General features: G+C 75.4%; 39 protein-coding genes (1 of these 39 cut by a window edge). 24 read left to right on the forward strand and 15 right to left on the reverse strand.

From position 1 onward, the window contains the following. The 4 genes from ABD158_RS09835 to ABD158_RS09850 all read right to left on the reverse strand — a co-directional run. Nucleotides 1–522 carry the 5' end (the start) of a DUF2252 domain-containing protein gene (locus ABD158_RS09835; protein ID WP_344006593.1) on the reverse strand. 1,056 nt of this gene lie to the left of the window's left edge, so the window shows 522 of its 1,578 coding nt (coding positions 1–522); it begins with the start codon at nt 520–522; its stop codon lies beyond the left edge, outside the window. An 80-nt stretch (nt 523–602) separates the two neighbouring features. Next, nucleotides 603–1,373: an exodeoxyribonuclease III gene (locus ABD158_RS09840; protein ID WP_344006595.1), complete on the reverse strand. Its 771-nt coding sequence runs from the start codon at nt 1,371–1,373 to the stop codon at nt 603–605. 33 nt (nt 1,374–1,406) lie between these two features. Further along, nucleotides 1,407–3,092, reverse strand: a complete 1,686-nt coding sequence (locus tag ABD158_RS09845; RefSeq protein ID WP_344006597.1) for a PH domain-containing protein — start codon at nt 3,090–3,092, stop codon at nt 1,407–1,409. Further along, a complete protein-coding gene (locus ABD158_RS09850) occupies nt 3,089–3,616 on the reverse strand; it encodes a PH domain-containing protein (RefSeq protein WP_344006599.1) in 528 nt (175 codons plus the stop codon). The genes ABD158_RS09845 and ABD158_RS09850 overlap by 4 nt, the downstream gene beginning before the upstream one ends. 43 nt (nt 3,617–3,659) lie before the next feature. Here ABD158_RS09850 and ychF point away from each other — a divergent pair, with 43 nt between their 5' ends. Next, nucleotides 3,660–4,748 carry a redox-regulated ATPase YchF gene (gene ychF, locus ABD158_RS09855; RefSeq protein WP_344006601.1) on the forward strand — a complete coding sequence of 363 codons (1,089 nt, stop codon included), beginning with the start codon at nt 3,660–3,662 and terminating at the stop codon, nt 4,746–4,748. 22 nt (nt 4,749–4,770) lie between these two features. Further along, nucleotides 4,771–5,265 carry an HIT family protein gene (locus tag ABD158_RS09860; RefSeq protein WP_344006603.1) on the forward strand — a complete coding sequence of 165 codons (495 nt, stop codon included), beginning with the start codon at nt 4,771–4,773 and terminating at the stop codon, nt 5,263–5,265. A 29-nt stretch (nt 5,266–5,294) separates the two neighbouring features. Here the strand turns inward: ABD158_RS09860 and ABD158_RS09865 are convergent, their stop codons facing one another. After that, nucleotides 5,295–5,951 (reverse strand): hypothetical protein, encoded by a 657-nt coding sequence (locus ABD158_RS09865; RefSeq protein ID WP_344006605.1) that lies wholly within the window; start codon nt 5,949–5,951, stop codon nt 5,295–5,297. A gap of 439 nt (nt 5,952–6,390) precedes the next feature. Between ABD158_RS09865 and ABD158_RS09870 the strand changes: the two genes are divergently transcribed. The 6 genes from ABD158_RS09870 to ABD158_RS09895 all read left to right on the forward strand — a co-directional run bounded on the left by ABD158_RS09870 (nt 6,391) and on the right by ABD158_RS09895 (nt 18,202). Continuing rightward, nucleotides 6,391–7,782: an HNH endonuclease signature motif containing protein gene (locus tag ABD158_RS09870; protein ID WP_344006606.1), complete on the forward strand. Its 1,392-nt coding sequence runs from the start codon at nt 6,391–6,393 to the stop codon at nt 7,780–7,782. A 1,217-nt stretch (nt 7,783–8,999) separates the two neighbouring features. Then, complete coding sequence (locus tag ABD158_RS09875) at nt 9,000–10,115, forward strand: PKD domain-containing protein (protein ID WP_344006608.1); 1,116 nt, start codon at nt 9,000–9,002, stop codon at nt 10,113–10,115. A gap of 120 nt (nt 10,116–10,235) precedes the next feature. After that, nucleotides 10,236–15,479: a peroxidase family protein gene (locus tag ABD158_RS09880; RefSeq protein ID WP_344006610.1), complete on the forward strand. Its 5,244-nt coding sequence runs from the start codon at nt 10,236–10,238 to the stop codon at nt 15,477–15,479. 119 nt (nt 15,480–15,598) lie between these two features. Further along, the gene (locus ABD158_RS09885; protein ID WP_344006612.1) at nt 15,599–15,889 is read left to right on the forward strand and encodes a hypothetical protein; all 291 of its coding nucleotides are present in this window, start codon (nt 15,599–15,601) and stop codon (nt 15,887–15,889) included. Between the two features lie 109 nt (nt 15,890–15,998). Then, the gene (locus ABD158_RS09890) at nt 15,999–17,213 is read left to right on the forward strand and encodes a cupin domain-containing protein (RefSeq protein WP_344006614.1); all 1,215 of its coding nucleotides are present in this window, start codon (nt 15,999–16,001) and stop codon (nt 17,211–17,213) included. Beyond that, nucleotides 17,210–18,202, forward strand: a complete 993-nt coding sequence (locus ABD158_RS09895) for a ferredoxin family protein (protein WP_344006616.1) — start codon at nt 17,210–17,212, stop codon at nt 18,200–18,202. The genes ABD158_RS09890 and ABD158_RS09895 overlap by 4 nt, the downstream gene beginning before the upstream one ends. Here the strand turns inward: ABD158_RS09895 and ABD158_RS09900 are convergent. The 5 genes from ABD158_RS09900 to edd are packed head-to-tail and all read right to left on the reverse strand — an operon-like array spanning nt 18,174 to nt 24,158. Continuing rightward, nucleotides 18,174–19,004: a class I SAM-dependent methyltransferase gene (locus ABD158_RS09900; RefSeq protein ID WP_344006618.1), complete on the reverse strand. Its 831-nt coding sequence runs from the start codon at nt 19,002–19,004 to the stop codon at nt 18,174–18,176. The genes ABD158_RS09895 and ABD158_RS09900 overlap by 29 nt on opposite strands. Nucleotides 19,005–19,026: 22 nt before the next feature. Further along, on the reverse strand, nt 19,027–19,641 hold the full coding sequence (locus ABD158_RS09905) for an HAD family hydrolase (protein ID WP_344006620.1): 615 nt from the start codon (nt 19,639–19,641) through the stop codon (nt 19,027–19,029). An 11-nt stretch (nt 19,642–19,652) separates the two neighbouring features. After that, nucleotides 19,653–21,614, reverse strand: coding sequence for a 4-alpha-glucanotransferase (malQ, locus tag ABD158_RS09910; RefSeq protein ID WP_344006623.1), 1,962 nt, complete (start codon nt 21,612–21,614; stop codon nt 19,653–19,655). Then, entirely contained in the window at nt 21,611–22,219 is a 609-nt protein-coding gene (gene eda, locus ABD158_RS09915; protein ID WP_344007021.1) for a bifunctional 4-hydroxy-2-oxoglutarate aldolase/2-dehydro-3-deoxy-phosphogluconate aldolase, read from the reverse strand. The genes malQ and eda overlap by 4 nt, the downstream gene beginning before the upstream one ends. A 55-nt stretch (nt 22,220–22,274) precedes the next feature. Continuing rightward, nucleotides 22,275–24,158, reverse strand: a complete 1,884-nt coding sequence (gene edd, locus ABD158_RS09920) for a phosphogluconate dehydratase (RefSeq protein WP_344006624.1) — start codon at nt 24,156–24,158, stop codon at nt 22,275–22,277. A gap of 113 nt (nt 24,159–24,271) precedes the next feature. Between edd and ABD158_RS09925 the strand changes: the two genes are divergently transcribed. From ABD158_RS09925 to ABD158_RS09935, 3 genes are read left to right on the forward strand one after another with little or no spacing between them, the layout of a single operon-like run. Then, nucleotides 24,272–25,447: an ROK family transcriptional regulator gene (locus ABD158_RS09925; RefSeq protein ID WP_344006626.1), complete on the forward strand. Its 1,176-nt coding sequence runs from the start codon at nt 24,272–24,274 to the stop codon at nt 25,445–25,447. 10 nt (nt 25,448–25,457) lie between these two features. Continuing rightward, nucleotides 25,458–26,498 carry an aldose epimerase family protein gene (locus tag ABD158_RS09930; RefSeq protein ID WP_344006628.1) on the forward strand — a complete coding sequence of 347 codons (1,041 nt, stop codon included), beginning with the start codon at nt 25,458–25,460 and terminating at the stop codon, nt 26,496–26,498. A gap of 57 nt (nt 26,499–26,555) precedes the next feature. Beyond that, nucleotides 26,556–27,548: an aldo/keto reductase gene (locus ABD158_RS09935; RefSeq protein ID WP_344006630.1), complete on the forward strand. Its 993-nt coding sequence runs from the start codon at nt 26,556–26,558 to the stop codon at nt 27,546–27,548. A gap of 49 nt (nt 27,549–27,597) precedes the next feature. Here the strand turns inward: ABD158_RS09935 and ABD158_RS09940 are convergent, their stop codons facing one another. Together ABD158_RS09940 and ABD158_RS09945 are read right to left on the reverse strand one after the other, a co-directional pair. Then, on the reverse strand, nt 27,598–28,374 hold the full coding sequence (locus ABD158_RS09940) for a sigma-70 family RNA polymerase sigma factor (RefSeq protein ID WP_344006632.1): 777 nt from the start codon (nt 28,372–28,374) through the stop codon (nt 27,598–27,600). A 2-nt stretch (nt 28,375–28,376) separates the two neighbouring features. Then, nucleotides 28,377–28,580 (reverse strand): hypervirulence associated TUDOR domain-containing protein, encoded by a 204-nt coding sequence (locus tag ABD158_RS09945; RefSeq protein WP_344006634.1) that lies wholly within the window; start codon nt 28,578–28,580, stop codon nt 28,377–28,379. 131 nt (nt 28,581–28,711) lie between these two features. Here ABD158_RS09945 and ABD158_RS09950 point away from each other — a divergent pair, with 131 nt between their 5' ends. Both ABD158_RS09950 and ABD158_RS09955 read left to right on the forward strand, forming a co-directional pair. Then, entirely contained in the window at nt 28,712–29,572 is an 861-nt protein-coding gene (locus ABD158_RS09950; RefSeq protein ID WP_344006635.1) for a DICT sensory domain-containing protein, read from the forward strand. After that, nucleotides 29,562–30,449, forward strand: coding sequence for a thioesterase family protein (locus tag ABD158_RS09955; protein ID WP_344006637.1), 888 nt, complete (start codon nt 29,562–29,564; stop codon nt 30,447–30,449). Before ABD158_RS09950 ends, ABD158_RS09955 begins: the two co-directional genes overlap by 11 nt. A 24-nt stretch (nt 30,450–30,473) precedes the next feature. On the opposite strand, the gene ABD158_RS09960 is transcribed toward ABD158_RS09955, so the two are convergent. Further along, complete coding sequence (locus tag ABD158_RS09960) at nt 30,474–31,547, reverse strand: hypothetical protein (protein ID WP_344006639.1); 1,074 nt, start codon at nt 31,545–31,547, stop codon at nt 30,474–30,476. A 113-nt stretch (nt 31,548–31,660) separates the two neighbouring features. Here ABD158_RS09960 and ABD158_RS09965 point away from each other — a divergent pair, with 113 nt between their 5' ends. Continuing rightward, nucleotides 31,661–32,224, forward strand: a complete 564-nt coding sequence (locus ABD158_RS09965) for a dihydrofolate reductase family protein (protein ID WP_344006641.1) — start codon at nt 31,661–31,663, stop codon at nt 32,222–32,224. Here the strand turns inward: ABD158_RS09965 and ABD158_RS09970 are convergent. After that, nucleotides 32,193–32,738: a DUF2231 domain-containing protein gene (locus ABD158_RS09970; protein ID WP_344006643.1), complete on the reverse strand. Its 546-nt coding sequence runs from the start codon at nt 32,736–32,738 to the stop codon at nt 32,193–32,195. The genes ABD158_RS09965 and ABD158_RS09970 overlap by 32 nt on opposite strands. A 99-nt stretch (nt 32,739–32,837) precedes the next feature. Between ABD158_RS09970 and serA the strand changes: the two genes are divergently transcribed. Genes serA through ABD158_RS10010 form a run of 8 tightly spaced genes read left to right on the forward strand, consistent with a single transcriptional unit; the run spans nt 32,838 to nt 40,318 of the window. Then, nucleotides 32,838–34,082 (forward strand): phosphoglycerate dehydrogenase, encoded by a 1,245-nt coding sequence (serA, locus tag ABD158_RS09975; RefSeq protein WP_344007023.1) that lies wholly within the window; start codon nt 32,838–32,840, stop codon nt 34,080–34,082. Nucleotides 34,083–34,085: 3 nt separating this feature from the next. After that, nucleotides 34,086–35,246, forward strand: a complete 1,161-nt coding sequence (locus tag ABD158_RS09980) for an NUDIX domain-containing protein (RefSeq protein WP_344006645.1) — start codon at nt 34,086–34,088, stop codon at nt 35,244–35,246. Beyond that, nucleotides 35,243–35,875 (forward strand): sugar O-acetyltransferase, encoded by a 633-nt coding sequence (locus ABD158_RS09985; RefSeq protein WP_344006647.1) that lies wholly within the window; start codon nt 35,243–35,245, stop codon nt 35,873–35,875. The genes ABD158_RS09980 and ABD158_RS09985 overlap by 4 nt, the downstream gene beginning before the upstream one ends. 2 nt (nt 35,876–35,877) lie before the next feature. Then, a complete protein-coding gene (locus ABD158_RS09990; RefSeq protein ID WP_344006649.1) occupies nt 35,878–36,192 on the forward strand; it encodes a hypothetical protein in 315 nt (104 codons plus the stop codon). A 10-nt stretch (nt 36,193–36,202) separates the two neighbouring features. Then, entirely contained in the window at nt 36,203–37,120 is a 918-nt protein-coding gene (gene mshB, locus ABD158_RS09995; RefSeq protein WP_344006651.1) for an N-acetyl-1-D-myo-inositol-2-amino-2-deoxy-alpha-D-glucopyranoside deacetylase, read from the forward strand. Beyond that, complete coding sequence (locus ABD158_RS10000; protein ID WP_344006653.1) at nt 37,117–37,488, forward strand: hypothetical protein; 372 nt, start codon at nt 37,117–37,119, stop codon at nt 37,486–37,488. The genes mshB and ABD158_RS10000 overlap by 4 nt, the downstream gene beginning before the upstream one ends. Nucleotides 37,489–37,498: 10 nt before the next feature. Next, nucleotides 37,499–39,406 carry a VanW family protein gene (locus tag ABD158_RS10005; protein ID WP_344006655.1) on the forward strand — a complete coding sequence of 636 codons (1,908 nt, stop codon included), beginning with the start codon at nt 37,499–37,501 and terminating at the stop codon, nt 39,404–39,406. Nucleotides 39,407–39,445: 39 nt separating this feature from the next. Next, complete coding sequence (locus tag ABD158_RS10010) at nt 39,446–40,318, forward strand: esterase/lipase family protein (protein WP_344006657.1); 873 nt, start codon at nt 39,446–39,448, stop codon at nt 40,316–40,318. A gap of 55 nt (nt 40,319–40,373) precedes the next feature. On the opposite strand, the gene ABD158_RS10015 is transcribed toward ABD158_RS10010, so the two are convergent. Then, a complete protein-coding gene (locus ABD158_RS10015; protein WP_344006659.1) occupies nt 40,374–41,249 on the reverse strand; it encodes a GNAT family N-acetyltransferase in 876 nt (291 codons plus the stop codon). Nucleotides 41,250–41,300: 51 nt separating this feature from the next. Here ABD158_RS10015 and fdxA point away from each other — a divergent pair, with 51 nt between their 5' ends. Further along, nucleotides 41,301–41,627, forward strand: coding sequence for a ferredoxin (fdxA, locus tag ABD158_RS10020; protein ID WP_344006661.1), 327 nt, complete (start codon nt 41,301–41,303; stop codon nt 41,625–41,627). Between the two features lie 16 nt (nt 41,628–41,643). Then, nucleotides 41,644–42,765 carry a succinyldiaminopimelate transaminase gene (gene dapC / locus ABD158_RS10025; protein WP_344006663.1) on the forward strand — a complete coding sequence of 374 codons (1,122 nt, stop codon included), beginning with the start codon at nt 41,644–41,646 and terminating at the stop codon, nt 42,763–42,765. Nucleotides 42,766–42,811 lie beyond the last annotated feature (46 nt).

Here is a 42,811-nt window from a genome sequence, read left to right on the forward strand (position 1 = left end):
CTCGGGGTGGACGTCGCCGAGGGTGAGTACGGTCGGCATCCAGGCGTCCTCGCCGGCCATGTCGCGGTAGAAGAGCAGCGAGGTGCCCCGGAAGAAGGAGTACGTCGAGCCGTCCAGCTTGTCGAACTTGGCCTGCGCCTCCTGGTCGGCGTTGGCGATGCGGGTCTGGTGGTCCTCGCGGATGGTCTGGCGGACGTGGCTGCGGCGCTCGGCGCCGCTCAGCTGGCGCGGCAGGAACACCATCTCGCCGCGCGCCCGTGCCTCCGCCAGCCGGGTGAAGGCCTCGACCCGGGAGGCCGCCGGGTGGGCGCCCTGCCCGGCGGCGACGACGTCGTGGTCCGTCGTGGACCCGCGCCCGGCGGGCTGGTCGCTGCGGTCGAGGAGGGCCTCGACCAGCTGGGGCTTGGTCATGCCCGAGCGGCCCGCGACGCCGCGGCGCCGGGCCCGGCGCAGCAGCTCGGCCTTGGACTCGCGGGACAGGGAGGCGCGGTCGCCGTCGTGGGGGGTGCGGAGCGAGGGCATGGGGTGCTTCCTAGCACCCCCGGGCGCGTCCGCGGCCGGGGAGCGGGCGGGCGTACCCCGCCCGGGGGGCGGATCCTCCGTCAGAGGTCGACGTCGACGACGACGGGGGCGTGGTCGGAGGCGCCCGTGCCGGCCCGCTCGTCGCGGTCGACGAAGGCGCCGGTGACGCCGGCGGCGAGCGACGGCGAGGCGTAGGCGAAGTCGATCTTGAGCCCGCGGTTGCGCTCGAAGCGCTGGCGGTAGTAGTCCCAGTAGGTGTAGCCCGGCGCGTGCTCGCGGGTGACCTCGGCCCAGCCGTCGTCCGCGAACGCCGCGAAGGCCTCCCGCTCGGGCACGGTGACGTGGGTGCTGGTGCGGAACTGCTGCACGTCGAAGACGTCGTCGTCGGTGGGGCAGACGTTCCAGTCGCCGACGAGCGCGGTCGGGGCGTCCAGCCACCCCCGGGCGGCGGCGCGCAGCGCGGCCAGCCAGTCGAGCTTGTAGGCGTAGTGCGGGTCGTCGGGCTTGCGGCCGTTCGGGACGTAGAGCGACCACACGCGGACGCCGCCGCAGGTCGCGCCGATCGCGCGGGCCTCTGCCACCGGCGGGTCGCCCCAGGCCGGCATGTCGTCGAAGCCGACGCCGACGTCCTCGATCCCGACGCGGCTGATCACGGCGACGCCGTTCCACTGGCTGTAGCCGGCGGCGGCGACCTCGTAGCCCAGCGACTCCAGGCCCATCAGCGGCAGCTGGTCCTCGCGGGCCTTGGTCTCCTGCACCGCCAGCACGTCCACGTCGTGCCGGGTCAGGAAGGCCTCGACGCGGTCGATGCGCGAGCGCAGGGAGTTGACGTTCCAGGTGGCGAGGCGCACCGCCTCACCCTAGGACGCCCGCCGGGGCGCCCCTCAGCGGGCGAGGAACTCGTCGAGCACACCGGGGGTGGCGGCGTGCGCCAGCCCGACGGCGGTGGGGTGGGGCACGTCGACGGCCACGACCTTCTCGGCGCCGGCCGCGGTCGTCGCGACGAGGGTCGCCAGGCCGAGCCGGCGCTGGAAGAACGACTGCTGCACGACCCAGCCGATGATGCCGTCGGTCTCCAGCACCTCGCGGCGCCGGACGACGCTGGGACCGGTGACGACGAGGTGGTCGTCGGTGAGGCGGTGGCCGAGCGTGCGGTACTCCACCTCGGCGGTCACCACCCCGAGCGGCGTGAAGACGCCGACGAAGGCGAGCGGCAGCCACCAGGGCCAGTCCCACGGCACGAGCGCGACCGCCGCCGCGAGCACGGCGGCGACGACGAGGACGGCCAGCTGCTCCTGGACGTGGCGGCGCCGGCGGGCCAGCGGACCGTGGCGGTGGAGAGGGACGGTCAGCGGACCGCGGGTGCCGAGGATCTCGTGCCCGACGCGGGTGGCCACGTCACGGGGGCAGGGCGGCAGGACGGTGGTCGTCCCGCCCTCGCCGACGCCGGTGGCCAGCGTCGCGAGCTCCGCGCCGCGGGCCGGGCGCATCAGCAGCGGCTCCGTCATGCGCACGCCACGCACGCGGGCCTCCTCGACGCTGGTCGACCGGGTGGTCAGCAGCCCGGCCGTGAGGCGGAGGTTGGCGCCGTCGCGGACGAGACGGAGGTTCCACCACTGCACGACCGAGGCCAGCACCGCGACCACGACCCACGCCATCAGCGCCACGATCGCGCCCACCCCGAGCACGAGCCCCAGGGCCTGCGCCGCGAGGTAGTCGTAGGTCGAGCGCACGGTGTCGGCGTCGAAGATCGGCAGGTCGTCGGCGAACTGGGACGCGAAACCGAGCGCGCCGGCCAGCACCGCCAGCCGCGCCAGGCTCAGCGGCGCGAAGCGCAGCCACGACCAGTCGATCCGGGCCAGCTCCGTGACCTCGGGCTCGGCGGAGGGCCGCACGTGCTGCTGACCGTGCTGCTGGGGGTGCTGCTGGGGGTGCTGCTGGGGGTGCTGCTGGGGGTGCTGCTGGGCGTACGGGTGGGCGTACGGGTCGGCGTACGGGTCGGCGTACGGCTCGGCGTGGGGCAGCGGTGCCGGGGCGCGGGCGGGGACGGGTGGGGCCGCGGCCGACCGGCTGCGGGTGAGCAGGAAGCGGCGCAGCTGCTCGCCGTCGTCCTTCGCGATGCCGTCGAGCTCGATGCGGGTGTCGTCGACCCCGGTGCCGACGGCGACCTTGGTGAGCCCCAGCAGCCGGTTGAGCAGGGAGGCCTCGAGGTCGACGCTGCGGACGCGGTCGAGCGGGGCCGTCAGGCGGGTCTTGTTCAGCAGTCCCCGGCGCACCTCGAACTGGGTGTCGGTGACCCGAAAGTAGGTGGTCAGCCACGGGACCATCCCGAACAGCAGCGACAGCACGACGAAGATCGGCAGCGCGACCAGGCCCCAGGTGCCGTTGCCGCTGCCGATGCCGACCGCGGCCACGACCGCGGGGATCGCGAACTGCCGGGCGGCGCCGAACGGGCCGACGACCAGGTAGCGCGTGTCCATCCGGCGCCAGCCCTCGTCGCCGGCCGATCCCGGGGCGAGCGGCTCGTCGGGCAGCGGGGGCCCGGGCGACGGGTCGACCGGTCCGCTCACGTGGCGTCGCCCCGTTCGGCGCCGGTGACCTCCGTGAGGTGGGCGACGAGCCGGGCGGCGACGTCGGCGTCGAGGCAGTCGATGGTGATCGGGCCGGCCGCGGAGGCGGTGGTGACGGTGAGCGAGCGCAGCCCGAACAGCCGCATCAGCGCGCCCTGGGTCGAGTCGACGGTCTGCACGCGCGACAGCGGGGCGATCCGCTCCTCGCGGCTGATCCACCCCGAGCGGGTGTGCACCGCCCTCCGGGTGACGTCCCAGCGGTGGATCCGGTAGCGCACCGGCGGCATGACGACGGTCGGCACCAGCACCGCGACGGCGACCGCGACCAGTGCGGCGGTGGCCCACCAGGGCCGGTCCGACCAGAGGAACCACACCACCGCGACGGCGGCCCAGGCCAGGACGGTCCCGATGCCCGAGCTCACCCGCCAGTAGGCGACGGCGCGGGGGGAGACGAGGTTCTGCGGCTCGCGCAGCACCGCGGTCGGCTCGGCCCCCGGAGCGGGCTCGCGGTCGTGGTCGGACACGCGACCGAGCCTCGCACACCGGACCGCCGTACAGTTGCGGCCCGTGGCTCTCACCATCGGCATCGTCGGACTCCCCAACGCGGGGAAGTCGACCCTCTTCAACGCCCTGACCAAGAACGACGTGCTCGCGGCGAACTACCCGTTCGCGACGATCGAGCCGAACGTCGGGGTGGTCGGCGTGCCGGACGCCCGGCTGCCGGTGCTCGCCGAGCTGTTCTCCTCGGCGAAGGTGCTGCCCGCGACCGTCGAGTTCGTCGACATCGCCGGGATCGTCGCCGGCGCCTCGCAGGGGGAGGGCCTGGGCAACAAGTTCCTGGCCCACATCCGCGAGTCCGCCGCGATCTGCCAGGTGACCCGCGTCTTCCGCGACGAGGACGTCACCCACGTCGACGGCAAGGTCGACCCGTCCTCCGACATCTCCACGATCGCGACCGAGCTGATCCTCGCCGACCTGCAGACGGTCGAGAAGGCCGTGCCCCGTCTCGAGAAGGAGGCGAAGGGCAAGAAGGAGATGGCGCCGTACGCCGCCGCCGCGAAGCAGGTGCTCGAGGCGCTCGAGGCCGGCACCCCGGCGTACGACCTCGTCGCCTCGGGCGCCGTCGACGCCGAGCACGTGCGCGAGCTGCAGCTACTGACCACCAAGCCCTTCATCTACGTCTTCAACTGCGACGCCGACGAGCTCGGCGACGACGAGCTCAAGCAGCGGATGCGCGACCTCGTCGCGCCGGCGGAGGCGATCTTCCTCGACGCGAAGTTCGAGGCCGAGCTGGTCGAGCTCGGCGACGACGACGAGGCCCGCGCGATGCTCGCGGAGATGGGCGTCGACGAGCCCGGCCTCGACGTGCTGGCCCGCGTCGGCTTCGAGACCCTCGGCCTGCAGACCTACCTCACCGCCGGCCCCAAGGAGTCCCGCGCGTGGACGGTCCGCCAGGGCGCGACCGCGCCCGAGGCCGCCGGCGTGATCCACACGGACTTCCAGAAGGGCTTCATCAAGGCCGAGATCGTCTCCTTCGACGACCTGGTCGCGGCGGGCTCGATGCAGAAGGCCAAGGAGGCCGGCAAGGTCCGCATGGAGGGCAAGGACTACGTCATGGCCGACGGCGACGTCGTGGAGTTCCGCTTCAACGTCTGAGGCGACGGCTAGCGTCGCCGGCATGACGGTGGCCGGCGACTGGCGCGAGGACCGCGTCCGCGCAGCGGTCGAGGGGCGCAACCCGACGGTGCTCGCGGAGCTGCCCGCGGCCTTCGCCGTGATCGGCGACGTGCAGTTCCTCCCCGGCTACGCGCTCGCCCTGACCCGGACGCCGGGCGTCGACCGCCTCTCCGACCTGCCGCGCCGGGAGCGGCTGCGCTTCCTCGCCGACGTCGACCTCCTCGCCGACGCGGTCGAGACGGTCTGCCGGCGCCGGGACCCGGCGTACCGGCGGCTCAACGTGGAGATCCTCGGCAACACCGACGCCTTCCTGCACTGCCACGTCTGGCCCCGCTACGAGTGGGAGCCCCGCGAGGTCGTGGGCCGCCCGGTCTGGCTGTACGACGAGAGCCGGTGGCACGACCCGGCGACGGCGCTGGGTCCCGCCCACGACGGCCTGCGGGCCGACCTGGCCGCCGAGGTCGTCGCGCGCCGGGACCTCCCCGACGACGACTGACCGCGTGCCGCCGACGGGTCCGGGCCGGCTCAGCGGGCGCCGACCACGGCCCCGACCGCCAGCGCGGCGGCCAGCATCGCGATCACGGCGAGCTGCCGGGGGATCGCGCCGGTCCGGGCGTTCAGGGTCGCCTCCGGCTTCGTCGGCATCCCCCACAGCTGGGCGGCGCCGCGCGGCACGACGTACTCCCCGCGCTCCTGGCCCAGCCAGACGCCGTGACCGACCGCCCGCACGACGGCCGGCCCTGCCCTGCGGAGGAAGCGGGAGTCGAACATCAGCGCGCCCTCCCGGTCGCGCAGCTGCACCACGACCGACCTCGCGGAGACGGTCGAGGCGACCGACGTGAGGCGGGTCAGGTCGACCCGCTGGCGCCCCAGCAGACCGAAGCCCTCGAGCACCCGGCCATCGCTGCGCAACCGGACCACGAAGCCCGGCCACATGATGAACAAGGCCGTGAAGGTGATGAGGGCGAGCAGGAGCCACGGAGCCGGCCCGGAGATGTCGCCGTCGGCCCGGGCCATGCCGTGGCCCCCGATCGCCGCCGGCACCACCATCAGCAGGCACAGCGCGACCAGGACCGCCGTCCTCCGCGAGGCGTCGACCGGTCGGGGCGGGCCGATCGCGGCGACCAACCCGGGGGGCGGTTCCCCGGGCGGCCCGGGGTCGGGGGACGTCGGCTCCTGCACGCTGCGCATCCTGGCACCACACCTGCCGGCGGCGACTCAACGCCGCGTGATCGGAGGTTGAGGTGCCCGGGTGGCGACGCAGGAGCCAGCGGGCCACAAGCCCCGATGCCCCTTACGCCGGGCCGTTCGGAGGTCGAGGTGCCTGGCGGCGACGCAGGAGCCGGCGGGCCACGAGACCCGATGCCCCGCACGTCGGGCCGTTCGGAGGTCGAGGTGCCTGGCGGCGACGCAGGAGCCGGCGGGCCACGAGACCCGGTAGTTCGTCGTGAAGAGGTCAGGGTGTCGGCCGGTCGGAGGTCGACGTGCCCGGGTGGCGACGCAGGAGCCGGCGGGCCACGAGACCCGATGCCCCGCACGTCGGGCCGGGGGTCGGAGGGGGTGTGGAGGACCCGTCTGCTGCTCGGTGCTCGGTGTGGGTGGTCGCGTCTAGGTTCGACTCGTGGTCAGCAGTGCGGCAGCCGAGGCGAGGTGGAGCGGGGGCTCGCACCCGCTGATCGGTGGCGTGCAGACCATGATCGCGACCCTGGACGAGATGACCACCGCCCTCGCGGCGGGGTCGGACCCCTCCTGGCTGTCTGCCGCTGAGCAGGGTTACTACCTGGCCTCGCTGCAGCAGATTACCGACCGGGTGACCACGATGAAGCAGGCCGCGCTCGCCGCCCTCGACGCAGCCCACCAGGCCGGAGACCCCGACGGGCCCGCCGCGTCCACGGGCGCCCGCTCGACCGCGGACTGGCTCGCGCACCGCACCTGCGCCAACCCCCGCCGCCTGGCCGCCGAAGCCAAGCTCGGCGCCCGCACCGCCACCCGGATCTACCTGACCGCGGCGATGCTCGACGGGCTCGTGTCCCCCGAGCACGCCCGCGTCATCATCGAGTGCCTCGATGCCCTGCCCACCGACCTCCTGGCCCGCGACGACATGAGCGCCGAAGAGCTCGTGGAGGCGGTCGAGCTGCAGCTGATCGAGTACAGCCGCGAGTTCACCCCCGCCGAGGTCGCCCGTCTGGCGAAGCACGTGCTGGAGGTCGTCGACCCCGAGCGTGCCGAGCAGATCGAGGCCGAACGCCTCGCGCGCGCCGAGCGTGAGGCGTGGCGCCGCACGAAGCTCACCACCCGCGGCATCGGCGAGGGGTTCATCCGCGTCACCGCCGACATCCCCGCCCTGCACGCGAGCATCCTCGACACCGTCCTGGACACCCTCACCCACCCCACGGTGAGCCCGACGAGCCCGGCGAGCCAGACCACACCCGACAGCAACAACCTCGAGAGCGAGGCGTCTGAGAGTGCGGCTCCGGATGACGGGCAGTACCTGTCCGGTGCGCAGCGGCGGGGTCAGGCGTTCTGCACGCTGCTGGAGAACCTCGACACCACCACCCTGCCCCAGCGCCACGGCACCGCCGTGGCGGTCACCGTGGTCGTCGACGAGGACCGGCTGCGCCGCGAGGTCGACCAGCACGGTCTCGCGACCACGACCACCGGCGTCGAGGTCTCCCTCGAGCAGGCGCGGCGGTTGATGTGTGGGGCCGGGGTCTGGCCCGCGGTCATGGGTGGTGCGTCGGTGGTCCTCGACGCTGGCCGCACGCGGCGGTTCTTCGACGGCAGGCTCCGCGCCGCCCTCGAGATCGCCCACCCCACCTGCCAAGCCACCGGCTGCACCATCCCCGCCGCCTGGTGCGACGGCCACCACCGCACCCCCTGGGCCGCCGGAGGCACCACCACGGTCGCCGACGGGGCACTGCTGTGCCCCCACCACCACCGACGCGTCCACGACACCCGCTACGACACCCACTGGACCCCCACCGGCGAAGCGACCTTCCACCGACGCCAATAAGCCCCCCTTCAGGAAGAACATCCACCTCACCGGGTCTCGTGGCTCCTCGCCAGGGCTCGCAGCACCTCGACCTCCGGTGGACTCGAGCACCTCGACCACCGGCGAGGCGAACTTTCACCGACGCCACACCAGAAGGACCGTGGGCGTCACCGGGTCTGGTGGCTCCTCGCCAGGGCTCGGAGCACCTCGACCGCCGGCGGGTCGGCCCGCTCCTTGAGCTCCTACGGGGCGCTGTGCCCCCACCACCACCGACGTGTCCACGACACCCGCTACGACACCCACTGGACCGCCCCTGGTGAGGCGACCTTCCACCGACGCCAAGAGGCCCCCGCACCAGGAAGACCATGAACCTCACCGGGTCTCGTGGCTCACCCGCTCGTACCTCGCCGGCTCACACCTCGACCACCGGTGAGGGAACCTTTCGCCGCAGCCACACCAGGAAGACCGTGGAGGTCACCGGGTCTCGTGGCTCCTCGCCAGGGCTCGGAGCACCTCGACCACCGGTGGGTCGGCCCGCGCCGCGAGCTCCGATGGGGCCCTGCTGTGTCCCACCACCGACGCGTCCACGACACCCGCTACGACACCCGCTGGACTGCCTCTGGTGAGGCGACCTTCCACCGACGCCAAGAGGCCCCCGCACCAGGAAGACCATGAACCTCACCGGGTCTCGTGGCTCACCCGCTCGTACCTCGCCGGCTCACACCTCGACCACCGGTGGGGCGGCCTTGCGCCGCAGCCACACCAGGAAGACCGTGGAAGTCACCGGGTCTCGTGACTCCTCGCCAGGGCTCGGAGCACCTCGACCACCGGTGGGTCGGCCCGCGCCGCGAGCTCCGATGGGGCCCTGCTGTGTCCCACCACCGACGTGTCCACGACACCCGCTACGACACCCACTGGGCCGCCTCCGACGAGGCGTCCTTGCACCGACGCCGACAAGCCCCCGAACCTGGGAGGTCGTGAGCGTCTCCGGGTCTCGTGGCTCCTCGCCGCTGGCTCTCACCTCGACCGGGCCGGGGGTCCGGCGGGCGGGCGACGGCACACGGCGGTCCGCACAACGTTTCCACAAGGCGCACGTCTGAGGGTGGGGCCCGGCCCGACGGTCGGTGCCCGGTCGCAGCCCGGCGAGGAAGCAGGTGCCCTTCATGACACTCCATCGAGGCGGAGGCCGCGGACTCCGCGTGGCCGCAGCGCTCCTCGTGACGACCGCGGCTGCTGCCGTGGCCCCGCCGGCTGCCGTCGCCCTGCCGACCGCCTCGTTCTCCCACGCGCCGCTCGCGCCGGTGGTCGGGGAGGAGGTCACCTTCACCTTCACCGGTGCCTGCGACGAGCCGCCGTGCCGTGTGCAGTGGCGGTGGTTCCGGGACGGCGGGAGCTCGGTCGGCACGTCGATGGGCGAGGGCGAGCAGATCGGGTACGCCTTCCCCCAGCCCGGGGACCACCGCGTGACGGTCCGCGTCGTCAACGCCGGCTCGACGCACGGCAGCGCCAGCGCCACCCAGGTCGTGTCCGTCGGTGCCGACCCGTCCCCGCCACCCCCGCCACCCCCGCCGCCCCCGCCACCCCCGCCACCCCCGCCGCCCCCGCCGTGGGTCCAGGTCGAGGACGACGACCGTGCGGTGGCGCTCGACGGGTGGCGAGGCGTGGTGTCGCCCGACTCGTCGGGCGGCGGCCACCACCGTGGTCACGGCCGGGCGACCCTGCTGTTCACGGGCCGGCGGGTCGTCTACTCCGCGGTCACCGGCCCGGACCTGGGCGTCGCCGAGGTCTCGGTCGACCGGGCGCGACCCAGACGGCTCGACCTCTACTCGCCGACGACGGCCAGGCGGTCCTGGGTCATCGTCGTCCCGCGCGGGCCGCACCGGCTGACGCTGCGCTCGACGGGGCGGCGCTCGGACGCCTCGACCGGCCGTGCCGTCACCGTCGACGGGTTCGTGGTCGGTGACGTCGGAGCGGCGGCGCACGTCGACGACCGGAGCCCGCGCGTGACCTACGGCCACTGGGCGGGTCGGCGGTCCGCGACGGCCTCGGGAGGCACGGTCCGGTCGGCCTCGGCCCCGGGCGCGGCCCTGAGCGTCGAGCTCACCGGCACCGGCTTCGCCTGGGTCACCGCGACCGGGCCGGACCAGGGGCGGGCGCGCGTCGTCGTCGACGGGACCACGCTGGCCACGGTCGACAACCACGCCGCGACCTCCGCGGCACAGCGGGTCCGAAGGTTCACCGGGCTCGCCGAGGGCCGCCACCGCGTGACGATCGTGGCTCTCGGGGGCCCCCGCGGCTCGTCCGAGGTCGTCGTCGACGCGGTCGAGGTGCCCGGCAGGGCCACCGGTTCCTGACCGCCGTCGGCCGTCGCGCGGCCCGCCACAGGTTTTTCGCAACGCCGCGTGCGCAGCGTTGCGCCCGCTCCTCCTTCTCCTCCTCCCTCACGCTCGGGCGACGACCAGATGGGTTGTGCCATGGACCGTTCGACCTCGACGCCGACGACGGCGTCCGTCCCCACCCGTCGGCGATGGGGCCGGCTCGTCGCAGCGGCGCTCGCCGCCACGATCGGGCTCCCCGGAGCCGTCGGCTCCCCACCGGCCGCGCAGGCGGCGGTGGTGGGCGCGGGGTTCACCGTGACCGCCGGTGACCTCGCGTTCATCCTCAAGCAGATCAAGATCGCCGAGCGCCACGCGGCGACGCGCACGGCCGCCGACCCGTGCGGGACCCTCGTGGGACCGGCGGCGAACCAGGTCCCCGACCGGCTGACCTCCTACGGCCTGCGGACCGTCGACGGCACCTGCAACAACCTGTTCCCCGGCCGGGAGGGCGTCGCCGCGGCCGGCCGCACGTTCCCCCGCCTGTCGCGTCCGCGGTTCGCGGACGCCGAGGCGGCCCCGCCGGGCTTCCCCGCCCAGGCGTCCAGCTCCTACGCGCAGAAGTCCGGCGAGGTGTACGACTCGCAGCCGCGACTGGCGAGCAACCTGATCGTCGACCAGACCTCGACCAACCCCGCCGCGGTCGCGGCGGCCGCGTTCCCCGTGCGGACGCAGGGCAACCCCGGCCTGCACCCCTGCACCACCGACCCGGACCCGCTGGCGAGCCCCCCGGTGGAGGGCGTCCCCGCGGGGTGCGTCCCGTCCCACCAGACGCTGTTCATCCCGAACGTGACGACCGACGTGGGTCTCTCGCCGCCGTACAACTCGCTGTTCACCTTCTTCGGCCAGTTCTTCGACCACGGGGTCGACCAGACCGTCAAGGGCGGGGGCACCGTCTTCGTGCCCCTGCGCGCCGACGACCCGCTGCGCACGCTGGGTCCCGACGGCCGGCCCGGCACCGGTGACGAGGTGCCCGCCTCACGCGCCTTCATGGTGCTGACCCGCGCGGCGAACCAGCCCGGCCCGGACGGCGCGCTCGGCACGGCGGACGACGTGCAGGAGGCGACCAACACGAACTCGCCCTGGATCGACCAGAGCCAGACCTACACCTCGCACCCCGCACACCAGGCCTTCCTCCGGGAGTACGAGCTCGTCGCCGGCCGGCCGGCCGCGACGGGACGGCTGCTCGGCGGCCTCGAGGCGGGTGCGACCTACCCCGGCTCGCCCGACGGGCGCTCGGGGCTCGCCACGTGGGCCTCGACCAAGCGCCAGGCCGCCGAGGTGCTCGGCCTGCGGCTCTCCGACGCCGACGCGCTGGACGTGCCGATGATCGCCACCGACCCGTACGGGAACGTCGTGCCCGGTCCGGCCCGTGGTCTGCCGCAGTACGTGATGGGCGACGGCAGCCTGGTCGAGGGCGACCTGGCGAACCCGGTGCCCGTCCCCGCCGGGGTCCGGCACTTCCACGTGCCGTTCCTCACCGACATCGCGCACCACGCGGACCCCTCGCCGCGCGACACCGACCGCAACCCGGCGACCCCGCCGGTGGCACCGACGCCTGACGCCGACGACGTCCCCGCGACCGACCCTGCCGCGCAGCCCGCCGGCACCTACGACGACGAGATGCTCGACGCCCACTTCGTCGCCGGTGACGGTCGCGCCAACGAGAACATCGCGCTCAGCGCCGTGCACCAGATCTTCCACTCCGAGCACGACCGGCTCGTCGCCGACATCGAGGCGACCCTGGCGACGCCCGGGAACGAGGCCCTCGACAGCGCCTACCGGGCGGTGGACACGACGGCGAGCGACCCCACCCGTCGTACCTTCACCTACGGCGAACGGCTCTTCCAGGCGGCTCGGTTCGTCAACGAGATGGAGTACCAGCACATCGTCTTCGAGGACTTCGGGCGCAAGGTGCAGCCGGCCATCCGGCCCTTCCGGGTCTACTCCCCGGACCTCGACCCGGCGGTCCAGGCGGAGTTCGCCCACGCGGTCTACCGCTTCGGCCACTCCATGCTCGACGACACCGTGGCGCGCACCAACGCCGACGGCAGCGACAACTCCCTGTCCCTGGTCGACGCGTTCCTCGACCCGGTCGCCTACCAGGACGGCGGCTCGGCCGGCCCGCAGTCGCCCGAGGCGGCCGCGGGGAGCCTGCTGATGGGTGCGTCCGACCAGGTCGGCAACGAGCTCGACGAGTTCGTGACCGAGGCCCTGCGCAACAACCTGCTGGGCCTCCCGCTGGACCTCGCCGCCCTCAACATCACCCGCGCCCGGGAGACCGGCGTCCCGTCGCTGAACGCCTTCCGTCGACAGCTCCACGCCGAGACGAACGACGGGCAGCTCGCGCCGTACACCAGCTGGTCCGACTTCGGCCAGCACCTGAAGCACCCCGAGTCCCTCATCAACTTCGTCGCCGCCTACGGCCGCCACCCGTCGATCACCGGCGCGACCACCGTGGCCGCGAAGCGTGAGGCGGCGAAGGCGATCGTCGACCCGACCTCCGGCACCCCGACCGACCCCGCGCAGATCCCCGCGGACGCGGCGGAGTTCATGTTCGGCACCGGCCCGTGGGCGGACGCGGGCGGTCTGACGACGACCGGGCTCGAGGACGTCGACCTGTGGGTCGGCGGGCTCGCCGAGGCGACCAACGTCTTCGGCGGCCTGCTCGGCAGCACGTTCGACCACGTCTTCACCACGCAGATGGAGTCCCTGCAGGACGGGGACCGCTTCTACTACCTGGCCCGCACCCCGGGCATGAACCTGCGGACGCAGCTCGAGAGCAACTCGTTCGCGGAGCTCGTCATGCGCAACACCGTGGGCACGGACAGCCTCAAGGCGGACGCGTTCGCGACGGCCGACTGCCGGTTCGACCTGCAGGCGCTGGCCGGCACCCCGGCCGGCTTCGCGGCCTCGGGGGCGACCGTCGCCGACGACCCCGCGAGCGAGTGCGACGAGCAGGCGCTGCTCCTGCGCCGGCCCGACGGGACGCTGCAGTACCGCGCCACCAACACGGTCGACCCGCCCGGCATCAACGGCCAGTCGGTCTACCAGGGCTCGACCGGACCGGACCGCGTGCACGGCGGCAACGACAACGACACCTTCTGGGGTGGCGAGAGCCGCGACGTGATCGAGGGCGGGGGCGGCGACGACGTCGCCCTCGGCGGGCTCGGGAACGACACGGTGACCGACACCGGCGGTGCCGACGTCCTCAAGGGCGGCCCGGGCAACGACGCCGTCGACGGCGGCATCGACAACGACATCCTGATGGGCGGCGACGGCAGCGACCTCACCAACGGCGGGGCCGGGGACAACGAGGCCTTCAGCGGCCCCGGCAACGACTTCGCCATCGGCGGCCAGGGGGCCGACGCGGTCCTCGGCGACGGCGGCGACGACTGGATCCAGGGCGGGTCGGGCCAGGACCTGCTGATCGGCGACCACGCGGCGCCGTTCTTCGACGACCCCGCCGAGGACGCGCCGGGCAACGACGTGTTCGTCGGCCAGGTCGGCGAGAACGACTACGACGCGGAGGGCGGCGACGACGTCATGACCCAGCACGCGGCGATCGACCGCCAGGCCGGGGCGGGCGGGTTCGACTGGGCGATCCACCAGTACGACACGGTGGGTGCCGACGACGACATGGCCATCAACAACTTCGTCGACGGCGCACCGGTCCAGGTGGTGGTCAACCGTGACCGGTGGCAGGAGGTCGAGGGCGTGTCCGGATCGGCCTTCGACGACGTCATCCGCGGCACCGACGACGTCCCGAAGGAGGTCGCCGGCGGCGGCTTCGCCGGCTGCAACGCCCTCGACGCCCGCGGGGTCGGCCGCATCGCCGGCCTGGGAGCCCTGCTGCCGCCGCTGACGGGTGACCTGGCGCCGGTGGTCGCGGCGTCGGCGAGCGGATCGTGCCCCCTCACCGGGCCCATCTGGGGCGACGGCGAGGTCCTGCTCGGCGGGCCGGGCAGCGACACCCTGGAGGGCCGCGGCGCCGACGACGTGCTCGACGGCGACCGGATGCTGAGGGTGCGCATCAGCGTGCGGACCGACCCCGCCGACCCGGCGACCGAGATCGGGTCCACGGACCTCCTCGAGAAGCCGGCCACGACCGGCACCTTCGGGCCCGGCACCGCCGGCGAGACGCTGCAGAAGGCCGTCTTCGACGGCGACGTCGACCCGGGCCACCTGGTCGTGGTCCGGGAGGTCGTCGCGGCCCCGCCCACCGACGCGAGTGCCCTCGACACCGCCGTGTTCACCGGGCCCCGGGCCTCCTACACCGTGTCGGTGGCCGCGGGCGTGGTGACGGTGACCGACACCACGGGTGCCGACGGCACCGACACCCTGCGGGGCGTCGAGCGCCTGCGGTTCAGCGACCAGACCCTCGACGTGGCCACGCCGCCGTCGGCGCCGGTGGTCGGGACCGCCGTCGCGGGACCGCTCTCGGCGACGGTCGCCTTCCGTGCCGGCACCGCCACGGCGGGGTCGCCGGTCACGGAGTTCCGGGTCCAGGTGCTGCAGGGCGGCACGGTGGTCCGCACGGTCGCCGGGGTCCCGGCGAACGCCACGTCGGCCCAGGTCACGGGGCTGACGGCGGGCACGTCGTACACGTTCCGCGTCGTGGCGGTGAACCTGGCGGGGACCAGCGCGCCGTCGGCCGCCTCCAACGCCGTGGTGCCGACGGGCGCCGCCCCGGTGGTGACGGCGACGTCACCGGCGGCCGGGGCGACCGGCGTCCAGCTCGGCGCCAACGCCACGGCCACCTTCGACGTGCCGGTGCTCGGGGCCGACGCCGCCAACGTCACCCTGCGCGCCACGGCGAGCGGGGCGAGCGTCGCGGCGGCGGTCACCTACAACGCCACCACGCGGGTCGTCACCCTCGACCCGACGACGAACCTCGCGCCGTCGACGTCGTACACCCTGACGCTGTCGGGGGCCGGGGCGGCCGGGATCAGGAGCACGACGGGGACGCCCCTCGTCACGCGCACCGTCGCCTTCACCACCCAGGCGGCGCCCGACGTGACGGCCCCGACGGTCTCTGCCTCGACCCCGGGCACCAACGCGCTGCTGGTCTCACGGACGGCCAACCAGGTCGTCACCTTCAGCGAGGCCGTGCTGGGAGCGTCCGGCACGACGGTCGTGCTGCGGGACTCGGCGGGGGCGGTGGTGCCGTCCGTCGTGACGACCAACGCCGCCGGCACGCAGGTGACGGTGAACCCGAACGGCTCGCTGCGGGCCCTGGCGTCGTACCGGTTGACCCTGACCGGTGGTCCCGCCGCGATCCGTGACCGGGCCGGCAACCCGTTGGTGACGCGGACCATCGCGTTCTCCACCGGCCTCCTCTGACCGGGGTCCGGGACGGGCCGCGCGCGCCCGTCCCGGACCTCGGGCGGAGGGGCCCCCGTGTCGCCGCCGCGGGTCTACGCTCCGAGCGAGCGGGTACTGCGCTGGTGGCGCGGTCACCCGTGCCGCTCCAGACACTCGAACGAAGGGGATTCATCGTGCTCGACGACGACGACATGACCACCTCGCAGGACGGCGGCTCGGAGGGTCCCGCGGACGGCGGCGCCTCCGGCACCCCGGGCGTGCAGGACGGCGGTGCCGACGGCGGCGCCGAGGGTCCTGCGGACGGCGGCGCCTCCGGCACCCCGGGCGTGCAGGACGGCGGTGCCGACGGCGGCGCCGAGGGTCCTGCGGACGGCGGCGCCTCCGGCACCCCGGGCGTGCAGGACGGCGGAGCCGACGGCGGCGCCTGAGTCGTACGACGGGTCCGGGGTGCTGCGTGCAGCGCCCCGGGCCCGTCTCGTTCCCGCAGCCCGAGACCCCGAGACCCCGAGACACCGAGACCTCCTGGAGCCCTGACCCGTGGACCCGCTGCAGCGCCTGACCGGCCTGGACGAGGCGACCTTCGCCGAGCGGCACTGGGGCACCGCCCCGCTGCTGACCCGCGGCGCCGACCTGCCGGGTGACGGCTTCACCGACCTGATGGACCTCGCGGCGGTCGACGAGATCACCTCCCGCCGCGGGCTGCGCACACCGTTCCTGAGGATGGCCCGCGACGGGTCCGTGCGCCCCACGACGAGCTTCACCCGCCCCGGCGGCGCCGGGGCCGAGATCGCCGACCAGGCCGCCGACGACAAGGTGCTCGCCGAGCTCGCCGCCGGCTCGACCCTCGTGCTGCAGGGCCTGCACCGGCTGTGGCCGCCGGTCATCGACTTCGCCGGCGCGCTCGCCCGGCAGCTGGGCCACCCGGCGCAGGTCAACGCCTACCTGACGCCGTCGCAGAACACCGGGTTCGACCCGCACTACGACGTCCACGACGTGTTCGTGCTCCAGTTCGCCGGCCGCAAGCGTTGGCGCATCCACGCCCCCGTCCTCGAGGCGCCGCTGCGCGACCAGCCCTGGCAGGACCGCCGCGCCGCCGTCGCGGCGGCCGCCGAGGCGGAGCCGCTGATCGACACCGTCCTCGAGCCCGGCGACGTGCTCTACCTGCCGCGCGGTTACCTGCACTCCGCCACCGCGCTCGGTGCGGTCTCGGGTCACCTGACGATCGGCGTGCAGCCCGTCACGCGGGCCTTCCTCGCCGAGCAGACGCTGCGGCGGCTCTCCGACGACCTCGAGCTGCGGCGGTCCCTGCCGACCGGCGACCTCACCGACCCGACCGTGCTCGCCGGCGAGCTCAAGGCCACCCGCGAGGCCCTCCACGCCGCCGTCGACCGCCTCGACGACGCCGAGGTCGCCCGGGCCCTCGAGCGCCACCTGGGCGCCGCGACCCGGCCCGCGCCGCTGTCCCCGCTGGCGCAGCTCGACGCCGCCGACCGGGTCGCCGACGACGACGTCGTCCGGCTCCGCCCGGGCCTGCGCGCCGTCCTGGAGCCGCAGGACGACGGGCTGCGGCTGCGGCTGCCCGACAAGGCGCTCACCCTGCCCGCCGCGGTCCGCGGGGCGGTCGAGGCCGTCCTGGCCGGCGACACCGTCCGGGTCGCCGACCTGCCCGGTCTCGACGAGCCCGCCGACGCCCGCACCCTCGTCCGTCGTCTCCTGCTCGAGGGGGTCGTCGTGCCGGCGGGGGCCCGGTGAGCGGACCCGTCGCCGGCCGTCCCGGGGACCGTGGTCGCAGCCTGCCGCAGCCGCGGGAGTCCGCGGACCGCTGCGCGCTCCAGGCGCAGCTGCGCGGGGACCCGATGCTCGGCACCGCCCCGCCGGCGCGGCGGCTGCTGCTGGTCGAGCAGTCCGGCCCCTGGGGGCCGCGCGGGCTCGTCGACAGCCGCGCCGACCCGGAGGTCGCGACCCGCATCGACGTCGCTGCCGCGGCCGGCGGCGCCCGGATGCAGGTGATCCGTCGCCCGGGCCGGCACGCCGACCACGCCTCCGACGGCCACCGCGTCTGCCTCGCCGACGTCGAGTCCGGCGTCACCTCGTGGTGGCACGCCGCGACCCTCGCCGAGCTCGCCGACACCCTCGAGGCCTCCGTGCAGGAGGGGCCCGACGGCGCCCGGACGCTGCGGGCGCCCTCCGACGCGCGCGCCGACCCAGCGCCGATCTACCTGGTCTGCACCCACGGCAAGCACGACGCCTGCTGCGCGCTGCGCGGGCGACCGGTCGTGCGCGAGCTCGCCGCCGTCCGGCCGGGTCGGGTGTGGGAGACCACCCACGTCGGCGGGGACCGCTTCGCCGCCAACGTCCTCGTCCTGCCCTACGGCGAGCTGTACGGGCGGGTGCTGCCGTTCGCCGCGGGCGAGTTCGCGGCCCGGGTCGACGAGGGCCTGGTCGTCCCCGAGCTGATGCGGGGTCGTCTCGGGCTCGCCCCGGTGGCCCAGGCCGCGCTGGTGCACGCCCACGGCCGGCTCGCCGAGCCGCACCGCGACGCGCTGTCGGTGCGCGGCCTGGAGCGGGTCGACGCGGACACCACCCGGGTGCGGCTGCGCACCCCGCACGGGACCGCCGTCGTGACCATGGCGGCGTCCACGACCGAGCCCGAGCAGCTGACCTGCCGCGGCGCCTCGCCCGCCCGGGCGCGGGTCTACCGGGGCACGTCGATCACGTGGGAGTCGGCTTCCGCGCCGTGAGGGTGTAGCTCAGCGGCAGCGACTCGCCGCCGTGCGGCAGCGACCACTCGCCCCGCTCGTCGGCGACCGCCTGGGGCAGCGCCTGCCACGGCACGCTGCGGTGCTCGGTCAGCCCGGTGACCTCGAGCCCGGCGCCGAGCAGGGCGGTGACGATCTCGCCGATGCCGTGGTTCCACTCCGCCGAGACCGTGTGGGTGAACGAGGCGTCGGTCTCGACGTAGGTGCCCGGCTCGTCCCAGACCAGCGGCTCGGCGCGCTCGAAGTAGGGGTGCGCGAGCACCAGCGCACCGTCCGTGCGGGTGTCGTCGAGCGCCCACAGCACCGGGTGGCCCTCCCGCAGGTGCAGCCGGCCGCCGGGCCGCAGCAGCGACGCGACCACCCGCGCCCACCGCTCGACGCTCGGCAGCCAGCACAGCGCCCCGACGCCGGTGTAGACCAGGTCGAAGCCGCCCTCGCCCAGGACCGTCGCCGCGTCGTGCACGTCGGCGAGGACGAAGTCGACCGGCGCGCCCGCCCGCTCCGCCACCCGACGGGCCTCCGCGACCGAGGCGGACGAGAAGTCCAGCCCGGTCATCGCGGCACCCAGCCGCGACAGCGACACCGTGTCGGTGCCGATGTGGCACTGCAGGTGGACGCCGCGCAGCCCGGTCACGTCCCCCAGGAGCGGGAGGTCGAAGCGCACCACCTCCGAGAGGTACGACGGGTCCGCCGCGAACCGGTCCACCGCGTAGTCCGGCGACGCGGCGTGCGCGGGCGCCCGCTCGTCCCACAGGGCCAGGTTCACCTCGAGGCGCTCGTCCATGGGGACATCCTTCCCGGGAGCCTCACCCGTGGGCGCCCCGGGCGAGGAACGCGCGCAGCGGCCCGACGCCGCGGAACAGGTGTGCCGCCATGCCGAGGGCAGCCGCGGCGGCGACGTTCTCCGCGGTGTCGTCGACGACGCAGCAGGCGGACGGCTCGACCTCGAGCACGTCACAGGCCGCACGCCAGAAGCCGGGGTCGGGCTTGGCCACGCCCAGCTCGGCCGAGGAGAGCACGCCGTCGACCTCGCGGTCGAGCCCCAGCGCCGCGAGGTCGGCGCGGAGCCGGGTGGTGGCGTTGGTCGCCAGGTGCACCGGCCGACGGTGCCGCTCGTCGCGGACGACGGCGAGGACGTCCGCGTCGAGCCGGCCCGGGGAGCGCGACCACCGCGCGATCGCCGCCCGCGCCCGCGGCCCGTGGTCGGCGGCGTACCGGTCGGCGACCTCGGCCCGCCACCGCTCGTCGCTGATCCACCCGGTCACGGACTCGTCGAGCAGGTCGGCGCCGCCCCGTACCGTCGCCAGCAGCGAGCCCGCCGGCAGGCCGTGCGCGGCCTCGGCGTCGGCCGCGTCCTCCGCCGGCCGGCGCCGCAGCACCCCGTCGAGGTCGAGCAGCAGCGGCCCCCGGGCGCCGGTCACGGTGGCGGTCCTCAGCCGCGCACGGCGGCGTCCACGAGCCGCAGCAGCCGCTCGGCCGGCTCGTGGCCGGGCAGGTCCTCGACGGGCACGGGCAGCGGCAGGGACCAGTTGGGCCGCTGCTCGGCGGTGGTGCCCGGCACGTTGGGACGCCGCTCGTCGAGGACCGCGTCCTCGAGCGCCACGGAGACCAGCAGCGACGGGGCCCGCCCGAGCTGGGTGTAGGCCGCGTGCACGGCCTCGGTGACGCCGGCCGACGCGGGCACCCCGTCACGGGTCACCCGCTCCAGCAGCTCGGCCTGCGAGGCCCGCACCGCGGCGGCGGTCGCGGTCCCCGTGGCCTCGGCCTGGTCGGCGGCGTCGCTGCCGGACCAGAGCCCGGCCACGGTGGGCAGGTCGTGGGTGGTGACCGTGGCCATCGCCGAGACCGGCCAGTCGGCGGGGTCGTCGTCCTCGAAGTAGAGGACCTTGTAGGACAGGATGCCGCGCTCCGCGAGCGCCTCCCGCACGCCGGGCTCGACCGTCCCGAGGTCCTCGCCGACCACGACCGCGCCGGCGCGGTGCGACTCCAGCGCGACGATGTCGAGCATATCGCGCCAGGGGTAGCGCACGTACACGCCCTGCTGCGGGTGCCGCCCCTCCGGCACCCACCACAGCCGGAACAACCCCATCACGTGGTCGATGCGCAGGCCGCCCGCGCCGGCGATGGTCCCGCGCAGCGACTCCACGAACGGCTCGTAGTCGGCCATCCGCAGCCTCCACGGCACCAGCGGCGGGGAGCCCCAGTCCTGGCCGTCGGCGTTGAGGGCGTCCGGGGGCGCGCCGACGCTCGCGCCGAGCGCGAGCACGTCCTGCCAGGCCCAGCCGTCGGCGCCGGAGGCCGAGACGCCGATCGGGAGGTCCTGCACGACGGTGGTGTCGCCGCCGGCCGTGGCCAGCTGCCCGGCGAGCAGCCACTGGGTCCAGGCGTGGAAGGTGACCTCGTCGGCATGCTCGGCGGCCCACTCCGCGACGGCGGGGGAGTCGGGTCGGCGCAGCGGCTCGGGCCAGGTGCGCCAGTCGCCGCCGTGCTCGCCGACGAGGCCGCACCAGGTGGACCAGTCCGCCAGCGGGGCCCCCCGCTCGGCGCGCCAGGCCCGGAACCCCTCGTCGGTGCCGTCCCCGTCGTCGCCGTCGGCCACCACGGTGTGCGCGAAGACGGAGCGCAGCACGTGCTGCGAGCGCGCCCAGGCGGCGTCGCGGTCGACGAGGTCGTCGAGGGCGTGCACCCCGGCCCCGTCACCGTCGGGCCCGTCACCGTCGGGCCCGTCACCGTCGGGCCCGTCACCGTCGGGCCCGTCACCGGCGGGCTCGTCGCGGTCGGCGTCGTAGCCGGCGACGTCCTCGACCCGCAGGTAGAGCGGGTGGCGGAAGCGACGGGTGGCCGGCAGGTACGGCGAGGACTCCTGCGGCAGCCCGGGGGTCGCGGCGTGCAGGGGGTTGACCAGCAGGAACCCGGCGCCCAGGCCGACCGCCCACTCCCGCAGCACCCGGAGGTCGGCGAGGTCGCCCGTGCCGCCGTGGGCGGCCGAGGCGCGGGAGCGGGCGCCGTACAGCTGGACGGCGAGGCCCCACCGCGGCTCGTCGGGCAGGAAGCAGACGCCGGGGGAGACGACCAGGCGCCGCTCGCGGCCCTCGGTGGTCCCGCGCGCACCGACGACACGGTGGTAGCCGAGCGGGAAGTCGTCGGGCACGGCGTCGCCCAGGTCCCGGACGACGCCGTCCTCGCAGCGCACCGAGCACGGGCCGAGCGGGTTCGGCGCCCCGGGACGCAGCACCAGGGGTGCGACGGACTCGAGGTCCGCCGGCGGGCGGCCCACGGCCTCGCGGATCGGCGCGGCGCGCTCGTCGGTCAGGGCCTGCGGCTCGTCGTCGGCGTCCAGCCACTCCAGCTGGAGGCCCCACTCGTCGGTCGCGGAGCTGGGGGTCGTCGTCACGCGCCCAGTCTGGCCGCCTGCGCCGCCAGCTGCTCGACGCGGTCCCAGTCGCCGGCGGCGACGGCGTCCTTCGGGGTGATCCACGACCCGCCGACGCAGCCGACGTTGGGCAGGGCGAGGTACGTCGGGGCGCTCGCGGCCGTGATCCCGCCGGTCGGGCAGAAGCGCGCCGCCGGGACCGGGGAGGCGACCGAGGAGAGCCAGGGCGCCCCGCCCGCGGCCTCGGCGGGGAAGAACTTCATCTCGGTGACGCCCGCCTCGAGGACCGCCAGCACCTCCGAGACCGTCGCCGTGCCCGGCAGGAAGGGGACGCCCGTCGCCGTCATCGCCGCGAGCAGGCCCGGGGTGGCGCCCGGGGAGACCAGGAACCGGGCCCCCGCGTCGACGGCGGCCTCGGCCTGGGCCGGGGTGGTCACCGTCCCGGCGCCCAGGAGGATCCCGGGCACCTCGGCGGCGATGGCGCGCATCGCGTCCAGCGCGACCGGCGTGCGCAGGGTCAGCTCGATCGCGGGCAGGCCGCCGGCGACGAGCGCGCGCGCCAGGGGCACGGCGTCCGCGACGCGGTCGACGACGACCACGGGCATGACCGGGACGACGTCCAGCAGTGACGCGGGTGACGACCCGGGGGACGACTCGGGGGACGACCGGGTGGCCGGGTCCTCACGCGGGCTCGACAACGCCGGCCTCCCGTCGGGCCCGGGGGAGGGCGGTCTCGGCGAGGGCGCCGGGGAAGACGCTCGCCCCGCGGTCGGCGGGACCGACGGTCGCGCGGAACGCGGCGAACAGCTCGCGGCCGGTGCCGGCGAACTCCTCGCCCTCGGGGGCTCCTCCGGTGGGCTCGCGGCGCTGCAGCCCGGCGACGTCGGCGACCTCCAGGACGCCGCGCTCGGCGTCGAGGGTGACCAGGTCGCCGTCGGCGATCCGCGACAGCGGGCCCCCCAGCGCGGCCTCGGGGGTGAGGTGGATGGCGGCCGGGACCTTGCCGGACGCGCCGGACATGCGCCCGTCGGTCACCACGGCGACCCGCTGGCCGCGGTCCTGGAGGACGCCCAGGGCCGGGGTGAGCTTGTGCAGCTCGGGCATGCCGTTGGCGGCCGGGCCCTGGTAGCGCACGACGGCGACGAAGTCGCGGTCGGCCAGCTCGCCGGCCTCGAACGCGGCCAGCAGCTCGGACTGGTCGTCGAAGACGATCGCCGGCGCCGAGACGCGGCGGTGCTCCGGGGCGACGGCGGAGGTCTTGATGACGCCGGTGCCCAGCGGGCCGGTCAGCACCTTCAGGCCGCCGTCGGGGCTGAACGGCGCGTCGGCGGGGCGCAGCACGTCGAGGTCGCCGGAGGTCTTCGGCCCCTCCTCCCAGGTGAGGCCGCCGTCGCCGGCGAGGCGCGGCTCGGTCGTGTAGTGGCGCAGGCCGTGGCCCGCGACGGTCCGCACGTCCTCGTGGAGCATCCCCGCGCGGAGCAGGGTGTGCACCAGGAACGCGATGCCGCCCGCGGCGTGGAAGTGGTTCACGTCGGCCGAGCCGTTGGGGTAGACCCGGGCCAGGAGCGGCACGGCGCCCGAGAGGTCGGAGAGGTCGTCCCAGGTGAGCTCGATGCCCGCGGCGCGCGCGATCGCCACGAGGTGCAGCGTGTGGTTGGTCGACCCGCCGCTGGCGAGCAGCGCCACGCAGGCGTTGACGATCGCCTTCTCGTCGACGATCTCGCCGATCGGGGTCGGCTCGCCGCCCTGGCGGGTGATCGCCACCGCGCGGGCCGCGGCGGCGTCGGTGAGGGCCCGGCGCATCGGCGTGCCGGGGTTGACGAAGCTCGAGCCCGGCAGGTGCAGCCCGAGGACCTCCATCAGCAGCTGGTTGGAGTTCGCGGTGCCGTAGAAGGTGCAGGTCCCCGCCGAGTGGTACGACGCGGACTCGGCCGCGAGCAGCTCGTCGCGGGTCGCCTTGCCCTCGGCGTGGGCCTGGCGCACGGCGGCCTTCTCGGCGTTGGGCAGGCCCGAGGTCATCGGCCCGGCCGGCACGAGGACGGTGGGCAGGTGGCCGAAGGACAGGGCGCCGATCAGCAGGCCGGGCACGATCTTGTCGCAGACGCCGAGCATCAGCGCGCCGTCGAACATGTCGTGCGAGAGCGCGATCGCCGTCGACATGGCGATGACGTCGCGGCTGTAGAGCGACAGCTGCATGCCGGCGCGGCCCTGGGTGATCCCGTCGCACATCGCGGGCACGCCCCCCGCGACCTGCGCCAGGCCGCCGGCCCGGGCGGCCGCGCGCTTGAGTTGGGGCGGGTAGTCCGCGAACGGCTGGTGCGCCGAGAGCATGTCGTTGTAGCTGGTGACGATCGCGAGGTTGGGCTTGACCCGGCCGCGCAGCGCCGACTTGGCGGTCGCGGACTCGGCGGCGAAGCCGTGGGCGAGGTTGGCGCAGCCGAGGTCGGTGCGGGCCGGGCCACCCCCGGCCTGGGCGCGGATCCGCCGGAGGTACGCCGCCCGGGAGGCGCTGCTGCGCTCCACGAGGCGGTCCGTCACGGCGGCGACGACGGGGTGAAGGGTCACGCGCCCACGCTAGGGACCGGATTCGACCGTTGCAAGCACGACTTCTGTTTTCTCACGTTAAAACTAGGTGACCTTGCGGGTGCCGGTCGGTGTCGGCCTCTAGGGTCACAGACGTGAACGAGACGGCGGGAGAGATCCTCGAGCTGGTGCGCACCGGCCGCGCCGCGACCCGCTCGGACCTGCGCCGCGTCACCGGGATGTCCCGCACCGCCGTGGTCACCCGCGTCGACGCCCTGCTGCGGGCGGGCCTGCTGGTGCCCGGGCGCGAGGAGGCCTCCGCGGGTGGGCGCCCGCCCGGCACCCTGGTGTTCCACGCCGCCGCCGGCGCGGTCCTCGCCGTCGCCGTCGGCCGCTCCCGCACGCAGCTGGCGGTGCTCGACCTGGCGGGCACCGAGCTGGCCTGCTCGGAGGCCGAGCACGAGGTGGGCGCGGGCCCGGACGCGGTGATGCCGCGCGTGGTCGCCGGGCTGCGCGACCTGCTCGCCGAGGTCGGGGCGGGGGACCCACCCGGCGCCCGCGCGGTCTACGGCGTCGGCCTGAGCCTGCCGGGCAGCATCGACCCGGTCCGCGGGGTCAGCGTCGACTCGCCGGTCGTGGCCGGCTGGGACGGCGTCGACCTCGCGCCCCGCCTCGCCGAGGTGACCTCGGCGCCGCTGTGGGTGGGCAACGACGCCGACGTGCTGGCGCTCTCGGAGCTGCTCGGCCACGCCCGCGACCACACCGACCTGCTGGTGCTCAAGGCCTCGACCGGGCTCGGGCTGGGCATCGTGGCCGGCGGCGAGGTGCAGCGCGGGCACCTCGGCGGCGCGGGGGAGATCGGCCACACCCTGGTCGAGCCCGTCGACGGCCTCCCGTGCCGGTGCGGCGCCCGGGGGTGCCTCGAGACCGTGGCCGGCGGCTGGGCGCTGGTCGCCGAGCGCGCCGCGCGCGGGCGCGGCGTCGACCACGTCCGCGAGCTCGTCGCCCTCGCGGTCGCCGGCGAGGCCGAGGCCCGCGGCATGCTGCGCGACTCCGGCCGGCGCCTCGGCGAGGTCCTCGCCGTCGCCGTCAACCTGCTCAACCCCTCGGCGGTCGTCGTCGGCGGCGACATGGCCGGCGCCTACGACACCTACGTCGCCGGGCTGCGCGAGAGCGTCTACGCCCGCGCCACCGCGCTCGCCACCCGCGACCTGCGCTTCCTGCCCGCCACGCACGGCGACCGGGCGGGCGTGGTCGGCTGCGGGGCCATGGCCCTCGACGGGGCCCTCGCCCCCGCCGCCGTCGACCGCCGCCTCGAGGACGCCCGCTAGCGTGACGGGCGTGGAGCGCGCGGTGGTGGGAGCGACACCGGACGGCGAGCCGGTCGAGCGGGTCGTGCTGGGCGAGGCCCCCGGCCCGGTCGTGCACCTGCTGAGCCTCGGCGCCTGCGTCGACCGGTTCGTCGTCACCGGCGGCGACGGTGTGAGGCGCGACGTCGTGCTCGGCCACGACACCCTGGCCGACCGCCTCGCGGGCACCGGCTTCCACGGCGCCGTCGTCGGTCGCTACGCCAACCGCATCGCCCACGGAGACCTGCCGCTGCCGGGCGGCGCGGTCCGGCTGCCGACCAACGACCGCGGCCACCACCTCCACGGCGGCCCCGACGGCTACCACCTGCGGGCCTGGCGCCTCGCGGCGGCGGACGACGAGCGGGTCCGCCTCGAGCTCGACAGCCCCGACGGCGACCAGGGCTACCCCGGTGCGCTGCAGGTGGTCGCGACGTACCGCCTCGAGGGCGACACCCTGCGCCTCGACCTGGAGGCCACCACCGACCGCACGACCGTGGTCAACCTGTCGCACCACGCCTACTGGAACCTCAGCGGCGTCGGGTCCGGCACGGTCGACGACCACACCCTCGAGGTGCCCGCCGACCGCTGGGCGCCGGTCGACCCGACGGGCATCCCGCTCGGGGCGCTCGCCGACGTCGCGGGCACCCCGTTCGACCTGCGCACCGCACGCCGTCTGGGCGACGTGGTGCGCGACCCCCACCCGCAGGTGGTCGCCGGGCCCGGCCTCGACCACGACCTCGTGCTCGGCGAGCACGACGGGACCCTGCGGACCGTCGCGGTCCTGACGAGCCCCGCCACCCGCACCCGCCTCACGCTGCGCAGCGACCGTCCCGGCCTGCAGGTCTACACGGGCAACATGCTCGACGGCACCGAGACGGGTCGGGGCGGCGTGCCCCACCGCCAGGGCGACGGCGTCGCGCTCGAGCCGCAGCTGCACCCCGACTCCCCGCACCACCCGGACTGGCCCTCCGCCACGCTCGCCGCGGGGGAGACCTCCCGCGCCACCGTGTCCTGGACCGTCGGCCCCTCCTGACCGCCTGACCCCGCCCGACCCACCCCGACCCCGCTGGACCCGAGGAGACACGTACCGATGGAGAAGCGCACCCTGGGCCGGACCGGCCGCGACGTGACCGTGGTCGGGCTCGGCACCTGGCAGCTCGGCGCCGACTGGGGCGAGGTGAGCGAGGCCGACGCCCGCGAGGTCCTCGAGGCCTCGCTGGAGGCCGGCGTCACCTTCTACGACACCGCCGACGTCTACGGCGACGGCCGCAGCGAGCGCGTCGTGGGCCGCTTCGTCGCCGACCACCCCGACGCCGGCCTCGTCGTCGCGACCAAGATGGGCCGTCGCGCCGAGCAGGTGCCGGAGAGCTACACCGCCGCGGCCTTCCGCGAGTGGACGGACCGGTCGCGCCGCAACCTCGGCGTCGAGGTGCTCGACCTCGTCCAGCTGCACTGCCCGCCGTCGGCCACCCTCGCCGACGACGCGACGTACGACGCCCTGGACGCGCTGGTCGCCGACGGCGCGATCGCGGCGTACGGCGTGAGCGTGGAGACCGTCGACCAGGCGCTCACCGCGATCGCCCGCCCCGGCGTCGCGAGCGTGCAGATCATCCTCAACGCGTTCCGCCTCAAGCCGCTCGAGCAGGTGCTGCCCGCGGCCGCCGAGGCCGGTGTCGGGATCGTCGCCCGGGTGCCGCTGGCCTCGGGCCTGCTCTCGGGCCGGTACGACGCCGCCACCACCTTCGCCGACGACGACCACCGCACCTTCAACCGCGACGGGTCCGCCTTCGACGTGGGGGAGACCTTCTCCGGGGTGCCCTTCGAGCTCGGCGTCGGCGCCGCGCAGGACTTCTCGCGACTCGCGGGCGACCTGCCCGGCGACGTCACGCCCGCGCAGGCGGCGATCGCCTGGTGCGTCGCGCAGCCGGGCTGCACCACGGTCATCCCGGGCGCCCGGTCGGCCGACCAGGCGCGTGCCAACGCGGCGGCCGGGCGCCTCGGGACCCTGCCGGAGGAGTTCCTCGACGGCGTGCGGCGCCTGTACGACGAGCGGCTGCGCCCGGTGGTCCACGACCGCTGGTGAGGTCCGGACGCACGAGCGCCGGCGCCCGGTCGTGCGCGCGGTCCGGTCCTCAGGAGGCGGGCGTCATCTCCCGCAGGTCGCGCAGGATGCGCCGCAGCAGCCGCGAGACCTGCATCTGGGTGACGCCGATGGCCTCGGCGATCTCCTGCTGGGTCCAGTCCTCGACGTAGCGCATCCGGATGATCAGGCGGTCGCGCTCGCGCAGGCAGCGGATCATCGGCTCGAGCTGGGCCCGGGTCTCGGCGGCCTCGGTCTCCGCGGTGCTGTCGCGCACCAGGGTGTCGGCGACCGTCGTGGTCGAGTCCTGGCCGACCGGCAGGTCGAGGGAGGACGCGTGGAAGCAGCCCTGCGCCCGCATGGCCTCGTCGACGTCCTCGACGCTGATGCCGAGCACCGCGGCCACGTCGGCCGCCGTCCGGGGCTCGCCGGTGCGGGTCCGCTCCTCGAAGGCCGCGACGACCCGCGACTGGTTCTCCTGGATGCGGCGGGGAGGACGCACGATCCAGCCGAGGTCGCGGAAGTGCTTGCGCAGCTCCCCGCGGATGGTGGGCACGGCGTACGACAGGAAGTCACGCTCGGGCGCCGGCTCGAAGCGGCGCACGGCCTGCACCAGCGCGAGGCTGGCGACCTGCTCGAGGTCCTCGATCGGCACGCCGCGGTTGCGGTAGCGCCCGGCGAGGGTGCGCGCGAGCTCGAGGTTCACGACGACGACCTCGTCGCGCAGGCGGTCACGGGTGGCGTCGTCGGTGGCCTCGGAGATCTCCGCGAACAGGCGCGTGGTCTCCTCACGGCGCCGTACGCGTCGCGGGGTCTCGGTGGTGGGCACGGTCATCCCCTCTCGAGGGTCGATTCCTTGTGAGCGGCCTGGGAGCCCGTCTTGTCGGACTCGACGATCCAGTACGGCTCGTCGTCGCTCGCGTTGAACTTCTGCTTGTCGTGCTGGAACGGGGAGGTCTTCTTCTCGACCGCGGTGCCCTCCGTCGTGCCCTGCGGGGTGTTCCAGGTGACGGTGTCGCCCTTGCTGATGCTCATCGGGATCCTCCCGGCTGGAGTGGGCCGTGGGGGCCCGGGGCGCGGAGATCGGGGACCTCTCCGCGTTGTTCAGGTCTGTTCAGGTTCTGTTCTACGACTTCGACACTATGTACAGGTCTAGCATGAACCTGATGACCGGTCCAGAGAACGACGTGTCCGATGACGCACACCTCACGATCGGCGACGTGGCGGCGCGGACCGGGGTGAGCGCCGCCACCCTGCGGGCCTGGGAGCGGCGCCACGACTTCCCCCGCCCGGAGCGGCTGCCGGGGGGCCACCGCCGCTACCGCGAGGCCCAGTGCGAGGAGGTCAAGGAGGTCGTGCGTCGCCGCGACGCCGGCACCCGGCTGGAGGCCGCCATCGGCGACGTCCTGGCCTCCGCGCGGCGCGGGCCGTCGGCGCCGTCGGTCTTCGCCTCGCTGCGGGCACGGCACCCGGAGCTCGAGGCCCTGCGCCTGCGCAAGTCGATGATGATGTCGTTGTCCTGGGCGATCGAGGACGAGGCGCTCGCGACGGCGGCGCGACCGGTGCTGTTCGGCAACTTCCAGCGCGTCGGCCACTACCGCACCGCGAAGGAGCGCTGGGCCGAGCTGTCCCGCGTCGCCGACGCCGCCGTGGTGTTCTCGGCGTTCCGCACGATGCGGGCCGACGTGGTGCCGGCCGAGGTGCCGCTGGCGCCCGACGCCCCGATGCGTCACGAGTGGAGCGTCGTGTGCGACTCCCCGCAGTTCTGCGCGGCGCTGAGCGCCTGGGAGCTGCCCGGCCAGGACCACCTCGACAACGCGGACCGCGTGATGGAGGGCATGTGGAGCGTCGACCCGTGGGTCGTGCGCGACGCGGCCCGGGCCTGCGCGCGGGTGGCGGAGGAGTGCGGCTACCCCGACACGGCGACCCTGACGAGCCTGCTCGACGACCGGCCGGTCTCCGCGGCGAGCGCGCCCATGCTGACGCTGTTCAACCGGATCATCGCCTACGCCGACGATGTCCGCTGAGGCTCCCGGGGCCGGGGCTCCAGGTGCTGGTGCTCCCGGGGGAGCCGGGTTCGCGCGGGCGACCGGGGTCGAGGCGCTCGGCGACGGCGCGTACGCCGCGGAGCTGGACGCCGGCTGGCGGATCGGGGCGGCGCTGAACGGCGGCTACCTGCTCGCCACCGTCGCCCGGGGGATGGGGCGGGTCGCGACCCACGCGCCCGACCCGCTGGCCGTCTCGGCCTACTACGCGAGCGCCGCGGCCCCGGGTGCGGCCACGGTGCGGACCCGGGTCGTGCGCGAGGGGGGCTCCAGTGCCGTCCTCGGCGCCGAGCTCGTCCAGGCGACGGCCGACGGGACCGAGGAGGTCCGCCTCTCCGCCCTCGCGACGTACGGCGTGCTCGCGCGCGAGCCCGACCCGGCCGCGGGCCCGGTCCCGGTCGCACCGCCGGCCGACCTGCCGCCGCCCGAGGACTGCGTGGGTCCCGCCGACGTCGCGCCGGCCTTCGCGCGCGAGGCACCGTTCGTGGAGCGCTTCGAGATGCGGATGGACCCGACGTCCGCCGGCTGGCTGCGCGGGGCGCCGTCGGGGCGCGGCGTGCAGCAGGGCTGGCTCCGACTGGCCGACGGCGCGGCCCCCGACCCCTGGCTGCTGCTCCTCGTGCTCGACGCCCTCCCGCCGGTCACCTACGACCTGGGCCTGCCCGGCTGGGCGCCCACGCTGGAGCTGACGGCACACGTGCGCGCCCACCCGGAGCCGGGCTGGCTGGCGGTGCGCCACGAGACCCGGACCGTGGCCGGGGGCCTGTTCGAGGAGGACAGCGCGGTCTGGGACTCCTCCGGACGGCTGGTCGCCCAGGGCCGCCAGCTCGCCCGGACCCCGCGCCCGCCCCGCGGCTGAGCCCGACGGGGAATCCCGGACGGGTCAATCCCGCGGCATCCTCATCCCGACCACCCAGCGTCGCCGCGGGTGCTCGGTGACGGTCCAGACCTCGTCCCCACCCGCCCCGTCGGCCCCGCCGCGGACCGTCAGGTCCTCCGGACCCACCGGGGTGGCCCACCGGCGTCGCCGCCAGGCGCCGTCCGCGTCGCGTCGCACCCACAGCGACCCCGGCGTGGTGGGGCCGTGGGAGGTGCTGACGACCCATCGGTCCTCGCGGCGCAGGGCGCCCTGCATGCCCGGCACGCCGTCGAGCACCTCGATCGGCTCGGCGCGCCCGGACGCGTCGACCGCCGGCAGGCGGTCGGCCGGGTCGAGGGGCCAGCGGACGAGCCGGCGGGTCTGCCTGCCGCGGCCGTACTCGCCGACGACCAGCGCCGGGTGCGCCGGGTCGTGGTCGTCGAGGGAGAGGAACGAGTAGCGCAGCGGGTCGGTCCCGTCCGCGGTGCGGGCGCGGTGGGCGACCCGCATCGGGAGCACCCAGGAGTGACCGAAGGTGCGCTCGCGCCACGCCGCCGGCACGCGGACGAGGTCGTCGAGGTGGCAGGTCGCGAAGCCGCGGGCCGTCGCGGCGACGTGGACCCAGTCGCCCCACCACACCAGGCCGCCGGCGTGCACCTGCAACGGGCGGAAGGTCGGCGGGCCGCCGTCGCGCCCGGCGCGCGGCTCCACGAGGAGCACGTGCAGGTAGCGGCGCCGGCGGACGTCGAGCGCGGTGATCCGCGAGCCGTGGGACACCCCGTCGAGCTTCTTCGAGTACCAGGTGGTGAGCAGCAGGTCGCCGCCCGGCTCGTGGGGGTCGCTGATCCCCTGGGGCCACCAGCGGGGGTCGCGCCGGTCGGCGGGCTCCCACGTCAGGGCCCGTCGTACGCCGAGGCCCAGGGCGCCGTACGCCCGGCGTGCGTGGCGGCCCTCGGTCCCGAGCGCGGCGAGGAGCGCGCGGGCACCGCGGTCGCCGTCGGGCACGTCGGCCGTGAGCTCCCGCCACAGCGCGCCGAGGTCCTCGGCGCGGTGCAGGCCGAGCCCGGCCCCGGACGGCGGGACCGGCGCGCTGCTCATGCCGCTCATGCTCGCACGGCGGGTCGCGCGGCCGGCGCCGACGAGTCCCCGCCCGAGGCCCGGCCCGATGAGTCCCGTGCCCGGGGACGGTCGGCCCCACCATGAGACGACTCGTGATCACGCAGAACGTGACCCTCGACGGCGCCGTGGAGATGCTGGGGGACTGGTTCGACGCGCAGGGGCAGGGCGACCAGCCCGACCTGACCGAGGAGATGCGCCGCCAGGACGCGGCCGCGACCGCCTTCCTGTGCGGGCGGCGGACCTTCGAGGACCTGCGCGGCTACTGGCGCGACCTCGCCGACGACACCACCGGCGTCAGCGACTACCTCGACGGCGTCGACAAGTACGTCGTGTCGTCGACGCTCACCGAGCCCGCGTGGGACCGCACCACCGTGCTGTCCGGCGACCCGGTCGCGGAGGTCGCGGCGCTCAAGGCGGCGCCGGCGCCGGAGGGGCGCGACGGCACCGACATCGTGCTGACCGGCTCGATCCGCCTCGCCCACACGCTGATCGCGGCGGGTCTCGCGGACGAGTACCGCCAGTTCGTCTTCCCGGTGGTGCAGGGCGCCGGTCGCCGGTTCTTCCCGGACGGCCTGGCGCTGCCGCGGATGGAGACCCTGGAGTCCCGGACTTTCCGCTCCGGGCTCACGCTGCTGCGCCACCGCCCGGTCGGCTGACGGCCACGGGGGCCACCGCGGGGGCCGCGGCGGGGGCCGGCGCGGGGGCGGAGGACGCCACCTGGTCGCCCCAGACGGCGCGGGCGCCGGAGTCGCCGACGCGGTAGACCTGCACCCCGGCCGCGAGGGCGGCGACGACGGCCAGCACGGCGACGCCGGTGGTCAGGGCGGCGGGGCCGGGGAGCGGCTTCCCGGACGACCGCCGCCGCTCCAGGACCACGAGCGCGGTGACGAGGACGAGCAGCGGGAGGGCGAACCACAGCAGCGTCTCCCCGAGCTGGGCGTGGACGCCGGGGTCGCCGACCCGCTCCTCCAGGGCCTCCCCGCTGGAGGTGGCGACGGGCAGCAGGACGGTGGCGACGAGGGCGACGCCCACGAGCAGCGGGCCGTAGGTGACCCGCCAGGCGGGCCGCAGCGCGATCGCGAGCGTCCCCAGCACCGCCAGGGGCAGCATCACCACGACGGCGTGGACGACGAGCGGGTGGACGGGCAGGCCGTCGATGAGGTCGAGCACCCCCTCAGGCTGGCCCCGCGGACTGTGCCGCGCCCCGCAGGAGGCTGTGAGTGCCTGTGGGGGCGGCGGCGGTCCGGTGCGTCACCGCCCCGTCCCGCGATCCGGCGCCGTTTCGCACCCCGCCGCTCGACTCGGGCAGACTCGTCCGACGTGCGCGCCCTACTCCTGGAGAACCTCCACCCGCTGGCCTCGACCGTCCTCGGTGACGCGGGGTTCGACATCGAGACCCGCTCCGGCGCCCTCGACGAGGACGAGCTGATCGAGGCCCTCGAGGGCGTCGACCTGCTGGGCATCCGGTCCAAGACCGAGGTGACCGCGCGCGTGCTGGAGGCGCGGGGCGACCTCACCGCCATCGGGGCCTTCTGCATCGGGACCAACCAGATCGACCTCCCGGCGGCCACCCGGGCGGGGATCGCCGTGTTCAACGCGCCGTTCTCCAACACCCGGTCGGTCGTCGAGCTCGCGATCGCCGACATCATCGCCATGGCCCGCCGCCTCACGGTGCGCGACAAGGCGCTGCACGACGGGATCTGGGACAAGTCGGCCGCCGGCAGCCACGAGGTCCGCGGCCGCACCCTCGGCATCGTCGGCTACGGCAACATCGGCTCCCAGCTGTCGGTCGTCGCCGAGATGCTCGGCATGAAGGTCTTCTTCTACGACGTCGACGACAAGCTCGCCCTCGGCAACGCCACCCGCTGCTCCTCGCTGGCCGAGCTGCTCGCGGCCGTCGAGACCGTGACGCTCCACGTCGACGGTCGCGCCGGCAACGCCGGGATCTTCGGGCGCGAGCAGTTCGCGATGATGAAGCCGCGCTCGCTGTTCCTCAACCTCTCCCGCGGCTTCCTCGTCGACTACGACGCGCTGGCCGACGCCGTGCGCTCCGGGCAGGTCGCCGGCGCCGCGGTCGACGTGTTCCCCGACGAGCCGAAGAACCGGGGCGACCACTTCGACTCCCCGCTGCGCGGCCTCGACAACGTCATCCTCACGCCCCACGTCGGCGGCTCGACGGAGGAGGCGCAGGAGGACATCGGGCGCTTCGTCGGGGCCAAGCTGCGCGACTACGTGCACGGCGGCGTGACCTCGCTGTCGGTGAACGTGCCGACGCTGACCCCCGAGCGCACGGCCTCGGCGCAGCGGATCGCCCACCTGCACGCCAACACCCCCGGGGTGCTGGCGCGCGCCAACCACGTGCTCGCCGAGGCCGGGGTCAACATCGAGCGGCAGGTGCTGGCCACCCGCGGCGAGTGCGGGTACGCCGTGACCGACGTCGCCGCGCCCGTCAGCCCGGACGCGTTGGCCCGCCTCGGCGCGATGGACGAGACGATCCGGCTCCGGACCGTCTGAGCGGTGCCCCCGCAGCTGGTCGTCGGGGCGGCGGTGGTGCGCCACGGGACCCTGCTCGCGGCCCGGCGCACCCACCCGCCCGAGACGGCCGGACGCTGGGAGCTGCCCGGGGGCAAGGTCGAGCCCGGCGAGGACCCGGGCGACGCCGTCGTCCGCGAGGTCGCCGAGGAGCTCGGCTGCGCGGTCGTCGTCCGGCGCTGGCTCGACGCGGAGGTCGAGATCCGTCCCGGCCTGGTGCTGCGTGCGGCGGAGTGCCGTCTCGTGGACGACCGGTCGGGCGGGCCGGTGGCCGCCGAGCACGACCGGCTGACGTGGCTCGGCCCGGAGGAGCTGGGCGACGTCGACTGGCTGGAGCCGGACCGGCCCTTCCTGCCGGCGCTGCGCGAGACGCTGCTCGACGGCGAGGTGCTCGCCGGCGGCCACGTCGGCGGCGCCGTCCGGGTCGGGGCCACGGTGCGGCGGCCCGTCGGGCCGTGGACCCCCGCCGTCCACGCGCTCCTGGGCCACCTCGCCGCCGCCGGCCTGCCCCACGTCCCGGCGGTGCACGGCACCGACGCCCGCGGGCGCGAGGTGCTCGACTTCCTGCCCGGCCGGGTGGTCGACGTGGACGCCGACGAGCTCCCCGACGCCCGGCTGGCCGCGCTCGGGGCGTGGACGGCGCGACTGCACGCCGCCGTCGCGTCGTTCGACCACCCCGGCCCCTGGCGGTTCCACGGCGTCGACGCCCCGCGGCTGGTCGCCCACAACGACCTGGCGCCGTCCAACCTCGTCTGGGACGGCGACGACCTCGCCGGGGTCCTCGACTGGGACCTGGCCGGCCCCTCGAGCCCGCTGCTGGAGCTGGCGCACCTCGCCTGGCACGCCGTCCCGCTCGTCCGTGCCGCCCCGGGCGACCCCGCGCACGCCGCCCGTCGGCTGCGCCTGCTGGCCGCGTCCTACGGCGGCGGGCGGCACGACGGGCCGGGCGCCCGCGAGATCCTCGACGCGGTGCCGGGCCGGGTCCGCCTGGCGATCGGCGGCATCCGCGCCGCGTCCGGGCGGGGTGACGCGCAGATGGCCGCGGGCATGGCGGCGGCCGGCGAGCCGGCGCGCACCGAGGCGGCCCTGGCGGGGCTGGAGGCCCGGCTGCCCGCGCTCCGCGAGGCGCTAGCGTCGGGCGCATGACGACCGAGACCGCGACGTACAGCCGCGACGGCGACGCCACGATGCGCGAGCGGATGCTCGCGGGCGACCCCTACCAGGCCGACGACCCGGAGCTGTCCGCGATGGCGCAGCGCGCCCAGGTGCTGGCCGAGCGGTTCAACGCGACCTCGGTCGCCGAGCCCGACCGCGGTCGCGAGCTGCTGGTCGAGATGCTCGGCGGCCTCGGGGAGCGCTCCGTCATCCGGGCCCCGCTCCACGTCGACTACGGCGTGCACCTCAGCCTCGGCCGCGACTGCTTCGTCAACTACGGCCTCGTCGCCCTCGACTGCGGGCTGATCACCCTCGGCGACCACGTGCAGGTCGGCCCCGGCGTGCAGCTGCTGACCGCCACCCACCCCGTCGAGCCCGGCCCGCGCCGCGACCTGTGGGAGGGCGCGCAGCCCATCACCATCGGCGACAACGTCTGGCTCGGCGGCGGCGTGGTCGTCTGCCCCGGGGTCACGATCGGCGAGGACACGGTCGTCGGGGCCGGTGCGGTCGTGGTCCGCGACCTGCCCGCCGGGGTGGTCGCCGTCGGCAACCCGGCCCGCGTCCTCAAGCGCGTCGACGGCACCCCCTACGTGGCCCCGCCGGACGCCGCGGAGGCCTGAGCGTGCGCGGGATCTTCTTCGACGCCGACGCGGCCCACACGGTCGCGGCGCGGCTGCGGGACGAGGGCTGGGACGCCGTCGTCCTGCGGGAGCGCCTCGCCGGCGAGGACGACGACGAGGACCACCCGTGGGCGGTGACCACCGACGCCCCGTCGTTCGTGCTGGACCTGCTGGTCGACACCCACGACGGCTGGCTCGACGACGAGCAGGTCGACCCCGGACCGCGCACCGGCGGCACCGGCGGCGCCGGCGGCACCGGCGGCACGGTGCCGCTGGACCTGCCGACCGCGCCGCGCCGGCTCAAGCGCGAGCCGTAGGCTCGGACCCATGAGCACGCCCCCCGACCAGCGCCTGCTGCTGGTCCACGCCCACCCCGACGACGAGACCATCGGACAGGGCGCCACGATGGCCAAGTACGTCGCCGAGGGCCGCGGCGTCACGCTCGTCACCTGCACCGCCGGCGAGCTCGGCGAGGTCCTGGTGCCCGAGCTCGAGCACCTCGCCGCCGACCGCGACGGTGGGCTCGGCGAGCACCGCCGCGGCGAGATCGCCGACGCCCTGTCCGTGCTCGGCGTGACCGACCACCGCTGGCTCGGCGGGTTCGGCCGGTGGAAGGACTCGGGCATGAAGTGGCACGACGACGGCCACGCCGTCGTCGCCGACGAGGTCACCCCCGACTCGTTCTGGTTCGCCGACTTCACCGAGGCCGCCGACGCGCTGGTCGAGATCGTCCGCGAGGTCCGCCCGCAGGTGCTGGTCACCTACGACGAGTTCGGCGGCTACGGCCACCCCGACCACATCCAGGCCCACCGCGTGGCCATGTACGCCGCGCAGCTGGCCGCGGTCCCGTCGTACAAGCCGGCGCTGGGGGAGCCCTGGGACATCGCGAAGATCTACTGGGGCGCGATGTCCGAGAGCCGGATGCGCGCCAGCCTGCGGGCCCTGCGCGAGTCCGGCGACACCACCACCTTCGAGGGGATGGACCCGGACGGTCCCCTGCCGCACTTCGTGGCCCCCGACTCCGCCATCAGCGCGGTCGTGGACGCCGAGGAGCACACCGAGACCAAGCTCGAGGCGCTGCGCCGCCACCGCACCCAGGTGCAGACGGACGGCGGGTTCTTCGCGCTGTCCAACAACGTCGGCAACCGGATCTGGGGCGCCGAGGCCTACCGCATCGTCAAGGGGGTCCGCGGCGAGACCGACGAGGACGGCTTCGAGACCGACCTGTTCGCCGGGATCGGGTGAGCCGGAGCCACCCCGCGGTGCTGGCGCCGCTCCTGCTGACGGCCGGGCTGGGCACGGGCGTCGCGAGCCTCGCCCTGCACGGGCGCTGGTGGGGTCTCGCGCTCGCGGCGGCGGCGACGCTGGCCGCGGTGCTGTCGCTGCCCCGCGGGTGGCTGGCGCGTCCGGTCTTCGCGCTCGGGTGGCTCGTCCCGGTGCTCGTCGTGGGGCTGCGCACGGGCCCCGGCGGTGACGTCGTGGTGGTCGCGGACCTGCTCGGCTACCTGCTGCTCGCCCTCGCGCTGGTCGTGGCCGTCGTGGTGCTGCTGACCCTCCCCGCCGCCCGGCGGGGGCCCCCCGACGAATCCGGGTCCGGGCCCGTGTCTGCCTAGGATGCGGGCCGTGAGTCCTCCCAGCACCGACACCGCGGAGCGTCCCGCCGTGCCGCCCGACGAGACGGGTCGGACGGCGTCGGACGCCCGTCGCCGCCGTCGTGTCCTGCTGGTGGTGCTCGGCGCGCTGCTGCTGGTCGCGGTGCTCTACCTCGTCGCCTGGGCCGTGGCCGGCGACAAGGTCCCGCGCGGGGCGAGCGTGGCGGGCGTCGACGTCGGCGGCCTGAGCGCCGAGGACGCCGAGGACACGCTGCGCCGCGAGCTCGCCGACCGCGAGGCGGCCCCCGTGGCCGTGAGGGTCGGGGACGAGCGCACCGAGGTCACCCCCGACGACCTCGGCGTGGCCGTCGACCACGAGGAGTCGGTCGCCGAGGTGGGCGGCTCCCGCAGCCTGTCCCCGGTCCGGCTGTGGGACTGGTACACCGGCGGCGAGTCCGCCGACGCCGTGGTCGACGTCGACGACGACGCCCTCGACCGCACGGTCGCGGACCTGGACGAGCGCTACGGCCGACCCGCGGTCGAGGGGGCCGTGGCCTTCACCGACGGCGCGGTCGAGGCCACCGAGGCCCGCGAGGGCCGCAGCCTCGAGCCGGAGGTGACCCGCGAGGCCCTGCTCGCGGCGTACCTCGACCCCGACCCGACGGCTGAGCTCGCCCTCGGCCCGGTGGTGCCGGACGTCGACGCCTCCGACGTCGCCGAGGCCCGCGAGACGTTCGCCGACCCCGCCATGTCCGCCCCGGTCGTCCTGACCCTCGACGGCACCGAGGTCGAGCTCGACCCCGGCGAGTACGACGGGCTGCTGCGGATGGTCGCCGCGGACGGCGAGCTCGAGCCCCGCGTCGACCGCGCCGGTCTGACCGAGCTGCTCGACGAGGCGATCCCCGCCGACGCCCGCCCGGTCGACGCGACCGTGCGACTCGTCGACGGACGCCCCGAGGTGGTCCCCGGCGAGAAGGGCCTCGGGTTCACTCCCGCCGCCGCCGCGACGACCTTCCTCGAGGTGGCCGCCGCCGAGGGCGACGGTCGCCGCGGCGAGGTCGAGACCCGTCAGGTCGGACCCCGCTTCACCGCCGCCGACGCCCGGGCGCTCGGGGTGCGGGAGCAGGTCTCGACCTTCACCACCGAGTTCCCCTACGCCGAGTACCGCAACGTCAACATCGGCCAGGCGGCCGAGAACGTCGACGGCACGCTGCTCAAGCCGGGCGAGGTGTTCTCGTTCAACGACGTCGTGGGGGAGCGGACGGTCGAGAACGGCTTCACGACCGGCTTCGTGATCTCCGACGGGATCTTCGCCGAGGACCTCGGCGGCGGGGTGTCGCAGATGGCGACCACGACGTACAACGCCGCGTTCTTCGCCGGCCTCGAGGACGTCGAGCACAAGCCGCACTCGTTCTACATCGACCGCTACCCGGTCGGCCGCGAGGCGACCGTGGTGTTCGGGTCGCTGGACCTGCGCTTCCGCAACGACACCGACCACGGGGTGCTGATCTCGTCCTCGATCCGGCCGTCGACCCCCACGTCGGCCGGCTCGGTCACCGTCACGATGTGGTCGACGAAGGTCTGGGACATCGAGTCGCGGACCTCGGAGCGCTACAACTTCACCTCGCCCGGCACCCGCACGCTGACGCTGCCCGACTGCACCCCGAACTCCGGCTTCGACGGCTTCGACGTCGACGTCACCCGGATCTTCCGCAACGCGGGGGAGTCCGAGGTCGTGCGCGAGGAGACGCAGAACGTCACCTACACCCCGTCCGACACCGTCGTCTGCGAGGAGCCCCCGCCCCCGCCGCCCCCCTCCGGCGGCGGTGACGGCGGCAACGGTGGCGCGGACGGCGGTGGCGCGAACGGCGGTGGCGCGAACGGCGGTGGCGCGAACGGCGGGGGCAGCGGCGGCGGGGGTGGCGGCAACCGCCGCTGATCCGTAGCGCGCTGTGCAACTGCGAGTTACGGTGTGGCGGTGACCACACTCGGGAAACCCGTCACCGTCCTGCTCGCACTGCTCGCCACCCTGGCCGCCGTCCTCGCCGCGCTCGGCGCGACGAGCGCCCCGGCGGGCGCGGTCGCGGCGGACGGCGACGCGGCCGAGGAGCTCTCGCACCCGTTCGGGAGCCCGCTCGGCGCCAACGACTGGTCGTGCCGGCCCACGGTGCAGCGGCCCGTCCCGGTGGTGCTGGTGCACGGCACGTTCGCGGACTCCCGCACGCCGCTCGACCGGCTCTCGCTGCGCGTGAGGGCCGCCGGCTACTGCGTGTACTCGGTCGACTACGGCCTGCGGGGCACCCAGCGCATCGAGGACTCCGCCGCCACGCTGGCGGCGTTCGTCGACCGCGTGCTGGCCTCGACCGGCGCCGCGAAGGTCTCGATCGTCGGCCACTCCCAGGGCGGGATGATGCCGCGGTACTACCTGAAGAACCTCGGGGGCCTCGGCAAGGTCGACGACCTCGTCGGGCTCGCGCCGAGCAACTACGGCACCTACCGCGCCGAGCTGCTGGCCCCGGCGGGCCTCCTCGGCTGTCCCGCCTGCGCGCAGCAGGGGGCCGGGTCGGCGTTCCTGACCGCGCTCAACGCCCCCGACGACTCCCCGGGCGACGTCAGCTACACCAACGTCGTCACGCGCTACGACGCCGTCGTGGTGCCCCACACCAACGGGTGGCTGCGGCCCGCGGCCAACGTGACCAACCTGCGGCTCCAGGACGTCTGCGCCGGCAACCTCGCCGAGCACGTGCTCATCCCCGCCAACCGCACCGCGATCGCGATCGCGCTCGACGCCCTCGGCCGTCCGGGGCCCGCCCGCCCCGGAGGCTACGGGCCGCTGGCCTGCCTGCCCTGAGCCCCCGGCCCAGGCTCGCGCGTCCACGCCGAGGCCCGCTCGACCGGGCGCCGGCTCAGGCCGGGGGCACGAGGTAGCGGTAGGCGTGGTGCGTGACGAGGCCCAGCCGCTCGTAGAGCGCCATGGCGGGTCCGTTGGCCGCGTGGGTCTGCAGGTACGCCGACCGCGCGCCGTGCTCGGCGCCCCAGCCGAGGAGCCCCGACAGCACCTGCTGAGCCAGCCCGCGCCGGCGGTGGGCGGGGTCGGTCTCGATGGCGTAGAGCCCGAGCCAGTCCCCGTCGTACGCCGCGCGGCCGCGGGCGCCCGGCACGGCGAGGGCGAGGCGGGGGCCGTCGACGACCTCCTCGGCGTCGTCGGGCTCCGGCGGCAGCTCGCGACGCAGCATCGCGATCGAGGCGACCAGCACGAGGCTGTCGTCCTCGTCGGCGTGCTGGCGGACCCAGCCGGCCTCCGCGAACCCCGCGTGGGCGGGGGAGCCGACCTCCACCGCGACGAGGGGCGCCGAGCCGCGGGCGGCGTGGAAGGCCACGACGGCGGCGTGGGCCTCGGCGGCGGGCAGGCCCGGGTCGCCGAGGGCGAGGGTCGAGTTGGCGCGACGCGCCGGCTCCCGCGGGGCGGACCGCAGCAGCCAGTCGCCGAGAGGTGCGGTCTCGAGGCCGGTCCACATCGCCAGGCCTGCGCGGTGCAGGCGCGCGGCGGGCACCCGCAGCAGCACCGAGGCCCGCGGGGGCACGGGCTTGCCCGACACGACGTGGTCGAGGGGGATCCGCACCAGCGTGCCGTCCTCGCCGCGGACGGCGAGGTCGTCGGCGGTCCACTCCTCGCAGACGCCCAGCAGGTCCGTCATCGCGGGGCCTCCCGAGGGGCCCGTCTCCCCGGGCACGAGACGTCGCACGACGACCCGGAGCCCCACCACCTGTGGTCCCAGCACGACGGGATACTAGGCTGGGCCGAGTCCGTCATGAGCATGTAGGAGGAACTGGTGACCTACGTCATCGCGCAGCCGTGTGTCGACCTCAAGGACCGCGCGTGCGTCGACGAGTGTCCCGTCGACTGCATCTACGAGGGCAAGCGGATGCTGTACATCCACCCCGACGAGTGCGTCGACTGCGGGGCGTGCGAGCCGGTGTGCCCCGTCGAGGCGATCTTCTACGAGGACGACACGCCGGAGCAGTGGAAGGACTTCTACGCCGCCAACGTGAACTTCTTCGACGACCTGGGCTCGCCCGGCGGTGCGGCGAAGATGGGCGAGATCGACCACGACCACCCGCTGGTCGCGGCGCTGCCCCCGCAGGAGCACGACGAGTGATCGTCGCCCCGGGCCGATGACCCAGGCGCGGACCGGGCGGGTCTCGGCGCGCCTGCCGGACTTCCCCTGGGACCGGATCGCGTCGTACGCCGCCGTGGCGCGCGCGCACCCCGACGGGATCGTCGACCTCTCGATCGGCACGCCGGTCGACCCGACGCCGGCGGTGGCGCAGCAGGCGCTGGCGGCGGCCTCGGACTCCCCGGGCTACCCGACGACCCTCGGCCTCGAGGTCACCCGGCAGGCCGTCGTCGACTGGCTGGCCCGCGCCCACGGCGTCACGGGCCTCGGCCTCGACGGCGTGCTGCCGGTCGTCGGCTCGAAGGAGCTGATCGCCGGCCTGCCCACGCAGCTCGGCGTCGGCCCGGGCCACCTGGTGGCGATCCCGGAGGTCGCCTACCCGACGTACGAGGTGGGTGCGGTGCTCGCCGGCGCCGAGGTCGTCGCCACCGACGAGCCGGAGGCGCTGGAGCGCACCCCGGCGCTGGTCTACCTCAACAGCCCGTCCAACCCGACGGGTCGGGTCCTGGGGCCGGACCGCCTGCGGGCGCTGGTCGGGTGGGCCCGCGACCGGGGGGTGCTGCTCGTCTCCGACGAGTGCTACCTCGAGTGCTGCTGGGAGGCGTCGGCGGTCTCGGTGCTGCACCCGGAGGTCTGCGGTGGCAGCCACGAGGGGCTGCTCGCGGTCCACTCGCTGTCGAAGCGGTCCAACCTCGCGGGCTACCGGTGCGCGTGCGTGGTCGGGGACCCGGCCGTCGTCGGTGAGCTGCTCGCCGTCCGCAAGAACCTCGGGCTGATGATGCCCACGCCGCAGCAGCGCGTGATGGCCGCCGTGCTCGACGACGACGCCCACGCCGCGGAGCAGCACGCCCGCTACGCGGCGCGCCGCGACGTGCTGCGCACCGCGCTCGAGGGGGCGGGGTTCCGGGTCGACCACTCCGAGGCCTCGCTCTACCTGTGGTCGACGCGCCTGGTCGACGGCCGCCCCGAGCCCTGCCTCGACACCGTCGCCTGGCTCGCCGAGCGCGGCGTCCTCGTCGCGCCCGGCGACTTCTACGGCGCCGCCGGCGCCGACCACGTCCGCGTGGCCTTCACCGCCACCGACGAGCGCATCGCCGCCGCCGCCGCGCGCCTGACCTGAGCCGAGTCGGCCCGGATGCGCACCTCTACGACGTCGAGTCGGCCCG

Origin of the sequence: Nocardioides lentus (genome assembly GCF_039529515.1) — a bacterium.
GTDB lineage: Bacteria > Actinomycetota > Actinomycetes > Propionibacteriales > Nocardioidaceae > Nocardioides > Nocardioides lentus.

Excerpts from the sequence above, each read along its gene's own strand:
- ABD158_RS09935 (WP_344006630.1), top strand. The coding sequence starts at position 26,556 with ATGGAGAAGCGCACCCTGGGCCGGACCGGCCGCGACGTGACCGTGGTC.
- ABD158_RS09945 (WP_344006634.1), bottom strand. The coding sequence starts at position 28,580 with ATGAGCATCAGCAAGGGCGACACCGTCACCTGGAACACCCCGCAGGGC.
- dapC (WP_344006663.1), top strand. The coding sequence starts at position 41,644 with ATGACCCAGGCGCGGACCGGGCGGGTCTCGGCGCGCCTGCCGGACTTC.
- ABD158_RS09955 (WP_344006637.1), top strand. The coding sequence starts at position 29,562 with ATGTCCGCTGAGGCTCCCGGGGCCGGGGCTCCAGGTGCTGGTGCTCCC.
- ABD158_RS09950 (WP_344006635.1), top strand. The coding sequence starts at position 28,712 with ATGACCGGTCCAGAGAACGACGTGTCCGATGACGCACACCTCACGATC.
- ABD158_RS09900 (WP_344006618.1), bottom strand. The coding sequence starts at position 19,004 with ATGGACGAGCGCCTCGAGGTGAACCTGGCCCTGTGGGACGAGCGGGCG.
- mshB (WP_344006651.1), top strand. The coding sequence starts at position 36,203 with ATGAGCACGCCCCCCGACCAGCGCCTGCTGCTGGTCCACGCCCACCCC.
- ABD158_RS09960 (WP_344006639.1), bottom strand. The coding sequence starts at position 31,547 with ATGAGCAGCGCGCCGGTCCCGCCGTCCGGGGCCGGGCTCGGCCTGCAC.
- ABD158_RS09880 (WP_344006610.1), top strand. The coding sequence starts at position 10,236 with ATGGACCGTTCGACCTCGACGCCGACGACGGCGTCCGTCCCCACCCGT.
- ABD158_RS09985 (WP_344006647.1), top strand. The coding sequence starts at position 35,243 with ATGACGACCGAGACCGCGACGTACAGCCGCGACGGCGACGCCACGATG.
- ABD158_RS09860 (WP_344006603.1), top strand. The coding sequence starts at position 4,771 with ATGACGGTGGCCGGCGACTGGCGCGAGGACCGCGTCCGCGCAGCGGTC.